This window comes from Allobosea sp. GW823-FHT01F03 (assembly GCF_058798075.1).
Map to the genome: position 1 here is coordinate 2,816,637 of NZ_CM179505.1, position 54,257 is coordinate 2,870,893.

Genomic DNA, 54,257 nt, shown 5'->3' on the forward strand with positions numbered 1-54,257 from the left:
GCTCGCGTGCCCGCTTGGCGAGCTGGCGACAGGCGCTCTCGCTGCGGTCGATGGTGCGGGCGATCTCGGCGAAATCCATCTCGAAGATGTCGTGCAGCAGGAAAGCGGCCCGCTCGAGCGGGGAGAGCCGCTCCAGCGCCAGCATCAGCGCTATCGGCGCATCGAGCCCGGCATCGGCCGGCGTCTCGCCGCCGAGCGCCTCGACCAGCGGCTCCGGCAGCCAGGAGCCGACATAGAACTCGCGGCGGCTGCGGGCCGATTTCATCTGGTCGAGGCAGAGCCGCGTCACGATGCGCGCCAGGAAGGCGCGCGGCTGCGCGATCTCTGCCCGCTCGCTCTCGCGCCAGCGCAGCCAGGCCTCCTGCACGATATCCTCGGCATCGCTGACCGAACCGAGCATGCGATAGGCGAGGCGGGTCAGGAAGCGGCGATGGCTGTCGAACGGGTCGGTGGCAGGCGCTGAGGTCATCGCGGGTTCCGTCCTCAGGCCACGACCGCCCGGTCGTTCGGATGGGCCGAGCGGAAGCCGATGGCGATGCGGTTCCAGCTGTTGATCGTGGCGATCAGCATGGTGAGCTTCACCGTTTCCTCCGGGCTGAAATGGCGCTGCACCTCTTCATAGACCTCGTCCGGCGCGTGGGTCTGCGAGACCAGCGTCAGCGCGTCGGTCCAGGCGAGGGCGGCGCGCTCGCGCGGGCTATAGAGCGCCGACTCGTGCCAGGCGTCGAGCAGGAAGAGTCGCGCCGGGCTCTCGCCCTCTTTCATCGCGTCGGCGGAGTGCATGTGCAGGCAATAGGCGCAGCCATTGATCTGCGAGGCCCGCATCTTCACCAGATGGATCAGGCTGTGTTCGAGCCCGCTCTCCTTGAGCGTCGCTTCGAGCGCGATCAGCGGCTTCATGGTGTCGGGCGCGGCGACATAGGGGTTCAGGCGCTTGGTCATGGCGGGATCTCCGCAGGAGGGAAAAGCCCGGCCGGTGCGAAGTCGCGCCCGGCCGGCTGTACGAGTGCCGCTCAAGCCCCGGCTGTCTCGCGGCGACGATCCTGCGGATGGCGGGTGCGGAAGCCGGCATTGATCCGGTTCCAGACATTGATCATGCCGATGGCGACCGAGAGATCGACGATCTCCTTCTCGCTGAAATGCTCGCGCAGTTCGGCGAAGGCCTCGTCGCTCGGGCTGCGCTCGGTGAGCCTTGTCAGCTCCTCGGTCCAGCGCAGGGCGGCGCGCTCGCGCGGTGTGTAGAGCTCGGATTCTTCCCAGGCGCTGAGCAGGGTGATGCGGGCCTCGCTCTCACCGGCCTTGCGAGCATCGGCCATGTGCATGTGCAGGCAATAGGCGCAGCGGTTGAGCTGCGAGGCGCGGATCTTCACCAGCTCCTGGAGGCTATGTTCCAGCGGCGACTGGTTCACATAGTCCTGCAGGCCGCGCATGGCCGCGTAGGCGTCGGGGGCGGCCTGGAAGGCGTTGAGGCGTTGGGTCATCCTGGTCTCCATCATTGGCTGATGCAGACCAGGACGAGGCAGGGTGCGGGCGCGTGACATGCGCCGCGAAATTTTTTCGGGTCAGGCGTCCTTGAGCGCGGCGCGGAGCTTCTCGGCGGCCTCGGTCAGCTCCTCGGGCTTGGCCATCACGCTCGCCGGCGGCTTCATCGCGATACCGTCATGGCGCGGGATGACGTGGACATGAAGATGGAAGACGACCTGGCCGCCGGCGCTCTCGTTGAACTGCTGCACCGTGATCCCGTCCGCCGCGAAAGCCTTCATCCCGGCCCGGGCGATGCGCTGCGAAACCTGGGCGACATGGGCGAGATCGGCCGGCGCGACATCGAGCAGGTTGCGGGCCGGGTTCTTCGGGATGATCAGGGTGTGGCCGGGCGCGCGCGGCATGATGTCGAGGAAGGCCAGCGCCTTGTCGTCCTCATAGACGCGGTGGGCCGGCAGTTCGCCGCGCAGGATCCTGGCGAAGATGTTGTTCTGGTCGTAGGCGGTCATGGCGGTGTTCCTGTCTTGGGCTGGCGGAAGCTGGAGGCCGCTGCGGGAGAAAGGTCAAGCCGGGGATGCGTCGCCGAGCGGCAGCGTCTCGGTGATCCGGCTGTCGAGCACGAGATCGTCGCTGGCGCCCATCAGCCAGAGCGCATCGACACGCAGGCGCAGCAGGGGCTTCTCCCACCAGCGCGCCAGCAGCGCGGCGAGGGCTCGCGTCTCCTGCGGGTCGAGATCGTCGATCAGGTTGTAGTAGCCGAGGAGATAGAGGTCGCCGGCCGGGCGACCGAAGACCTGCTGGATCTGCTGGAACGGGTTGAGGCCCGGCGCCTGCTGCGGATAGGCGCGCAGATAGAGCCGCCCACGATTGACGTTGCCGGAGAACAGGCCGCGCAATTCGACCTCGAAGGGCGCGATGGCGGCAAGCTGGGCGCGGATCTCCGGAGCGATCACGGGACGCTCGCCGCGGCCGAGCGAACCGACGATGGTGGCGTGCAGGCGTGCGGCGCGCTTCGGCAGCAGATCCCAGGCGATCTTGCCGGCGAAGGGGGCGGCGCGCAGCTCGGCCTCGAGCTCGCGCCAGGCCGGCGAAGCGCCCGGTGCGTCTTCCGGAACCGGCATCACCAGCGAGAAGATCTCGGCATGGCGGCCCATTTCGTAGCCGCGACCGTCGAGCCGTGGGATCGCCCGTGGATGCTCGGGCGCCAGCAAAGGCAGATGGGCGAGGCGGTAGCTCTCGTCGAGCGCCAGCGGTGCGGAGAAATCGGTCAGGCTGCGGCGATAGCCCAGCGTATCGTCGCTGCAGAACTCAGTCGGCAAGGTCGGCTCCGGATCTGAAGGGCAGTTCGGCTTCGAGCGCCAGCTTCGCGGCGGCGATCTCGCGGCGCTCGCCGGGCAGATAGGCGGCGACGGCACGCGCCAGGCCGGGATCGGCGAGGAAATGGGCGGAGCGTGTGATCACCGGCCGGTAGCCGCGCGCCAGCTTGTGCTCGCCCTGGGCGCCGGCCTCGACACGCACGAGCTTGTGCGCGATCGCATAGTCGATGGCCTGGTGGTAGCAGAGCTCGAAATGCAGGAAGGGGTGATCCTCGATGCAACCCCAGTTGCGGCCATAGAGCGTGTTGCCGCCGCGGAAATTGATGGCGCCGGCGATGTAGCGCCCGGCCCGGCGCGCCAGCATCAGCACGACGCGCTCGCCCATGCTCTGGCCGATCTCGGAGAAAAAGCGGCGGTTGAGATAGGGCCGGCCCCATTTGCGCGAGCCGGTATCCTCGTAGAAGGCGTGGAAATCGTCCCAGACGCTTTCGGTCAGGTCGGAGCCCGAGAATACCGAAACCTCGATGCCGGCGGAGAGCGCCTCGCGCCGCTCGCGCTTCAGCGCCTTGCGCTTGCGCGATGCCAGCGTCGCGAGGAAATCGTCATAGCTGGCGAAGCCCTCGTTCCGCCAATGGAACTGGATGTCGTGGCGTTCGAGATAGCCGGCCTCCAGCAGCGCCGCCATGTCCCTTTCCTGCGCGAAGGTGACGTGCACGGAGGAGCCGCGGACCTGCTCCCTCACGGCTTCCAGGCCGGCGATCAGCGCCTCGCGCGCCTCGTTCTCGCGCGGCCCCTCTGCGACGAGCAGGCGCGGGCCGTTGGCGGGCGTGAAGGGGGCGGCGACCTGGACCTTCGGATAGTAGCGGCCGCCGGCGCGCATATAGGCTTCGGCCCAGCTATGGTCGAAGACGTATTCGCCCTGGCTGTGGCCCTTCACGAAGGAGGGCGCGGCGGCGATCAGTCGGCCCGCCCCGTCTTCGACCAGCAGATAGGCCGGTGACCAGCCGGTGCGCCCGCCAACGCAGCCGCTCTCTTCCAAGGCACGCAGAAAAGCGTAGGAAATGAATGGGTTGTCAGGGTCTTGCTGAGAAAATGAATCCGCTGCCTGAGAGGTTGATTTAAGCCTCGCGGCGGCGCCGGGATTGGCGCAGGCGTCCCAGTCGGCGGCCGGGACGCCTTTCAGCGAGGTCGTGACGCGGACGGTGAGGCCCCCGTGCGGACCGGTTTCGCTCAAGGGCGGAAGCCCTCGAAGACCATCTGGTCGGCATGCTCGGCGGCGCGGAGCCGATCTTCCGGCGTGCGCACGGTCCAGCTCATCAGCGGCAGGCCGAGCGCCTTGCGGCAGAGGAAGGGTGCGGCGGTCGGCAGGTCCGCGACCTTCCAGGAGACGAAGTCAGGCTGGCTTTCCCCGAAATGCAGGAGATTGGCGAGGGCGTGCTTCTGGGCCGGCGTGAGATGGACATAGTCGCCATATTCATAGGCGTTCATCGCGACGATACCGCGGGCGAAATCCGGTGCCAGCTCGCGCAATGCCGCGACGATCACTGGATCGAAGGATTTCAGCACGATCGGCCGGTCCTTGTGCCCGGCGACGATCTCGGCGGTGCGCTTCGCCAGGCGCAGATCGCCGTCGAAGCGGCTCTTGATCTCGATCACCAGCGGCGTCCTGCCGCCGATCGCATCGAGGAAGCCGGTGAGCGTCGGGATCCTGTCGCCGGAGCCCTTAAGTCCGATGCCGGAAAGCTCGGCCGCCTTGCGGGCATCGACACGCCCGGTCACGCCGGTCAACCGGTCCAGAGTGAAGTCGTGGAAGACCAGCGCCTCCTCGTCGGCGCTGAGCTGGACATCGCATTCGATGGCGAAGCCGCCCGCGATGGCGGCCTGCGCCGCCGACAGGGAGTTCTCGATCACGCCGCTCGCGAGATCGTGCAGTCCGCGATGGGCGATCGGACGGGCGGTCAGCCAGGGCTCTGCGCGCATCAGGCGATCTCGAACATCGCTTCGACCTCGACGGCGGCATCGGCCGGCAGGTTGGCGACGCCGACGGTGGAGCGGGCATGGCGACCGGCATCGCCGAGCACCTCGACCATCAGGTCGGAGGCGCCGTTCATGATCGCGGGCAGGGCGGAGAAATGCGGGGTGGCGTTGATGAAGCCGCCGAGGCGGACGCAGCGCCTGATCTTTCCGAGATCGCCGCCGAGCGCCGCCTTGGCCTGGGCCAGGACGTTGATGGCGCAGAGCCTGGCCGCCTCGAGTCCGGCCTCGTTGAAGATCTCGGCGCCGAGCTTGCCCTTGTGCGCGTCGGAGAGCTTGCCGTCGAGCCCGAAGCAGAGCTGGCCGGAGATCACCAGCAGATTGCCGGTGATGACATAGGGCACATAATTGGCGACCGGCGCGGCCGGCGCCGGCAGGGTGATGCCTAGGGCGGCGAGCTTGGTGTCGATGGCGTTCATGATGAGAGGCTCCCGGCCTGCGCTGGACAGGAGCCTTTCATCGCCGATGGCAGGCAAGGCCGCAAGCGCGGCGCAGCTTGGCCGATGCGTCTGCCGAGCAGGCCGGCTCAGGCGGCGTCGGGACGCCGCGCCAGATAGCGTTCGGCCGGCGCGCTGCGCGACAGGTTGGGGCCGAGCGCCAGCCGCGCCGCGGTGTAGCGCTCGAAATCCGAGGCGTCGGGCAGCGAGGGAATGGTGACGGGCTCGCCCTGATCGAGGCCGGCCAGCGCCGCATCGACCATGGCGTCGACCTCCATCACCATCTCCTGCGGGAAACCGTCGACATCGACGCCGGCGCGGGCCCAGATCTCGGTGCGTGTCGCGCCGGGCAGCACCGCCTGAACCCGGATGCCGGCGGGCTCGAGTTCCTTCTGCAAGGAGAGGCTGAGATTCAGCATATAGGCCTTGGTGCCGCTGTAGCTGCCATTGAACAGTTCCGGCGCGAGCGCCAGCACCGAGGCGATGTTGATGATGGTGCCGTGCTCGCGGGTCACGAAGTTGCGAGCCGCTGCAGCGGCGAGGCGGGTCGGCGCGATGACGTTGAGAGCGATCATGGTCTGGAAGCGGTCGATATCGCCTTCGGCGAGCGTACCGGAGACCGACATGCCGGCATTGTTGACGAGCATCGTCAGGCTTCCGTCCGTGCGCAGGCGCTGTTCGACCAAAGCGAGATCGGCCTTCGCCGTGAGGTCGGCCCCGAGCCATTCGATCTTTCTGCCGGTTTCACGCTTGAGGCGCTCGGCGAGAGCTTCGAGGCGTGCCGCGTCGCGGGCGACGAGGACGAGGTCATGGCCACGACGGGCCAGGCGGTCGGCGTAGACGGCGCCGATTCCGGTCGAGGCGCCTGTGATGAGAGCGGTGCCGAGTTGCTGCGTAGCCATGTCCAACTCCATTTCGGGTTTCAGGCCTTTTTCATGATAGCCATCATGATTGAATTTAGATGATAATCATCATATAAATAGTCAAGCGGCCGATATGCCGATTTTCCGGGGAGCAGACCGATGCGTGTGAGCCGCGAGCAGATGGCGGAGAACCGCGAGCGCATTCTCGAGACCGCCGCGACCCTGTTTCGGGAGCGCGGCTTCGACGGGGTCGGCGTCGCCGATGCTATGAAGGCGGTCGGCCTGACCCATGGCGGCTTCTATGGGCACTTTTCGTCAAAGGACGATCTTGCTGCCCAGGCGCTCGGGCGCGCCTTCGGCAATGCCAATCAATGGCTGGAGGAAGCCAAGGCCGCCGAGCCGCAAGCGCCGTTGCAGGGCATCGCCGATCGCTATCTCTCGCCGCTGCACCGCGACGATCCCGGCCATGGTTGTCCCGTGGCTGCGCTGGGCTCCGATATCGCGCGCCAGGGGCAGGCGTCGCGTCAGGCTGCGACGGAGGGGGTGCGCGCGGCGATCGCGAGCCTGTCATCCGTTATGCCGGGGGAGAGCGAGGAAGAGCGGCGGTCTGCCGCTCTGGCGAGCTACGCCACGCTGATCGGCGCGCTTGTGCTCTCCCGCATGGTCGAGGACGAGGCGCTCTCGGCGGAGATCCTTGCGGCGGCCAGGGCTGCGCTGGCGGCGGGACCCGCCGAAGGCTAGCGGTGCACGGCGCGCCCCGCCTTGTTTGCGCCATTGCCGCAATGCACCTAGATTCAAAGAGGCCGGGGTTCGACCCGGCCAAGAGTGCGAATCGAGGATCGGGCATGAAGACGTATCGCGGCGGGATCGCAGGCCTGGCGGTGATGGCGGCCACGGGAGCCTGGGCGCAGGCTCCGGCCGAGCGTGTCGTGCTGGTGCCACATCGCGCGATCTACGATCTTACCCTCGACAGCACCAAGCCCTCCCGCGACATCACCACGGCGCGTGGCCGCATCGCCTTCGACTTCTCCGGGGATGCCTGCGACGGCTATGCGCTTTCCTTCCGCCAGGTCACCGAGCTGACCAGCGAGATCGGTCCGCGCATCATCGATGCCCGCACCACGAGCTTCGAGGAAGGCGACGCCAAGAGCTACCGCTTCAAGACCGAGAGCTCGACAGCCGGCGCGCCGCCCGACGTGGTCGACGGCACCGCGAAGAAGGGCGATGCCGGCTATGAGGTGAGCCTGCGCGCGCCCAAGGCCGAGACGCACCGCGAAGCCGCGATGGCGATGTTCCCGAACGAGCAGATGAAGGCGGTGATCAAGGCGGCGCGGGCGGGCCAGACTACTTTCAACGTCCGCCTCTATGACGGCGCCAACAGCGGCAAGGACGTCTACGACACGCTGTCGGTGATCGGCCGCAAGATCGAGGCCAAGCCGGGGGAAGCGCCGCTGCAGCGCCCGGAATTCGAGAAGCTGGCGCGCTGGCCGGTGACGATCTCCTATTTCAAGGTCGGCTCGGGCGAGACCACGCCGGCCTATACCGTCGCCTTCGAGCTCTACGAGAACGGCGTCACCGGTGCGATCCGGCTGGACTATGGGTCCTTCGCGCTGCGCGGCACGCTCACGCGTCTGGATCTTCTGCCGGGGAGCGACTGCTCGAAATAGTCTGGCCGGAAGCAGGGCTGCGCCGGTCGCGCAGCGACAGGCCCTTGCCGATCGCGGTATCGCCGAAGCGGGCGCGGACCGCATCGAGTGCGCTCTCGACGGCTTTCAGGCGCGGCGTCTGCGTGTCGGCGAGGTCGCCGCGGTCGGCATCGGCTGGATCGGAGAAGTCGCTCGCACCGATGCCGATCAGCCGGTAGCGCGGGCCGGTGCATTCACGCTTCAGGAGGTCGCGGCCGGCCGCGAACAGGCGGGCGGCGAGCTGCGTCGGCTCGGGCAGCCGCGAGGCGCGGGTGACGATGTGGAAATCCTGGGTCTTCAGCTTGAGCGTGATCGTGCGCCCGGCGAGTCCCTGCGCCTTCAACCGCTTCGAGGTCTTCTCGCAGAGCCGCCAGAGGATCGGCTCTAGCTCCTCGAAGCTGGCGAGGTCGACATCGAGCGTCGTCTCGGTCGAGACCGTCTTGGCCTCGTGCTCGACCGTGACCTGGCGCGGATCGATGCCACGGGCGAGATTGCGCAGGCGCGGCCCGTCCTTGCCGATGGTGCGGTAGAGGGTTTCGACCTCGGCGGCGGCGAGGTCGCCGATACGACGGAAGCCGGCCTGCGCCAGCCGCGCCACGCCGGCCTGGCCGATGCCGGGAATCATCCCGACCGGTTTCGGAGCCAGGAAAGCCACAGCTTCCGCCCGGCCGATGATCGAGAAGCCGCGCGGCTTGTCGAGGTCGGAGGCGACCTTGGCGAGGAATTTGGCGTAGGACAGGCCGACCGAGACGGTGATGCCGATCTCGCCCTCGACACGGCGCTGGAAGCGGGCGAGCACCAGTGCCGGGCTGGCGTGGTGCAGGCGCTCGGTGCCGCCGAGATCGAGAAAGGCCTCGTCGATCGAGAGCGGTTCGACCAGCGGGGTCAGCTCCTGCATCAGCCGGCGTACCTGCCGGCCGACGCCGACATATTTCGCCATGTCCGGCTTGATGACCACGGCTTCCGGGCAGGCCTGCAGGGCCTTGAACATCGGCATGGCGGAGCGCACGCCGGACATGCGGGCGATGTAGCAGCAGGTCGAGACGACGCCACGCTTGCCGCCGCCGACGATCACCGGCTTGTCGAGCAGGGACGGATCGTCGCGCTTTTCGATCGCGGCATAGAAGGCGTCGCAATCGATATGGGCGAGATGGAGCTCGTCCCGCTCGGGATGCCGCAGCAGCCGGGGCGAGCCGCAGACCGCGCAACGCCGCAGCGGTGCAGCGGGCGCCGCCTCGCCATGGTCGCGCAGGCAATCACGGCAGAGTACGCGCGCCGCCCCGGTCGCGGCGGGCGCGCTGCTCACGGCTCGAAGACTTCGGGCGGGCCGGCGAGAATCTCGCGAGCCTGGCCGACAATGTCCGGATTCAGGCCTAAATTGGCGGCAAACTCGAGCAGCAGCGATTCGCTGGCACAGAGATGGTCGATGACGCCGAGAAGGAATCCGGGTTCTTGCGCTGCAGAGCGCAGGGTCGCCGGGCCGAGGCCGGTGGCTGCGAGAAAAGGCTCCAGGCGCTCCGGTTCGCCGGCCAGGAAGGTGAGGGCGCGCAATGCGAGCGTCTCGGCTTCCGGCAATGTGATGGGGCGGGGCATGATGTTTTGCTCGGTGTGTCTGCGATTGGGTTTGCGTTTCGTCAACGGCTCGCGTGCTAGCTTCATCATCGAACGGGGCTGCCGACTTGGGAAGTCCGGAACATCGGATACCCGTGCTGCGGCGGACTGGGGGCGGAATGACAAAGACGGTACTGATCGTCGAGGACAATGAGCTCAACATGAAGCTCTTCAACGACCTGTTGGAGGCGCATGGCTATGCGACGCTCAAGACGGCCGACGGCATCGAGGCGATCGAACTCGCCCGGGCGCATCATCCCGATCTGATCCTGATGGACATCCAGCTGCCGGAGGTTTCGGGGCTGGAGGTGACGAAATGGATCAAGGAGGATGATACCCTGAAGAGCATCCCGGTGATCGCCGTCACGGCCTTCGCGATGAAGGGCGACGAGGAGCGGATTCGCGATGGCGGCTGCGAGGCCTACATCTCCAAGCCGATCTCGGTGGGCAAGTTCCTGGAGACCGTTCGCGCCTATCTCGGCGCGGCCTGAGCGGGAAGGCACTGCCGATGTCCGCCCGGGTCCTGGTCGTCGACGACGTCGCAGCCAATGTGAAGCTGCTCGACGCCAAGCTGTCGGCCGAGTATTTCGACGTGGTGACCGCGACGAACGGCATCGACGCTCTGGCGATCTGCGAGCGCGGCGAAGCCGATATCGTGCTGCTCGACGTGATGATGCCGGGCATGAACGGATTCGAGGTCTGCCGGCGCCTGAAGACCGGGCCGACCACCGCCCATATCCCGGTGGTGATGGTGACCGCGCTCGACCAGCCGAGCGATCGGCTCAAGGGGCTCGATGCCGGCGCCGACGACTTCCTGACCAAGCCGATCGACGACACCGCCCTGTTCGCGCGCGTGCGCAGCCTGGTCCGGCTGAAGTCGGTGACCGACGAGTTGCGGCAGCGCGCGTTGGCCTCGCGCCGGCTCGGCATCGCCGACCCGCTGGCCGCTGCGGCGGCGGAGACCGGGCTCAACGGCCGCATCCTCCTGATCGAGGATCGGCCGCTGATCGCCGAGCGGCTGACGCAGGCGCTTTCGACCTTTCATTCGATCGAGACCGAACCCGATGCGCACGCCGCCCTGGCGCGCGCGGCCGAAGGCGATTTCGAGATCGTGCTCGTCAGCCTAGACCTGCAATCCTATGACGGGCTGCGCCTGTGCAGCCAATTGCGCTCGCTCGAGAGCACCCGCAATCTCTCGGTTCTGGTGCTCGGCGAGGCGGATGATCGGCGCCGCGTCCTGCGCGGCCTCGAGATCGGCGCCCATGATTTCCTGGTCAGGCCGATCGACCGGAACGAGTTGCTGGCCCGCGCGCGCACCCTGGTCCGCCGCAAGCGCTTCGCCGAGCGTTTGCGCGACAGCGTCCAGTCCTCGATGGAAATGGCGGTGATGGATCAGCTCACCGGCCTCTACAACCGGCGCTATCTCGACGGCCGGATCGCGGTTCTCTTCGACGAGTCCCTGCTGCGGGCGCGCTCGCTCTCGGTCCTCATGCTCGATGTCGACCGCTTCAAGTCGATCAATGACAGCTGGGGGCACGACGCCGGCGACGAGGTTCTGCGCGAGTTCGCCGACCGGGTGCGCGCCTGCACGCGCGGCATCGATCTGGTGGCGCGGATGGGCGGAGAGGAGATCGTGGTCGTCCTGCCCGACACGACGCTCGAGGCGGCACGCGCCGTCGCCGAGCGCATCCGCGAGCGGGTCGAGGGCGAAGCCTTCGAGATCCAGGGCGGTGCGCGCAAGATCCCGGTGACCGTCTCGATCGGCGTCGCCTGCCGGCGCGCCGGCGACCCATCCGCCAATGAAATGGTGAAGCGAGCCGACGAGGCGGTCTATCTCGCCAAGGCCGCCGGCCGCAATCGCGTGATCGTCGCCGCGGCTGCCTGAACCCGAAAGATATGGAAGGCTCGGGGCCGGCATGAACCGCCGCTGCCCGGTGATGGTGATCATCGGCTTGACCGAGGCCGATCTCATTGCGCCGCAGCCGTCCAGTCCGGGCGGGCGCCTCATTGCCGGATGGAGGGTCGACGACGAGCCGATTGCGGACATCGCCGGTGCGGAGGCGATTGCCAACCTGCGGCAAGATTTCTTGCAGTAAGATCAGGTAAATCTATGAATGCCTTGAATATTTTGTATTTACTATAGTTTTTACGGTAAATATCGAGGGTTATCCGGTAAGGTTAAAAAACACTGAAGAATGGTGAATCAACCCTAAACGATTGATCCGCGGTCGCTTCGGGGTAGGGTCGTTTTCAGACAGGCGCCAGCGACAGGCTGTCGCCGCGAAATGCCCCCCGGGACCTCGGGTTCCGCCGCATCTCCTGAGGAGCCGGTGGGCTCGGCCGGTCGGTAGCGGGATATCTGGCCTCATCAGATCCGCCGCCGGCCGGCCACTATCGGCACCGCCATAGCATCGGACCGAAAAGTGGACTCCGTTCCTCGGAAAACTCCGATGCGATAACAATGAGAAAGATCATCGTGATCGCGCCCGAACGGAGGCGCGGCGATCCAGCCAGCAGTCAGCGCAAGGCGCGCTCGAGCAGAGTCGGCAGCCAGTATCCGAGCAGGCCGAAGGCGGTCAGCAGTCCGATCAGCAGTAGCGCCGCCCGGATGCGGTGCAGCCGGGTGGGCGATTCATCGACCTCGACGATCAGGCGTAGGACGCGGCGCAGCGGCCCGATGGCCGGCTGGCGTGTCTTGGCGGGCGGGCCGTGCAAGGCTGGGCTCCAGGCGAGAGAGCAGGGCGATGGACGCTCCGCGACATTAGGAAATATGCCGCGGATGCGCCAGAGGACATGTCACGCTTGCGAATAGCTGAGTTCGTTTCGCAGATGCGCCTGCCGTAAACGCAAAAAAGCCGCCTGGTTCGAGAGGGCTTGCAGGTGCAGGCAAGTCTAGTGTCTACCGCTGGGAACTGGAATCCAAGGATTCCTCTAGGGCATAGTCTGTTATCCGCCGCTTTGGCGATGGATCACGGGGCGCAGCCATTCAGATTATGCGGGCCTGCCGAGTTGCGTTCCAGCGCATCGTTTATGCACCGGATTCGTCCGGAAAAGTGGATTCCACCTTTGGGTCCGAGGCGCCGCGGCTAGAGGCGCGGCGGATGGTTACGGGCGATGGCAGGGATCGTCACCATGCGCCCGGAACTTGCAGATTGCCCCGATGGTGAAGCCAATGCCGCCCTTGATGCCGGCGCCCATGACGTTGCCGATGGTCGGATCGTCTTCCCGATGGCGGCGGATCAATGGCTTCGGCTGTCCTCCGAAATAGATGCTGAGGCCTGCCAGAGCGGTCACGTCACCGCCCTGATGCAGAGCGGCCCGTGCAAAAAGGCTGGGCTGGGCCGAACTGGTGCTCGTGAGCGCCCATTCGACGCCAAGACCTGCCACCACATGCCCACCCGAGACTGCTCCTGACGCCGTCAACGCCAAGTTGTCGTCGGGATACCAGGTGAGGCTGGCGCCTGCCACGAAATGCGTGCTGAGATCATGGCGCAGCGCTGTGGCATAGGTCGCGCCACTGGCATCGGTGAGGCCGACCAGGCCTGCCAGCGTGATCGAGTTCCAGTAGCGCTCAGCCTCGATGCCGAGGGAATAAGTGTTGATCCCACCGCCCGCGTCGAGGCGCGCATAGCCGGCTTCGACGCCAACCATTCCCGTCGACGGATCGCGCCAGAACAGATGCGCCCCCGTGCCATAGAACGCCGATTTCCCCAGAGAGCCGTCCAGGCCACCGGCCGCGCCATCCAGTTGCAGGCCGAAACGCTGTCCGAGCGGCAGGGTTACGGCGCCTTCCAGGCCGGTCCAGTTGTTGCCGCCTGTGCCGCCATGGATGAGCATCACCTTGCCGCTGGGCCCGTCCACAGCCGGCAGCGTCTGTTGAGCAGCGGCAGGCGAAGCAACCAGCAAGGCCATGGTCAGGACGGCATGGAACGGCCGGAGACGAATCGTAACCTCCATTGCTAAGCGATGGAACATTGCCCGTCGGGATCCCGATCGTCTACAGGCGCGCGCCTGTCGCGGGCTCGTCCTGACGATGAAACCGTCCCGTTCGCGGTGGCGAAAGCGCCACGAGCGCTTCCAGCGGTTTGACCTCGTCCGTAGGGGGGCTTTGCGCGCTCCGAGGGGCCGCATGGCCGTGCGGAAGCACCGGTGGAAAATCCTTGCCGCAGCAGAGCTGGAAATGAAGCGGCCTGGAAAAAGGAAGTCATAGCGCGGGGTGGGGAGCGTTCCGGCGTGCCCCCTGGCGATGCCCCAAACGAAAAAACCGCCCCAAATCGGGGCGGTTTTTATCGCTAAGATCGATATGTCATGCCTAATGGCATCACTTGATCTTGGTTTCCTTGAACTCGACGTGCTTGCGCGCGACGGGGTCGTACTTCTTCTTCGACATCTTTTCGGTCATCGTGCGCGAGTTCTTCTTGGTCACATAGAAGAACCCGGTGTCGGCCGTCGAGACGAGCTTGATCTTGATGGTCACGGCCTTGGCCATGGCGAAGCCCTCGAACTGATGGGGCCGTCCTCGACCCGCGCATGAAAAAGAAAAGGGCCGGGCGAGCCCGGCAATCCGATGGCGCCGGAATGCCGTATCGGCGCCTGCAAGTCAAGGAATATCGGGCGTGTATCTGCTCGCCCGCGAAATGGCCGGCGTTTTCCGCTCCTGCGGCTCAGATTTGCTCGCGCACGAAGCTGCCGCGCTTCTCCCAATAGAACGGTACCGGCAGATGCGCGCCGAATCCCGCCTTCAGCCGCTCCTCGACCTCGGCGATGATCACCTTGGTGATGGTCGGCAGGTCGAGCTCGCGGGCCTCGTCGAAGGTCACAGAGACGAGGTCGACCAGCTCGGAATCGGGGCCGATGATGCCTTCGACCTTGCCGGCGACGGCGCTGGCGTCGACGGTGAAGAAGCGGGTGTCGAAACGCTTCGGCCGGCGCGGCGGCGTGATCGCCCGGGCGACGAATGTCACGGCGCCGAGATCGGGGAAGATGCCCTTCGCCGCGAATTCCGACCAGACGCCGGGCGGCGGGTTCTCGGGCGCGCCGTATTCGGCGCTGCCGAAGAGCAGCCCGGTCTCCTCGAAGGTCTCGCGGATCGCCGCCAGCGCCAGCGCCCGCCCGCGCTGGGCGCTCGGGCGCACGCAGCGCGCCGCGAGGCGCTGCTCGCAGGGGCCGGGAAGGGCGCCGGCCGCGATCATGCGGCGATCCTCGGGATCGATCCGCCCGCCGGGGAAGACATATTTCCCGGGCATGAACTTGTGGCTCGGATGGCGCTTGCCCATCAGCACGCGCGGCTTGCGCCCGGAATGATCGAGAATCAGCATGGTCGCGGCGTCGACCGGGCGCAGATTGGTTGCGGTGCGGGCGCGCTCGGCCTGGGTCAGGGTGACGGTGTGATCGCTCATCGGCGGCTCATCTCGTTCGATGCCGGTTGACGTTCGGGCTCCGGCGTGGCGCCGCCGAAGCCATGCATGCGTAGCGCCCATTGCAGGCCGACCACTGCACCCTTCGTCGGCTGCATCAGACCGAGGCACAGCACCACCGTCAGCAGCGGCCAGACCCACATATGCATCTGCATCGACCAGTCGCCGAATTTCTCGACCAGAACGAGACCGCCGACGACGATATGGCCGACGATCGTGATCACGATATAGGGCGGCAGATCGTCGGCACGCTGGTGATGCAGTTCCTCGCCGCAGATTTCGCAGCTGGCGACCGGCTTCAGGAAGGCGCGGAACAGCCGGCCCTCGCCGCAACTCGGGCAGCGCCCCCTCAAGCCGCGTCCGATCGCCTGGCGCCAATTGCGCTCCGCGGGCGGGGCCGCCAGCTCGTGATAGTGGACGGACATGGCTCTCATCACCCCCGAGGCGCTGGCCTCAGCGCTTCCGGCCGGGCTTGGCTCGGCCGGGCCGGGCCATACTGCGCCTTGCAGCTAGGGGACGCGCGGCTTTTTTGAAAGAGCGGTTCGATGTCACAGTCCGCCCTTCGCTCAGGAGTTCGAAGCGCAGGGCGCCCGCGACGGGGGCCGCCTCGACCAGACGGACATGGACACGGTCGCCGAGACGCCAGCTTTCGCCGCTGCGCTCGCCGATCAGCGCATGGGCGGCTTCGTCATGGCGGTAATAATCCGCGCCGAGCGTCGAGGCCGGCACGAAGCCGTCGGCCCCGGTGCCGTCGAGCTTGACGAAGAGCCCGGCGCGATTGAGCCCGGCGATGCGGCCATCGAAGCTCGCGCCGATCTGGTCGGCGAGGAAATGCGCGATCAGCCGGTCGGTGGTTTCGCGCTCGGCCGCCATGGCGCGGCGCTCGGCCGCCGAGATCCGGGTCGCGACCTCGCGCAATTCGGCCAGCGTCGTCGCCTTGGGCAGCCCGTCATCGCCGCGCTTCATCGTCGCGATCAGGGCGCGATGGACGACGAGGTCGGCATAGCGCCGGATCGGCGAGGTGAAATGGGCGTAACGGCGCAGGTTTAGGCCGAAATGCCCGTAGTTCTCCGCGACATATTCGGCCTGGGCCTGGGTGCGCAGCACGACCTCGTTGATGAAGAGCTCGTTCTCCGAGCCCTTGATCATCTTGAGGATGCGGTTGAACAGCACCGGCCGCAGCGCGGCGTCCTTGGGCAGCTTGATGCCGATCGAGGCCAGGACCTCGCCGAGCGCGCGCATCTTCTCGAGCGAGGGCTCGTCATGGCAGCGATAGATCAGCAGGCTGCCGGCCTTCTCCAGCGTCTCCGCCGCGGCGACGTTGGCGAGGATCATGAACTCCTCGATCAGCTTGTGGGTCGCCAGCCGGTCGGGGACGATGACGCGGTCGACCGAGCCGTCCGCCTTCAGGATCAGCTTGCGCTCGGGCAGGTCGAGATCGAGCGGCTGGCGCGCGTCGCGCGCCCGTGCCGCGACGCCATAGGCGGCCCAGAGCGGCATCAGGATGCTCTCGCGGATCGCGGCGGTCGCCTCGTCCGGCTGGCCGTCGATCGCGGCTTGCGCCTGCTGGTAGGAGAGTTTTGCGGCCGAGCGCATCAGGATGCGGTGGAAGGAATGGCCCTTCTTCGAGCCGTCGGCCTTGAGCACGAGGCGGACGGCGAGCGCCGGCCGGTCCTCGCCGCCGCGCAGCGAGCAGAGGTCGTTCGAGATCCGCTCCGGCAGCATCGGCACGACGCGGTCGGGGAAATAGACCGAGTTTCCGCGCTCCAGCGCCTCGCGGTCGAGCGCCGAGCCCGGCCGGACATAGGAAGCCACATCGGCGATGGCGACGGTGACGACATAACCGCCGGGATTGTCGGAGTCCTCGTCCGGCGCGGCGTGGACCGCGTCGTCATGGTCCTTGGCGTCGGCCGGGTCGATGGTGATCAGCGGCAGGTCGCGCCAGTCCTCGCGACCGGCCAGCGTCGCCTTCGGCGCAGCCTCGGCCTCGGCGAGCGCTGCCGGCGAGAATTCGTTGGGGATGCCATGGGCGTGGATCGCGATCAGCGACACGGCCCGTTCCGACTTCAGCGAGCCGAGCCGCTCGCGCACCCGCGCCTCCGGCGGGCCGAAGCGACCCTCGCGCCGGAGCGAGACCGAAACGAGGTCGCCGTCCTGGGCGTCGCCGGTCTGGCCCTTCGGGATCAGCGCCTCGCGGCCCTGCGCCTTCTTGTCGACCGGGATGAGCCGGCCGGAGCCGTCGGGCAGGGCGCGGAAGATGCCGAGCACCTGCGCCTTGCCTTTGCCCATGATCTTCAGGACGCGGCCGGACCAGGACATGCCGGTCGTGCCACGCAGGCGCGAGAGCTTGAGCAGGACCTGGTCGCCGATGCCGGGCGCGGCGACCGCGGGGCCGGCTCGGCGCGAGCGCGACGGGCGGCCGGTCTCGATCAGGATCTTCGGCGCCTCGCCCTGGTCGGTCTCGTTCCATTCGAGCGGCACCGCGACGAGGTCGCCCTCGCGGTCGCGGCTCTTGATCTCGCAGAGCAGCACGGCGGGCAGCGCGCTGTGCTTGCGCACCGGCGACCCATCCTCGACCGCATCGACATGCGCTTCGTCCTCGAGCTCGCGCAGCAGCCGCTTCAGCCAGATCTTGCCGCCGGCATCGAGGCCGAAGGCCTTGGCGATGTCGCGCCGGCCGGGCTCACGGCCGGCGGCCCGCTCCTCCTCGATGAAGGCGAGGATGGCCTGGCGGGGAAGGTCAGGGGCTGGCGCTGGCAAGCGGCGGCCTCATCAGGATATGGCGCTGCAATAAATCACGCCTCTCTCTGGCATGTCCTGCCGCGGCGCGCCAGAAGCGGCTGCGCAGGGCCGATCGCGCAAAAGAGAAGGGCCGCCCTTGCGGGCAGCCCTTCCATTGCCGAACCGCAGCCCCGGTAACCGGGCCTGACGTCGCGAAAACTCAAACGGAACCGAACCCCTCATGGGACGAGTCCAGGCCATGCAGTCCCCGCGACAGCGGTTGATGACAATGAGACACTGGATCACCTCCTTTCAGTTGTTACCGACAAGGTGAGGCTAGGGTGATTCCAGCGCGCCCGTAAACGACAAAGATTCAGCGCCGATTTTGCTGTCCACTGCCGAATTCGACGGCGCTTTTGTTGCGCTGCACAGGCGCTGCCCAAATATTCACCGGCCGATCTGCCCGCGCCTTATGCAGATGCGCTCGCATTGTCGCGCCGGGTCCACGGTTTTGGAGAAATCTGCCCGGAATGTCACCGGAACCGCGCAGTTTCCCGCATTTGCTGCGCTTGCGAACGCGACCGGGGCGGTTGGCACGTCGCTTGCGATCCTCCTTACGCCAGCCAGCAAGGCTGCGCCGCGCCCGGCAGGGGCGCGGTCAACAGAATATCGGGGGACATCTCGATGAAGCTCACACGTCGCGTTGTATTGGGTGCCGCCTTCCTCAGTGCCACGGCTCTCTCCACGGTGATGCCCGCAGCCGCGCAGCAGGAGACCATCAAGATCGGCATCCTGCACTCGCTCTCGGGCACGATGGCGATCTCGGAGACGACGCTGAAGGACGTCATGCTCATGCTCATCGAGGAGCAGAACAAGAAGGGCGGCGTGCTCGGCAAGAAGCTCGAGGCCGTCGTCGTCGATCCCGCCTCGAACTGGCCGCTCTTCGCCGAGAAGGCGCGCGAGCTGATCGTCAAGGACAAGGTCGCGGCCGTGTTCGGCTGCTGGACCTCGGTCTCGCGCAAATCGGTGCTGCCGGTGTTCAAGGAGCTGAACTCGATCCTGTTCTACCCCGTGCAGTACGAGGGCGAGGAGAGCGAACGCAACGTCTTCTATACCGGGGCCGCGCCGAACCAGCAGGCGATCCCGGCCGTCGACTATCTCGCCAAGGAGGAGAAGGTCGAGCGCTGGGTGCTCGCCGGCACCGACTATGTCTACCCGCGCACCACCAACAAGATCCTGGAGGCCTACCTTCTCGCCAAGGGCGTGAAGAAGGAGGACATCCTGATCAACTACACGCCCTTCGGTCATTCCGACTGGCAGACCATCGTCTCCGACATCAAGAAGTTCGGCTCGGCCGGCAAGAAGACCGCCGTGGTCTCGACCATCAACGGCGACGCCAACGTGCCGTTCTACAAGGAGCTCGGCAACCAGGGCATCAAGGCGACTGACATCCCGGTCGTGGCCTTCTCGGTCGGCGAGGAGGAGCTCGCCGGCATCGACACCAAGCCGCTGGTCGGCCATCTCGCCGCCTGGAACTACTTCCAGTCGGTCAAGACGCCGGAGAACGAGGCCTTCATCAAGCAGTGGAAGGCCTTCAAGAAGAACGACAAGGCCGTCACCAACGACCCGATGGAAGCCCATGTCATCGGCTTCGCCATGTGGGTGAAGGCGGTCGAGAAGGCCGGCTCTACCGATCCCGACAAGGTGATCGACGCGCTGCCCGGCATCGAGGCGCCGAACCTGACCGGCGGGATCTCGAAGATGCTGCCGAACCACCACATCACCAAGCCGGTGCTGATCGGCGAGATCAAGGCCGACGGCCAGTTCGACGTCGTGTCGAAGACCGGCCTCGTCGCCGGCGACGCATGGTCGAAGGAGCTCGACGGGTCCAAGGACCTGGTCGGCGACTGGGTTGAGAAGAAGTGCGGCAACTTCAACGTCAAGACCGGCAAATGCGGCGGCGGCGCCTGAGCTGAAGAGGGGGAGGGGCGGCACGGTCGGAAAGCCCGGCCGCCCCTCGCAAATCTACCGCTGCTCACAAGACGATCGACCGGAGGGACAAGCGCGGGTCTTCCCTTCTCCCCTTGCGGGAGAAGGTGGCGCGCAGCGCCGGATGAGGGGTCGCGCTGCCCTTGCCGATGCTCAGGACCAAGCGCCGCCATGGCAATCGTCGCGCGACCCCTCATCCGTCAGCGCTTCGCGCTGCCACCTTCTCCCGCAAGGGGAGAAGGGGATCCCGCGCCCTACCGTCGCGGCCTGTGTATCAAGACCAGAAGCGAGCCGATGTCCTTTCTCATCCGCCTCCTGCGAGCCCTGACGTTAGCCCTGGCGCTTCTCGCCGCGCCGGCTGTCGCCTTCGCACAGACTGCCGAAGAAGCCTTCGCGCGCTTCAACGCCGACAGCTTCTCGGACACGGCGCGCGCCATCGACATCCTCGTCCAGAGCGCGCATCCGAATGCGGGCGTCATCATCGAGGCGCTGGCCGATGGGCGCTTGCTCGCCGGCGGTGGCGCCGTCGCGGTGAAGACCAAGGATGGCGGCCTCCTCGACGCGCGCACCGGGCAGGCGCTTTCCGCCGAGCCGGCCGGTGTCAGCGCCGTCAGGCTGAACAACAATGTCCGGCGGGCGATCCAGGCGGCGCTCGGCAGCCTCGGCCTGATCAATCCCGATCCTGTCAGGCGCGTCGCCGCTGCCGAGGCGGTGTTCCGGGCGCGCGACGTCTCGGCGCTGCCGGTGCTCGAAGCCGCGATCGCCAAGGAGAGCAATGACCGGGCACGCCGGGCGCTGCGCGAGGCTCAGGCCGCGATCCTGATCGTCAAGACCGATGCGCCGCCCTTCGACCGGATCGCCGCCGTCGACGTGCTGCGCGAGCGCGGTGACCAGGATGCGCTGGCGACGCTGCGCGCCCTGCCGGGCGATGCTTCGCCGGCGCTGAGGGAGGTGCAGGCCCGCGCCGTCTCCGAGATCGAGGGCAAGCTCGCTCTGTGGCAGGCCGGGCAGAACCTCTGGTACGGGCTCTCGCTCGGCTCGGTGCTGCTGCTCGCCGCGATCGGCCTCGCCATCACCTTCGGCGTGATGGGCGTGATCAACATGGCCCATGGCGAGATGGTGATGCTCGGCGCCTACACCACCTTCGTGGTGCAGGAACTGATCCGGGCGAACGCGCCTTACCTGTTCGACTGGTCGCTGGCCTTCGCGCTGCCGTCCGCCTTCATCGTCGCCGGCGCTGTCGGCATCGCGATCGAGCGCGGCGTGATCCGCTTCCTCTATGGAAGGCCGCTGGAGACGCTGCTGGCGACCTGGGGCATCAGCCTGATCCTGCAGCAGGCGGTGCGGACCGCCTTCGGGCCGACCAATCGCGAGGTCGGCGCGCCCAGCTTCATGTCGGGCGCCTTCGAGCTCGGCGGCCTCGCCATCACCTGGAACCGGCTCTGGATCATCGTCTTCGCGGCGCTGGTCTTCCTCGCTTTGCTCGCCATCCTGAAATTGACGCCGATGGGCCTGCAGATGCGTGCCGTGACGCAGAACCGGCGCATGGCTGCGGCGATGGGCATCCGTACCGGCCGGATCGACGCGCTGACCTTCGGGCTCGGCTCCGGCGTCGCGGGCCTCGCCGGCGTCGCGCTCTCGCAGATCGACAATGTCAGCCCCAATCTCGGCCAGAGCTACATCATCGACAGCTTCATGGTCGTGGTCTTCGGCGGAGTCGGCAATCTCTGGGGCACGCTGATCAGCGCCATGACGCTCGGCGTCGCGAACAAGCTGCTCGAGCCCTATGCCGGCGCCGTGCTCGGCAAGATCGCGCTGCTCGTCTTCATCATCCTGTTCATCCAGAAGCGTCCGCGCGGCCTGTTCGCGCTGAAGGGCAGGGCGGTGGAAGCATGATCAGCCGCTTCCTGCTCTCGAACATGGATACGCGGGGCTACGTCTTCCTCGGGCTCGTCGCCGCGATTGGCCTTCTGGTGCCGCTGGCGAACCTCATGGTCCCGGCCGGCTCGCCCTTCCATGTCTCGACCGCGACCATGTCGCTCTGGGGCAAGTACCTCTGCTACGCGCTGCTCGCGCTCTCGCTCGATCTGGTCTGGGGCTATTGCGGCATCCTCTCGCTCGGCCATGGCGCCTTCTTCGCGCTCGGCGGCTATGCGATGGGCATGTACCTGATGCGCCAGATCGGCTCGCGCGGCGTCTACGGCAATCCGGTGCTGCCCGACTTCATGGTCTTCCTGAACTGGCAGGAATTGCCCTGGTACTGGTGGGGCTTCTCCTCCTTTCCCTTCGCCATGCTGATGGTGCTGGCCGTTCCCGGCCTGCTCGCCTTCGTCTTCGGCTGGTTCGCCTTCCGCAGCCGCGTCACCGGCGTCTATCTCTCGATCATCACCCAGGCGCTGACCTATGCGCTGCTGCTCGCCTTTTTCCGCAACGACATGGGTTTTGGCGGCAATAACGGGCTGACCGATTTCAAGGACATTCTCGGCTTCAGCGTGCAGGCGCAGACGACCCGCGCCGCGCTCTTTGCGATGACCTGCACGATGCTCGCCGCCGGCTTCCTGATCGCCCGCGGCATCGTCTCGTCGAAGCTCGGCAAGGTGGTGATCGCGATCCGCGACGCCGAGTCCCGCACGCGCTTCCTCGGTTACCGGGTCGATCGCTTCAAGCTCTTCGTCTTCACAGTCTCGGCCTGCATGGCCGGTGTCGCGGGCGCGCTCTACGTGCCGCAGGTCGGCATCATCAATCCCGGCGAGTTCGCCCCGGCCAACTCGATCGAGACCGTGATCTGGGTCGCGGTCGGCGGGCGCGGCACGCTGGTCGGCGCGGCGCTCGGCGCCGTCGTCGTCAACTGGGCGAAGACGATGTTCACCTCCGGCTTCATGGCGCCGTACTGGCTGTTCGCGCTCGGCGCGCTCTTCGTCTTCGTCACCCTGTTCATGCCGAAGGGCATTCTGGGCACCGCTCAGGGCTGGTGGGAGAAGCGGCGCAGGCCCGAAAGCATGCCGGCGGCCGAGCCGGCTCCGGCGGAGTGAGATCGATGAACGCTCCCACACCCGGCGCTCTCACCTCTTCCTTGCTCTATCTCGACGGCGTCAGCGTCTCCTTCGACGGCTTCAAGGCGATCCGCGGCCTGTCGCTGACCATCGCGCCCGGCGAGATGCGCGCCATCATCGGCCCGAACGGGGCCGGCAAGACGACGATGATGGACATCATCACCGGTAAGACCCGGCCCGACGAAGGCACGGTGATGTTCGGCGGCTCGGTCGACCTGACCCGGCTCGACGAGGCGGCGATCGCCAATCTTGGCATCGGCCGGAAATTCCAGAAGCCGACCGTGTTCGACTTCCACACGATCGAGGACAACATCCTGCTGGCGCTGAAATCGCAGCGCACCGTGCTGAAGACGCTGTTCTGGCAGACGGGAGCCGCCCAGCAGAAGCGGATCGACGAGATCCTCGGCATCATCAAGCTCGCCGACAAGCGGGAAAAGCTCGCCGGCTCGCTCTCGCATGGCCAGAAGCAGTGGCTCGAGATCGGCATGCTGCTGGCGCAGGACCCCAAGCTCCTGCTCGTCGACGAACCGGCCGCCGGCATGACCGATGGCGAGACGGCGCAGACCGCGGTGCTGCTCAAGGAGATCGCCAGGGATCATTCGGTGATCGTGGTCGAGCACGACATGGGCTTCATCCGCGAGCTCGGCGTGAAGGTGACGGTGCTGCACGAGGGCTCGGTGCTGGCCGAGGGACCGCTCGACCAGGTCAGCGCCAATGAGCGCGTCGTCGAAGTCTATCTGGGGCGGTGATGATGGTCGCATTTCGCTTCCTTGGTTCTCGTCCGTTGTCATCCCGGACAAGCGGCGCAGCCGCGCCGCTCCGGGATCCATTCCGGAACCGGCATTGGAAAGGCTCCGGAATGGATCCCGGGTCTTCGCTTCGCTGCGCCCGGGATGACCGAGCCTCTTTCATTTGGGCCGCTGGATCGGGTCTGGCGACATGCTGAGCGTCGAAGCCATCGATCTCCATTACGGCGCCGCACAGGCGCTTCGGCGCGTCTCGCTCACCGCCGAGATCGGCAAGGTGACCTGCGTGATGGGCCGCAACGGCGTCGGCAAGACCTCGCTGATGCGCGCCATCGTCGGCCAGCAGCCGATCTCGGGCGGCCATGTCCGCCTCGACGGCCAGGACATCTCCACCCTGCGCAGCGAGGACCGCGCGCGCGCCGGCATCGCCTTCGTGCCGCAGGGCCGCGAGGTCTTCCCGCTCCTGACGGTGAAGGAGAACCTCGAAACCGGCTTTGCGCCCTTGCCCCGCAAGGAGCGCTACATCCCGAACGAACTGTTCGACCTATTCCCCGTGCTGAAGTCGATGCTCGGCCGGCGCGGCGGAGACCTCTCGGGTGGCCAGCAGCAGCAGCTCGCGATTGCGCGGGCGCTGGTCACCCGACCCAGGCTGCTGGTGCTGGACGAGCCGACCGAGGGCATCCAGCCCTCGATCATCAAGGATATCGGCCGTGCCATCGATTATCTGCGGAGCAAAGGCGATATGGCGATCGTGCTGGTCGAGCAGTATTTCGACTTCGCCCGCGACCTTGCCGACACGATGTTCGTGATGGACCGCGGCGAGGTCGTGCTGGCCGGACCGATGGTGGAGCTCGACGGAGCCCAGGTTCAGAGGTTGATTCAGGTGTGAGGCCGCGCCGCTTCTTCCTTCTCCCCTTGCCGGAGAAGGTGGCCCGAAGGGCCGGATGAGGGGTCGCGCAGGCCTCCCCGTCATGCTCGCCCTTGTGGCGAGCATCCAGGTCTTGGGCAGCACACGCGACCAGCGAAGACGTGGATGGTCGGGATAAGCCCGACCATGACGATGAAGCGTCGCGCGACCCCTCACCCTACCCCTCTCCCGCAAGGGGAGAGGGGGCAGGTTGCGCTTGCTATCAGCCCCTCAAAATTCCAGCGGCGCGTTGTCGACCACTTCCTTCATCACGAAGAAGGTGCGGGTTTGGCGCACGCCGGGCAGCGCCAGCAGCGTCTTCGCGTGCAGCTTGTTGAAGTCGGCGAGGTCGCGCACGCGGATCTTGAGGAAGTAGTCGAAATCGCCGGCGACGATGTGGCAGTCGAGCACGACGGGGAGCTGCTTCACCGCCTCCTCGAACAGGCCGAAGCTTTCCGGCGTCGAGCGGTCGAGCACCACGCCGACAATGGCGAGCGTGCCCTTTTCGACCTTGTGCGGATCGATCTGCGCCCTGACGCCGGTGACGTATCCTTCCGCGAACAGGCGCTGGATGCGGCGATGGCAGGTCGCTGCGCTGGTGTTCACCCGCTTGGCGATCTCGGCATTGCCCATGCGGCCGTCGGCCTGCAGCAGCCGCAGGATTCTGAGGTCGGTTTTGTCGAGTTCGGCCTCCATGAACGATTCTTCCGTTTTTGCGGCTACTGATAGCGTTCAAGACTATCAAATTGCCGAGACTATGAAAGTAGCAGAAAAATCAGGCGCGAAGTTCGGGAGCACCTTTCAAGGGCGTTTTGCTAGCGTTTGCGGGCCATTTCAGAAGGGAAACCCGCCATGCTCGCCAAATTCGAACGCTATCCCCTGACCTTCGGGCCGTCGCCGATCGAGAAGCTGTCGCGGCTCTCCGCGCATCTCGGCGGCGGGGTCGAGCTCTATGCCAAGCGCGAGGACTGCAATTCCGGCCTCGCTTTCGGCGGCAACAAATTGCGCAAGCTCGAATACATCGTCCCCGATGCGATCGCGTCCGGCGCCGATACGCTGGTCTCGATCGGCGGCGTGCAGTCGAACCACACCCGCATGGTCGCGGCGACCGCGGCCAAGATCGGCATGAAATGCCGGCTGGTGCAGGAAAGCTGGGTGCCGCATGAGGACGCGGTCTATGACCGGGTCGGCAACATCCTGATGTCGCGGGTGATGGGCGCCCATGTCGAGCTGATCGACGAAGGCTTCGACATCGGCATCCGGGCGAGCTGGGAAAACGCGCTCGAGGATGTGAAGGCCAAGGGCGGCAAGCCCTATGCGATCCCGGCCGGCGCCTCCGTGCACAAGTTCGGCGGGCTCGGCTATGTCGGCTTCGCCGAGGAGGTGAGGGCGCAGGAGGCCGAACTCGGCTTCAAGTTCGACTATATCGTCGTCTGCACCGTCACCGGCTCGACCCATGCCGGCATGGTCGTCGGTTTCGCGAGGGATGGGCGCCAGCGCAAGGTCATCGGCATCGACGCATCGGCGACACCGGCGCAGACCAGGGCGCAGGTGCTCGACATCGCACAGAAGACCTCCGAGCTCGTCGGCGGCAAGCAGATCACGGCCGACGACATCGTGCTGAACGAGGACTACGCCTATCCGGTCTATGGCGTACCCTCGCAGGAGACGCTTCAAGCGATCCGCCTGTCGGCCCGGCTCGAAGGCATGATGACCGACCCCGTCTATGAGGGGAAATCGATGCAGGGCATGATCGACCTGGTGAAGAAGGGTTTCTTCCCGGCGGGATCGAAGGTGCTCTACGCTCATCTCGGCGGCGTGCCGGCGATCAACGGCTACAGCTACACCTTCCGTAACGGGTGAGCGTCATGGAGGCGCTCGTCCTCTGTGAGATTGCGGCAGGCCGCGACGACCTGCGCGAGGCGCTGCTGGCGCGCATCGGTCGGCTCGGGCTCCGCGAGCGGGCGAAGCTCAGCTTCGTCGCCCGCGACCGGGCAGCGCCCGGCAGCGTCGTCCTGGCGGTCGGTTTCCCCGATGCGGCCGAGGCGGAACGTTTTGCCGCCGAGGCTGTTGGCGAGGAGATCTCTTCAACCGCCATAAGGCTGCTAGCGCTCGACGCGACCTGGCAGGCCGAGCCGCTGCCACTGATGTTTCCGTGACGGGATCGGTGCCGGGTCCTGTGATCCGGTGCCGGTTCAGAATTCGATTCAGGCCTGGCGGCCAAGGCGTTGAGGTGGAATCAATTTTTGTTCGGTGAACGTCGCCGTCATGGTCGGGTTTGTCCCGACCATCCCCGTCTTCCTTCGGCCCGCACGGTGTTCAAGACGTAGATGCTCGCCACAAGGGCGAGCATGACGGTGTGATCCGCTGATTAAGAGTCAGCTGCCCGGTATCACCGCCTCAGCCGCCAGCGCCTTGCTCCATCACGAGGACGGCGGCCGCGCGGCGGCGATGCCGGCGATGGCCACGTCCGGCAGGTCGCCGATGACCGTGCCGACCGTCTTCGGCTTGGTCAGCGGGGCGGGCACCGGCTGGTTGCCGTGGAGCAGGTCCTGGCCGGCATGGATGTCGCTCGCGACCTGGAGGTCGAGCCGCTCGGCGTCGCGGCGGCGGACATCCTCGACGATCTCGACGACCTCGTCCTCCGGCACGCCGAGCGCACGCAGCACCTCGCCGCCGAAGACCATGGCGGATTCGAAGGTCTCGCGGATCTGGTACTCCACCCCGGCGCGGATCAGGTCCATCGAATGGCCGCGGTCGAAGGAGCGGACGAAGAGCTTCGCATGCGGGAACTCGGCCTGCGCCACCCGCACGATCGCGTTGGCCGTGTCGCGGTTCTCGACGCAGACCAGGATCGCCTCGGCATGATGGGCGCCCGAGGCGTGCAGGATGTCGGCGCGCCGGCCGTCGCCGTAATAGACCTTGAAGCCGAAGCTCGCCGCGGCCTGGATCATCTCGACATCGGTCTCGATCAGCGAGACGCTGAAGCCGCGTGCGAGCAGGCCCTGGCTCGCCACCTGTCCGAAGCGGCCGAAGCCGACGACGAGCACGCGCCCTTCCAGCCCCTCGGCGTGGTCGATGCCGTCGAGCGATTCCCGCTCGGCCGGCATGAAACGGTCGATCAGCAGCACGACCAGCGGGGTGAGCGCCATGGACAGGATCACGACGGCGCTGGTGATGGCGTTGACCTTCGCATCGAAGATGCCCGCTGCGGTCGCGGCGCTGTAGAGCACGAAGGCGAACTCGCCGCCCTGCGAGAACAAGGCGACGCGGGTGATCGCATCGCGCGTGCGGGTGCGGAACAGCTTGGCGACGATGAAGATGCCGGCCGCCTTGACCAGCATGAAGGAGGCGACGCCGAGCGCGACGACCCGCCATTCCTGGGCGATCAGCTCGAGATCGAGCGACATGCCGACCGCCAGGAAGAACATGCCGAGCAGCAGGCCGCGGAACGGCTCGATATCGGCCTCGAGCTGGTGGCGGAAGGTCGATTCCGAGAGCAGGACGCCGGCGAGGAAGGCGCCCATCGCCATGGACAGCCCGCCGAGCTGCATGGCGAGCGCCGAGCCGAGCACGACAAGCAGCGCCGCGCCGGTCATGACCTCGCGGGCCTGGGCATTGGCGAGCAGGCGGAACATCGGGTTGAGCAGGTATTTGCCGGCGAGGACGAGGCCGACGAGCGAGCCGGCGCCGATCAGAAGAGGCATCAGCCCGCCGCTGCCGGCCGCCTTGGCCGGCGCCAGCACCGCGACGATGGCGAGCAGCGGCACGATGGCGAGGTCCTCGAGCAGCAGGATCGAGACGGCCTGCTGGCCATGCGGCGTCGAGGCTTCGCCGCGCTCGTTCAGCATCTGCATCACGACGGCGGTGGAGGAGAGCACGAAGCCCATGCCGGCGATGAAGGCCGCCACCGGCGCAAGGCCGGCGAGAATGCCGACGCCGGTCAGCAGCGCGCCGCAGAGCCCGACCTGCGCGACACCGAGGCCGAAGATCTCGCCGCGCAGATTCCAGAGCCGCGCCGGCTGCATCTCCAGCCCGATGATGAAAAGGAACATCACGACGCCGAACTCGGCGAGATGCAGCACGCTTTCCGGATGCGGGAACAGCCCGATCCCGGAGGGGCCGATCAGGACGCCGCCGGCGAAATAGCCGAGGACCGAACCGAGCCTGAGCCGTCGGAAGATCGGGACCGCGATGACGCCCGCGCCGAGAAGCCCGACGGCCTGGACCAGCTCCGGAGAAAAGCCCTGCGCTGCCATGAAGCTCCTGCTGTCGCTGCCGACGCGGAGGTGCGCCTGCTCGAAAATGCAGGCGCCTTGGGTGTTTAGGCAAGCGCGCGATGGCGCGTCGGATCGCTCAAAAGCTGGTGAACGCATGTCGTCGCGCCGCCGGGGCGGCGTCTTGCGGCGTCATTGGCCGGCGTCGCAGCGATCTCGCCCGGCTTGCCCGCAGCCCTGCATCGGGGCATGAAGCGTCCCCAAGCCGGCTCGTTCCGGCAGCAGGAGCGCTTGCGATGCAGCTTGGAGTGGTCGGCCTCGGCCGGATGGGAGCCAATATCGTCCGGCGGCTGCACCGCGCCGGGCATGATTGCGTCGTCTATGACCGCGATCCGAAGCCGGGCGCGGCGCTTGCCAAGGACGGCGCCGTCAATGTCGGCGATCTCAGGGAGATGGTGGGCAAGCTTCAGGCGCCGCGGGCGATCTGGGTGATGCTGCCGGCCGGCGAGATCACCGAGGGCACGCTCGCCGAACTCGCCGGCATGCTGGAGCCGGGCGATACGCTGATCGACGGCGGCAACGCCTTCTGGAAGGACGATGTCCGGCGCGGGCGCGAGCTCGCGGCCAAGGGGCTGCACTATCTCGACATCGGTACCTCCGGCGGCGTGCACGGGCTCGAGCGCGGCTACTGCCTGATGATCGGCGGCGACAAGGGCGTCTTCGACCGGCTGGAGCCGATCTTCCAGGCGCTTGCGCCGGGCAAGGGCGAGATCGAGCCGACCCGCCATCGCGAAGGCCGCAATCCGACGGCCGAGCAGGGCTATCTGCATTGCGGCCCGGCCGGGGCCGGCCATTTCGTCAAGATGGTCCATAACGGCATCGAATACGGGATGATGCAGGCCTTCGCCGAGGGTTTCGACCTCATGCGCAACGCCTCCGCCAAGGAGGGCCTGCCCGAGGAATATGGCTTCGATTTCGATGTCGCGGAGATCGCCGAGGTCTGGCGGCGCGGTTCGGTCGTGACCTCCTGGCTGCTCGACCTGACCGCCGAGGCGCTGGCGGCGGATGAAGAACTCGGTGCCTATTCCGGCCATGTCTCGGATTCCGGCGAGGGGCGCTGGACGGTGCAGGCGGCGGTCGAGACCGCGACCCCGGCCGAGGTGCTGACCTCCTCGCTCTACACCCGCTTCCGCTCGCGCAAGGACCATACCTTCGCCGAGAAGATCCTCTCCGCCATGCGGGCCGGCTTCGGCGGCCATGTCGAGCCGAAGAAGCAGGGCTGAGCGAATGAGCGTCTCGGACAGCGCTGGCAAGCCTGCCGTCATCGTCGTCATGGGTGTCGCGAGCTCCGGCAAGACCTCGCTCGGCGAGCGCCTGGCGGAGCGGCTCGGCTGGTCCTTCCGCGACGCCGACTCGTTCCATCCGCCTGAGAACGTCGCCAAGATGTCGAGCGGAACGCCGCTGACCGACGAGGACCGCAAGCCCTGGCTGGCGGCTATCGCGGCCTGGATCGACGATCTGCGGACCAACGGCGGCAACGGCATCGTCACCTGCTCGGCGCTGAAGAGAGCCTATCGCGAGGTGATCGTCGGCGACCGGCCCGACGTCACGCTGGTCTATCTCAGGGGCTCGCGCGAGCTGATTGGCCAGCGCATGGCGGCGCGGCAGCACCATTTCATGCCGCCGGCCCTGCTCGACAGCCAGTTCGCGACGCTGGAGGAGCCGGGCGCGGACGAGAAGCCGCTCGTGGTCCAGGTCGAGGCCAGCAAGGAGGCGATCGTCGCGCAGGTGGTGCGGGAGTTGAGGCTCGGGTGACGCTTGCCCCGGGGGCCGGCTAGCCGCCCGGCGGCGCGCTGTCCAGCGCGGTCAGCGCCGCTATGTCCCTGGCGCGGTGGCGCGGCCTGAGCGAGGCGGCGAGCAGCGCGAGCCTGTGCCGGAGATAGGCCAGGATCAGCGCCAGCAGCGGCGCCGGCGAACGATCGATGCTGTGCACGGAAGCCTCCGCCACCATCGGACGGGCATATCCCGCCCGAAGGGCAGCTTGCGCTCGTCCGGCGCGCGCTGCAAGGCGGCTCCTAGTTTCAACCGATTGAAAACTGACGCCTTCGGCGCGATGCTTGGGCAAGATAAAAAAGCCGCCAGCCCAAGGTTCAAAAGATCATGCTCGACAAAGCCATTCCGCCGCGCACGCTCAAGCTCAACGCCGCCGACAATGTCGCGGTCGCCGTCGATCCGATCGATGCGGGCGTCAGCGCCGCCGGGGTCACGGCGCTGAAACGCATCCCGCGCGGCCACAAGATCGCGCTGGTGCCGATCGCCAAGGACGAGCCGATCCGCAAGTTCGGCCAGATCATCGGCTTCGCCACGCTCGACATTCCGCCGGGCGAATGGGTGCACGAGCACAATACCGGCTTCCACGCCTTCGAGCGCGACTATGCCTATGCCGCCGAGGCGAAGAAGGAATTCGTGCTGCCGGTCGAGCAGCAGGCGACCTTCCAGGGCTTCCGTCGCAAGGATGGGCGCGCCGGCACGCGCAATTATGTCGGCATCCTCACTTCGGTGAACTGCTCGGCTTCGGCCGCGCGCTTCATGGCCGAGGAGGTCAAGCGCTCCGGCATCCTCGCCGATTATCCGAATGTCGACGGCGTGATCGCGCTGACCCACGGCACCGGCTGCGGCATCGACTATAACGGCGAGAGCTTCGAGGTCTTGAAGCGCACCACCTGGGGCTACGCCTGCAACCCGAACATGGCGGCGGTTCTGGTCGTCGGCCTCGGCTGCGAGGGCTTCCAGATCAAGCGCATGAAGGAGGCCTATGGCGTCGAAGAGAGCGACATCTTCCGCACCATGACGATCCAGGAGACCGGGGGCACGAAGAAGTCGGTCGCCGCCGGCGTCGAGGCGCTGAAGACCATGCTGCCGATCGCCAACCAGGCGGTGCGCGAGACCGTCCCGGCTTCCGAGCTGATGCTCGCCCTGCAATGCGGCGGCTCTGACGGCTATTCCGGCATCACCGCCAATCCGGCGCTGGGCGCCGCCGTCGACATCCTGGTCGAGCATGGCGGTACCGCGATCCTCTCCGAGACGCCGGAGATCTATGGCGCCGAGCATCTGCTCACCCGCCGCGCCGCCACTCGCGAGGTCGGCGAGAAGCTCGTCGGCATCATCAAATGGTGGGAGGACTACACCGAGCGCGCCCGGATGAGCATGAACAACAACCCCTCGCCGGGGAACAAGGCGGGCGGTTTGACCACCATCCTGGAGAAGTCGCTGGGCGCCGCGGCCAAGGGCGGCACCAAGACGCTCTCGGCGGTCTACCACTATGCCGAGCCGGTCCGGACCAAGGGCTTCGTCTACATGGACACGCCCGGCTACGACCCGGTGGCGGCGACCGGGCAGGTCGCCGGCGGCGCCAATATCCTCGCCTTCACCACCGGCCGCGGTTCGGCCTATGGCTGCAAGCCGACACCGTCCGTCAAGCTCGCCACCAACACGCCGATCTACGAGAAGATGATCGACGACATGGACATCAATTGCGGCGACGTGCTCGACGGCGTGACGCTCGAGGAAAAGGGCCGCGAGATTTTCGACAGGCTGCTGAAGATCGCCTCGGGCGAGCGCTCCAAATCCGAGCAGCTCGGCTATGGCGACGCCGAATTCGTGCCCTGGCAGATCGGCGCGACGATGTGAGCGGGCGGCCCTCGGCCGCGCCTGATACTTCGCTCGTCATGGTCGGGCTTGTCCCGGCCATCCACGTCTTCGCTGGTCGAAGGCCCTGGTCAAGACGTGGATGCTCGCCACAGGGGCGAGCATGACGGTTCAGGCTAAACCCACCAGCCTGAGCCGCGTCCCCCAGGGATCGGTGCTCTCGAAGCCGCGATCGATATTCGAGGGCGTGAAGCCGGCGCGGGCCATGCGCTCGCGCTGCGCTGCGAGCAAAGCAGGATCGGCGACCTCCAGCGAGAACCAGTCGAGGCCGGTCGTCGCCCGGTCGCGGCTGCCAGCGCCTGCGCTGTTCCAGGTGTTGAGCGCGACATGGTGGTGATAGCGCCCTGAGGAGAGGAAGCTCGCCGTGTCGCGCCGCGATGTCGAATCGAGGCCGATGGCGTCGCGGTAGAAGCTCTCGGACTGCTGGATGTCGCCGACGCGCAGATGCATGTGGCCGATGCGCAGCCCGGCGGGCGCTGACGCGTAGTCGCTGCGGCTGGTGTCGGTCAGGCCAAGGATGCCGTCGACGTCGAGCCGGTGCGTGCCCATGACGACGCGCTCGCCTTCCCAGCGCCAGAGGCGCGGATCGCGATCGGCATAGACCTCGATGCCGTTGCCTTCGGGATCGTCGAGATAGACGGCTTCGCTGACGCTGTGGTCGGCGAAACCGGTAAGAGGCGTCTGGTTGCGGGCGACATGCACGAGCCAGCGCGCGAGATCGCGGCGCGACGGCATCAGGAAGGCGGTGTGGAACAGGCCGGCGGCGTTGCGCGGCTCATACTGCGCCTGCGGCCGTGCCTCCATCGAGACGAGAGGGACGCCTCCGGCTCCGAGCGTGACGCCATCCGTGTTGGCCGAGATGACGGCGAGGCCGAGCACCGACTGGTAGTAGCGGCTCATGCGGTCGAGATCGCGTACGCGCAGGCCGATGGCGCCGCAGCGGATCGGCGTACTGCCGGCAAAGCCCGGGGCGGTGGCCGCGATCGTGCCCGTGCCGGCCGCCGGCGTACCTTCCGCCCGTGCCGCCGCGACGGCGGCCATGGCGAGCGAGGCCGTTCCGGCCAGTCGCAACAATTTCCGCCGGGTCAGTTCAATCGTCATCGTCATCCATTCCGCTCGCGGCGCAGCGCCGCTGCGGCCGTGCAGAGCATTCTTTGCGGCGGAATGCATGTCACAAGCACGAGAGAGGGGCAAAATCCGCTCAGGCGGTCGCAATGCAGCCGGGCCGGCATTGGTCCGGCGCATCACAACGGACACAGACCCCCGACAATGCGCAATTTTCTGATGGTCACTCTGCCCCGGACTGCACTCGGCCTGCTCTTCCTGGTCAGCGCCGCCGACGGCTTCTGGTATCTGGCGACCGGCAACCACCTGATCCATCCGCCGGTGACGGAAATCGGCCTCGCCTGGGAACGCTCGCTGGAGCAGGCAAAATTCTTCCTGCCGCTCTTGAAGAGCGTGAACCTGGTCGGCGGGCTCCTGCTGCTGCTCAACATCGCGCCGGCGCTCGGGCTGGCGCTGATCGCGCCGGTGATGACGGTGATCGTGCTGTTCCATGCCGAGCTTAACCCGCAGGGCATGCCGGTCGCGGCGATCGTCGCCATCTGCGGCGCACTGCTCGTCTTCGCCTATCGCGGGCGCTATGCGGCGCTGCTGCGCTGACGACGTCCGAGACTGCCGCCTCCGCTCAGAGATCGGAGGCGGAGCCCCATTCAGGGACATGGGTCGCGAGCTTGTCGAGCAGCTTGCCGAGCTGCGCCCGTTCGCCGGGATCGAGGCAGGCGAGCATCGCCGCCTCCCGCGCCTGCAGCATCGGGATGTAGCGCTCGTAGAGCGCCCGGCCCTCGGGCGTGAGGTAGAGCAGCTGGCGGCGGTTGTCGGCCGGATCGGGCTCCCGGCGGATCAGCTTCTTCTTGTCGAGCAGGATCACGGCGCGGCTGACGCTCGCCTTGAGATGGCCGGAGAACTCGCAGAACTCGCTCGCGCTCGCGCCGTCGCGCACCGTCAGGAAGATCAGGATGACGATCTCGGGCCGGGTCAGCCCGAACTCCGTTTCGATCATGCGGAAGGAGGGCTCGCGATAGAAGTTCAGGACGTAGCCGATCTTGTAGGCGGTCGGGATCGCGGTCCCGTCCAGGATGGCGCGCCGCTGCGCGGCGTCCAGCCCGATGGACTCGTCCTGTTGAATTAGTCTCACATTAGACTTTTTTGTTGCGCGCGCCATGAGCCGGTCCTAGCATCCTCGGCAACAGATGGCACGGCCTTGCCGCGCCGGGAGGAGGCGATGGACCAGGCTGGTGCCACAGGGCGGCAGGCGCTTTCGCGCGCGCTGCAACGGCAATGCTTCTATTCGGGTAGCGATGCCCATCCGATCTATGTCGACCGGCTCGGTGCGGCCGGGGCCGGGCGCCTGCCCATCGTGCTCGTCCATGGCGGCGGCCATACCGGCGCCTGCTATCTGGCCACCCCCGACGGCCGACCCGGCTGGGCGCATGCCTTCGCCGCCTCCGGCCGCGAGGTCTTCGTGCCGGACTGGCCGGGCCATGGCCGCTCGCCGATGCGCCCGGATTTCGCGACGCTTTCGACAGTGGAGATCGCCACCGCGTTGATGCGTCTGCTCGATGAGGTCGGGCCGGCGGTGCTGCTGGTGCATTCGGCGAGCGGGCCGATGGCCTGGTGGATTGCCGAACAGGCGCCGCGGGCGGTCGCGGGAATCGTCGGTGTCGCGCCGGGCGGTCCGGCCAACCTCCTGCCTGTGCTGCCCGACGATGCCGAGGCGGTGGCGAAGCTGAAGGATGATGAGAGCCTGGGCTGTCCGGTCCGGGTCGAGGAGGACAAGCCGCTCTTCATCCCGCCCGAATTCATGCGGGCCTATTGGGCGAATTCCGAACGTTTCCCGAAACAGGCCTTCGAGGCCTATCGGCGTTCGATCGTGCCCGAGAGCGCCCGACTGATGAACGAGCGCTTCAATATCGGTGGCAAGGGCTTGCGGATCGGGGATCCCGCGGCGCTTTCGGCCCATCCGATCCTGATCGTCACCGGCGATACGGACCCGCGCCATCCGCGCGCGGTCGACGAAGCGACGGCCCGCTATCTCGGCGCCGAATTCGTCTGGCTGCCGGAGCGCGGCATCACCGGCAACGGCCATATGCCGATGTGCGAGGACAACAGCGACGAGATCGCGGCCCTGATCGTCGCCTGGCTGGAGGCCAAGGGTCTTTGACGCGAAGAGCGCCGGCGCACGTCGCAGCCGGCGGGACAACGAGATCGGGAGGAATGTGATGCGGTCGCTTCTGTTGGGCGGCGCCATGCTGGCGCTCGCCAATCTGTCGGCGCTGGCGCAGGTCAGCGACGATGTCGTGAAGATCGGCGTGCTGACCGATATGGGCGGTGTGACCGCCGACATCGGCGGCAAGGGTTCGGTGATCGCGGCCGAGCTGGCGCTGAAGGAATTCGGCGCGACCGTGCTCGGCAAGCCGATCCAGATCGTCGCCGCCGACCATCAGCACAAGGCCGATGTCGGCACCTCGATCGCCCGGCAATGGTTCGACGTCGACAAGGTCGACGCCGTCGTCGACGTTCCCAATTCGGCGGTGGCGCTGGCGCTGCAGTCGCTCGCCCGCGAGAAGAAGCGGATCGTGATGTATTCCGGCGCCGGCACGACGGCGCTGACCAATGAGCAGTGCTCGCCCTATGGCTTCCACTGGACCTACGACACCTATGGCGTGGCGCGCGGCACCGCCTCGGCCGTGGTCAAGGCCGGCGGCACCTCCTGGTTCATGCTGGCCTCCGACTATGCCTTCGGCCATCAGTTGCAGAAGGACGCGACCGATGTCGTCGAGGCCAATGGCGGCAAGGTCGTCGGCTCGGTGCGGCACCCGCTGAACAATGCCGATTTCTCCTCCTTCCTGCTGCGGGCGCAGTCCTCCGGCGCCAAGGTCGTCGGTATCGCCAATGCCGGCAACGACACCGTCAACGCGATCAAGCAGGCCGGCGAGTTCGGGCTGGCGGAGCAGGGCCAGAATCTCGCGGCGCTGATCTTCTTCCTGCAGGACGTCCACAGCCTCGGCCTCAAGGCGACGCAGGGCACCTATCTCACGACCGCTTCCTATTGGGATCTCGACGAGCCTTCGCGGGCCTGGTCGAAGCAGTTCCTCGAAAAGGCCGGGATGATGCCTTCCATGCTGCATGCCGGCGTCTACGGCTCGGTGCTGCACTATCTCAAGGCCGTGAAGCAGGCCGGCACCGACGATCCCGACAAGGTCGCTGCCGCGATGCGGGCCATGCCGATCAACGACGCCTTCACCAAGGACGCGACGATCCGCGCCGATGGCCGTGTGCTGCGCGAGATGTATCTCGCCCGGGTCAAGAAGCCGGCGGATTCGAAGGGGCCGTGGGACTATTTCGAGATCGTGCGCAAGATCGAGCCGTCCGAGACGGTCTGGCCTCTCTCCGAAAGCCGCTGCCCGGCAGTGAAGGGCTGAGCCCTCAGAGCGGGGCGAGGTCCTTGAGCCAGCGCGTGCGTTCGGCGGTGACCTGCATCAGGCAGCTCTGATCGGTGAGCGCGGCCATGGTGCCGCGGTCGCCGAGCCGGGACATGAAGGAACAGCTCGAATCGCGATAGGCGAGCCAGGCGCGCTGGGCGTCGCGCAGCAGGTTGCGCTGCGCCGGTTCGAGCCCGTTCGTCGCCGCGCGATAGGCGGCGTTGAGGGCCGCGTCGAGCCTGACGTATTCGGCGTTGCCGCAGTCGAGCATGGCGACGGTGACGCCGCCGGATTTGTCCATGCAGGCCTTGTAGGCGGGCGAGGAGCTGCCTTCGGACGCACGATCCTGGGCGCCGGCTGCAGCGGGGACGCAGAGCAGGGCGGCGGCGAGCAGATGCCCGCCTCCTCGGTTCTTCCACGCCATCAAGGATCTCCCCGTCGTCAGAGCGAAAAGCCCTGCAGCCTGTCGCCGAGCTCGCCGAGCCGGTCGGCTCCGACATTGGCGATGGCGATGCGCAGATGTCTCTCCTGTCCGGGGCCGAAATAAGGGCCGGGCAAAGCGAGCACGCCGCGCTCCTGCACCAGACGGCGGACGACCTCGGCTGCGGGAACAGCTTCGAAGGGATGGGCGAGATAGGCGAAATAGGCACCGGCTGCGAGGACGCTCCAGCCGTTGAGCGGCGCCATCGCCCGGCGGAACAGCCCGGCCCGTGCGTTGATCTCGCTGCGGTTGGCCTCGCGCCAGGCACGGATGCCGTCGATGCCCCAGGCGATGGCGCCCTGACCGGCCCGGACGGGGCTGATCTGGATGCAGTCGAGCACCTTGCCGATCTGCGCCAGCACATCGGTGCCGGCAGTAATCGCGCCGAGCCGCCAGCCGGGAACAGCATAGGCCTTGGAAAAGCTGTAGAGGCCGATCAGCGAATCACGCCAGTCGCTTGCGGCGAAGAGTTCATGCGAGCGGCCAGCCCCGTCCGGCAGGAAATCGCGATAGGTCTCGTCGAGTACGAGCCAGATATTGCGCCGGCGGCAGAGCGCGGCGAAGGCGGCGATGGTGGCAGGCGGATAGACCGCGCCGGTCGGGTTGTTCGGGGTCACCAGCACGATGGCGCGGGTGCGCTCGTCGATCAGGCTCTCGGCGGTCGCGATATCGGGCACGAAGGCCTGCGCGGGATCGCAGGGCAGCGGGCGCGGCTCGACGCCGAGCATGTTCAGCGTCATCTCGTGGTTGAAGTACCAGGGCGTCGGCAGCAGCACATTGTCGCCGGCCCGGGCCACCGCCATCATCGTCACGACATAGGCTTGGTTGCAGCCGGCCGTGATCGCGATCTCCTCCGGCGAGATCGGCGCGCCATAGAAGGCGCTGGTCTCGGCGGCATAGGCCTCGCGCAAGGCAAGGTCGCCGGTGATCGCGCCGTAGCGGGTCTGGTCGGGCCGGCCGGCCGCCTCGGCGAGGCGCTCCAGCAGCGCCGCGGGCGGTGGCGAGCCCGGCACGGCCTGCGACAGGTCGATCAGCGGGCCGCTGCGGCCGTCATAGGCTCGTGCCCAGCCCTGCGCCTCGGGAATCGGCGGGGTCGCGGTGTCGATGAGATCGGGGTTCAGCGGGGTGGGGGACGGCGAAGGCATGGCCGAGCTTTGCGGCGGCGACGGCCTGCCGTCAACGCCCACGATCCGGCGCTCTTGGAGCGCGGGACGCACACCGCCATATTCGCCGGAAAGCAATGACGATCCGGAGCCCGGCGGCATGGATGAAGAGACACAGGACGCGATCGGGGAATTGCATGCGATGCTCGATCGCGCCCGGGTGATCGTGCCCTTCACCGGCGCCGGTATCTCGACCGAATCGGGCGTGCCCGATTTCCGTTCGCCGGGCTCGCCCTGGATGGTCAACAAGCCGATCCCGTTCGATGTGTTCGTCCACAGCCGCGAGGCCAGGGTCGAGGCCTGGCGGCGCAAGTTCGCCATGGACGATCATTGCCCGGACGCCAGGCCCAATCGCGGCCATCGCGCGCTTGCGACGCTGGTCGCGGAAGGCCGCTCGCCCGGCGTGATCACCCAGAACATCGACGGGCTGCACCAGGCCTCGGGCATTGCCGAGGAGGCGGTGATCGAGCTGCACGGCAACGGCACCTATGCGACCTGCCTCAGCTGCGGCTGGCGCCATGAGCTCGCGGCGATCCGCCAGGTATTCGAGGCCTCGGGCGAGCCGCCGGACTGCCTGATCTGTGGCGGCGTGGTGAAGGCCGCAACGATCTCCTTCGGCCAGCAGATGCCGCAGCGGCAGATGCTGCGCGCCCAGGATATGACGCTTTCGGCCGATCTCTATCTCGTCGCCGGCTCGTCGCTCGTCGTGTTCCCGGCGGCGAGCTTCCCGGTCGTCGCCAAGCGCAACGGTGCCAAGCTCGTCATCCTCAATCGCGAGCCGACCGAGCTCGACCCGATTGCCGATCTCGTGGTGCGGGCTGAGATCGGCGTGGCGCTGGCGCGGCTAGCGAACTGAACGGCCGCGGCCGGTCGCGGCGTCGGCGGCGCCGCCCGCTCAGCTCGGTCTGCGTGTCGCGGCCGTGGAGGCGGGCTGGTCGCTTGCCGGCTGGCCAGGCGTCGGATGCGGTGCGGAGGGCGCATTCGGCCGATAGGCCGACGCATCCGTCGTGAAATGAGCGTGCCCCCAGGCGGCGAGCTGCTTGCGGATGATCGCGACGAGACGCCGATCCACTGCAGCCGAGAGCATCGGGACGTTCATGGCCAGCTTGTAGGCCAGCATGCGGCTGCCGGCGACCGCCGCGGCGATGCCGTAGCAGGCCTTGTCCAGCATGTCGGGAACCACGCCCATGCTCGCAGCTTTCGCCTTGTCTCCGCCGGCATAGTTCTTGACGAAGAAGACCTTCGAGAAGCCTTTCTCGACGCGGTCGAAAACGCGAGACGGGAGGGACTCGTCCGCGGGGAGATAGGCGCCGATCGTCGCGCGCAGCAGGTTGCCGCAGGTCTCGTCGTCGAAGCCCGAGCGCAATGTCGCCAGGCCCGCGGCCATCAGCGTCACGATCTCCTTCGGCGTCGTCCCCAGCAGCGCCTCGGGCAGGCCGAGCAGATAGCAGCGGTAGCGGCTGAGCTCGACGCGGGCGCGTTCCTCCGGCGTGAACTCGCTGCGGCCCTCGCGCAGAATCGCGGCCGACATCATGGTGACCCCGATGAGACCGGCCGGCATCTGGTCGACCTGGGGGATCGGGATACCGTAGACCGAGACGTCCCAGCGGCCCTTGCGCATGGCGTTGAAGCGCACCATCGAATGCATCAGACGGACCATCGCCGCCGCGCGGAAGCCCTCGCCGCCACGGGCGAGCGCTCCGGGCAGCACCGAGGTCGCGAAGAACGTCGCCGTCTCCTTGACGCGCCTTGCGGCGCTTTCGTTGGAGAGAGTCCCTGTCAGCGCCATCGGCAGTGCCGCATAACGGTTCATGAAGGTCGCGATGAAGGCGGCGCGGATGGCGATCGGGCTCATGATCGCCATGGGGGCGCGTTCGATGCGCGCGCCTTCCTCGACCAGGGCCATGTCGAGCCAGTCGGGGACGGTCTCCATCGCCGCGATGAAGTCGCGCAGTTGCGGCGGGGCGTCAGGGACGGAATCGATGCCGTGCCGGCAGGCCTGGTCGAGCATCTCGATCAGCCGCTTGAAGCCATATTCCGGCATCAGGGCGGCATAGGGATCGGCCACGCGGTCGCCCATGAAGGTGTAGGCGCGGACCAGTGTCATCAGGCCGTCATCGGCCAGAAGCTGCGCGCGCTCGGCCTCGGTGGCGGTTCGCAGCTCGTTGGGATCGCTGGCCGCGCCGGCGAAGCGCTCAGGCAGGGCATCGAAGTCCACGGCTCCGTAGATCGAGGGCGTCACATCCGCCTGCGACCGCACCTGATCCCAAATCTGCTGCTTGTACATTCCGCTATCTCGCTTGGAGTCGTTTCACAGCGGCCCCCCGGAGCCACGTGGGCGCACCATAGGCAGCCGCGCTTAACCTGGGCTTACCCAACGTTTCTGGTCGTGACGGCCGGCGCGCAGCCCCGACGATGCGGGTGGCTGTCGGCCTGCGATCATGAGCCAGACCCTGCACCGCGCCGGCATTTCGCCTGTCGCGGCGGAGTCCGGGCGAGCCGTCGACCATAGGGGCGAAGGCCGGCCCGAGGGCGGCCATCCCAGTATATTTTCGGCCTCGATCATGTGGATGAAAGGGTTGGCGCTGTTTCGCGAGTCCGCTGCGGTGCTATCGTCGCAAGACGAATCAGATTTCGCATCGGAGATGAGCGGCACATGTCCGACGAGTACGGCGATGGTGGGAGGCCCCCACTCGGACCGATCCAATCGCTCAACCGGGTCGTGCGGCTCGACGGCCCCGAGGCTGGCTTCGTCGATGCAGGCGTCGAGCTGGCGGGCTACGTCAAATGGTTCGACGTCAGCAAGGGCTACGGCTTCGTCGTGCCGGAAGACGGCGGCAGCGACATCCTCGTCCACGTCACGATCCTGAAGCGCGACGGCTTCAACGCCATCGCCGAAGGCGCGCGCATCGTTCTCGAAGTGGTCGCGAAGGCGCGTGGTCGCCAGGCGATCCGGGTGCTCTCGATCGACACCTCCGCCGGGCGTCATCCGGCGGAAATGCCGATGCCGCGCACCAATGCCACGGTGACACCGACCAGCGGGCTCGAGCGCATGGTGGTGAAATGGTTCAACCGGCTGCGCGGCTTCGGCTTCGTCTCGGCCGGCGAGGGCGCGCCCGACATCTTCGTCCATATGGAGACGCTGCGCCGCTACGGCATCGTCGAGCTGATCCCCGGCCAGACGGTTCTGGTTCGCTATGGGCCGGGGCCGAAGGGGCTGATGGCCGCCGAGATCAGGCTCGAGCAGGGCGGGCCACCCAGCTCGCATTGAGAAGAAAAATCTCTCGGAAGGGCGCCTTCGGGCGCCTTTTTTGTTGCGCGCCGGACATGCACGGCAGCACGGCCGGTTAATTGACGTAAATTTATGTGAAATATCTAAATTTCCGTTGAGTTGTGCGCAATGCATATTATAGAGGCGGCCCGATACTGAAATGGGGGCTGCCTCGCGCGACCGGCTGGTCGGGAGGGCTGCTCCGGAGAGCCGGCCGTGAAGCTGTTCCACCCGATCCTGGCTGGCGCGACATTGGCCGAGCGCACCGCGGCCTGCGCCGGCGTGTTTGCCGCGATCGCGCTCACCGCCGCGGCCGGCTTTGCCTTCCCCGTCCATGCACCGCTCGTCCTGGCGCCGATCGGGGCTTCGGCGGTCCTGGTCTTCGTGGTACCGGCGAGTCCGCTTGCGCAGCCCTGGCCGGTGATCGGCGGCAACGTGATCTCCGCCTTCGTGGGGCTCGCCGCCGGCTGGGCCGTGCCTGACCTGACGATCGCGGCTGCGCTGGCCGTCGCGCTCGCCATCGCGGCGATGTCGCTGACGCGCTCGCTGCATCCGCCAGGTGGCGCCGTCGCGCTCACCGCCGTGCTCGGCGGGCCGGTCGTCATGGAGTGGGGGCTGTTATTCCCCTTCGTGCCGGTCGGGCTGTGCTCGCTCTCGCTGGTCGCGCTCGGCGTCGCCTTCCACGGCCTCACGCGCCGCAGCTATCCGCATCGTCACATGACTGCCGGCCATGCGCCGCCTCAGCCGGAGCCGCCGGCGACGTTCAGCCCCTCCGACATCGATGAGGCCCTGGCGCAGATGGGCGATTCCCTCGACATCGCCCGCGAGGATCTCGATCTGCTGCTGCAATATGCCGAGGCGAACGCGATGCGCAGACAGGCCCTGCGGTCATGAGGGATTTCGCTCGACTTGGATTTTTCAAGGCGAAACGAAAAATTTGAGCGATTCCGTTTCATCCGGTCTCAGGGAACCGTGGCAAAGGTGATCTCGTTGCGAGGATATGCCGATCACCGTGCTACTGATCACCGACCGCCCAGAACAATCTCACAAGCTCGACCGGCTGCTGTCGCTGTGGGGACCTTGCGCCGTGGTCGACCTGAACCGGCCGGTGGCGGTGCGGCCGGCGTCGCGGCATTTGCTGATCAGCGATGTCGACCTGTCCAACCGTGCCTCGGTCGAGGCGGTACGGCGCACGCTCGCCAGCCATAGAAGTGCCGGAACTCCGTTCCTGTGCCTGCTGCGCGACCCCTCGCCACGGACGGCCGTGCAGGCCAATGCGATTGGCGCCAGTGCCGTGCTCTCGGCCGATGCGCCGGCCAAGGTCCTGCTCGGCGAGGTTGGCCGGATGCTCAATGGGGCCGGGGATTCGCAGCCGGTCCAGCAGCAATTCGTCGCGGCCTCGGTCGTCGTAGCCGACATGCTGGAGCGGGCGGCGAGGGGCGATGCTCTGTCCCCGGCGGCGCTCGATGGCGGCATCGAGGCGATCAATCGCGCCGCCGACCAGCGCGATCTCGGCGCCTGGCTCGACATGGTCTGGAGCCATGACGATGCCACCTATCAGCATTGCCTGCTGGTCGCCGGCCTCGCCGCTGCCTTCGCGGAGCGGCTCAGCTTTCCCGAAACTGCGCGCCGGCTGGTGACCGGAGCGGCGCTTCTGCACGATGTCGGCAAAGCGCGCATCCCGCTCGCCATCCTGCACAAGCCGGGCGCGCTGACGGCGGAAGAGATGCGGATCGTGCGCGAGCATCCGCGGGTCGGCTACGAGATGCTGCGCAGGCAGGGCGGATTCGAGCGCGAGATCGTCGACGCCGCCTATAGCCATCACGAATATCTCGACGGTTCCGGCTACCCGCGCGGCCTGCGTGCCGACGAGGTCTCCGATCTGGTGCGGATGATCACCATTTGCGACGTCTATGCGGCGCTGATCGAGCGGCGCTCCTACAAGGCACCGATGGGGCCCGAGCAGGCCTACGGTACCCTGGCGGCCATGACCGGCAAGCTCGATCCCGATCTGTTGCGCGCCTTCCGGCAGGTCATTCTGCCGAACTGACCGGACTTTAGAGCGCGAAGGACGTGCCGCAGCCACAGGAGGCGGTGGCGTTCGGATTGGTGATCTTGAACGACTGGCCGACGAGATCGTCGACGAAATCGATCGTGCAGCCTTCGAGCAGGTCGACCGAGGTCTCGTCGATGAGCACGGTCGCGCCGCTGCGCTCGATCACGATGTCGCCCGGCGCCTTCTCCTGGTCGATGTCGAAGACATATTGGAAACCCGAGCAGCCGCCGCCAGCGACGCTGACACGCAGCATCGAGCCCGGCGGCTCCTTGGCCATGACCGCGACAATGCGCCCCGCCGCCTTGTCGGTCAGCGAGATCGCGCGCGGATTGGCCTCGATTGCGGTCGTCATGCGCAGAACATCCTTGCTCCTGCCTCGCCCGCAAAGGTAATGGCCAGCCTGCGCCCGTTCAAGCCGCCTCCACCGGTGGGCAGCCAAGCAGCGAGCGAACATCGAGCGAGCGAACATGGCGCCAGCACAAGATCCGCTTCATCCGCCGCGCGAGCCGGGCGATCGCTGGCGCGCCGTCTATGCCTGCCGGACCGCCACGAGCCGTGGCCGGCTGGTCGAGGAGCCGGGTTCCGCGACGCGCAACCCCTTCCAGCGCGATCGCGACCGCATCATCCATTCCACCGCCTTCCGTCGGCTGAAGCACAAGACCCAGGTCTTCGTCTCGCATGAGGGCGATCATTTCCGCACCCGGCTGACCCATTCGATCGAGGTGGCTCAGATCGCCCGCGCGCTCGCCCGGGCGCTCGGCCTCGACGAGGACCTCGCCGAGGCGCTGGCGCTGGCGCACGACCTCGGCCACACGCCCTTCGGCCATACCGGCGAGGATGCGCTCGACGAATGCATGAAGGATTTCGGCGGCTTCGATCACAATGCCCAGACCCTGCGGATCGTGACCCGGCTGGAGCGGCGCTATGCCGGTTTCGACGGGCTGAACCTGACCTGGGAGACGCTCGAGGGGCTGGTCAAGCACAACGGCCCGCTGGTCGAAGCCGATGGCCGGCCGGTGCCGCGCTATGCCGCGACGGGCATCCCGGCGGCGATCGTCGAATACCAGGCCAAGCAGGATCTCTGGCTCGCCACGCACGCCTCGGCCGAGGCGCAGGCCGCGGCGCTCGCCGACGACATCGCCTACAACGCCCATGACATCGATGACGGGCTGCGCGCCGGCATGTTCGAGCTCGCGGAACTGCGCGCGGTGCCCTTCCTCGCCGGATTGCTCGACGAGATCGAGAGGCTGCATCCGGGGCTCGAAAAGCCACGCGCCACCAACGAACTGGTGCGCCGTGTCATCACCCGCTTCGTCGAGGACGTGATCGGCCATTCCGAAGCTCTGATCGCGGCGCTCGCTCCGGCCGATGTCGACGCGATCCGCCGGGCCGGGGCGCCGGTCGTCGCCTTCTCCGAGCGGATCGCGGCGGCCGACAAGGCGATCAAGGGTTTCCTCTATCCGAACATGTATCGCCATCCGCGCATCAAGGTGATCCGCCAGCAGGCGGCCGATGTGGTGCGCGACCTGTTCGACCGGTTCAACGCCGCGCCTGAGGCGATGCCGGGCGAATGGTCGGCGGACTGCGCGACGCTGGACGAGGCCCGCCGGGCCCGCCGGATCGCCGACTATATCGCCGGGATGACCGACTCCTACGCGCTCGGCGAGCATCGCCGGCTGTTTGACGCCACTCCGTCGCTGCGATAGGGCCGGGCCGGTCAATCCTTCGAAATCCATCAATCTCCGTCGAAAATCGCTGGTCGCCATGAATATTTTCGAGACTTTCTCCGCGCGCCTCGCCGCCATCCTCTCCGGAATGGCGGAGGCCGGCCGCATCCCCGCCGGGCTTTCGCTGGCGCGGGTCGTGGTCGAGCCGACGAAGGATCCGGCCCATGGCGATCTTGCGATCAACGCCGCCATGGTGCTCGCCAAGGAGGCCGGCATGGCGCCGCGCGCGCTCGCCGAGCTGATCGTCGCCGAACTCGCCAAGGACGCTGATGTCCTCAAGGCCGAGATCGCCGGGCCGGGCTTCATCAACATTACGCTGCAGCCCGCCGTGTTCACCGCGGTTCTGAAATCGGCGGTGCTCGCCGGAGCCGAGCATGGCCGCGGCCGGCCGAAGCCTGAGCCGAAGATCAACGTCGAATATGTCTCGGCGAATCCGACCGGGCCGATGCATGTCGGCCATGGCCGCGGCGCGGTCTTCGGCGATGCCCTGTCGGCATTGCTCGCTTTCGCCGGTCACGATGTCACCCGCGAATACTACATCAACGACGCCGGCGCGCAGGTCGATGTTCTCGCCCGCTCGGCCTTCCTGCGTTATCGCGAGGCGCTGGGCGAGGAGATCGGTGCGATCCCCGAAGGGCTCTATCCCGGCGATTATCTCGTCGCGGTCGGCGAGGCGCTGGCGCGCGAGCACGGGCAGGCCTTGCTCGGCAAGGCCGAATGGGACTGGCTGCCGACCGTGCGCCAGGCGGCGATCGACGGCATGATGGCGATGATCCGCGACGATCTCGCCGCGCTCGGCGTCGTTCACGAGGTCTTCTTCTCGGAACGCTCGCTGCAGGGCCGGGACGGCAATGCCGATGCCGTGCACCAGACGATCGAGGATCTGCGGGCCCGAGACCTGATCTATGAGGGCCGCCTGCCGCCGCCCAAGGGCCAGAAGGACGAGGATTGGGAGGACCGCGAGCAGACCCTGTTCCGCGCCACCAAATTCGGCGACGATGTCGACCGGCCGCTGCTGAAATCGGATGGCAGCTACACCTATTTCGCCAACGACATCGCCTATCACCGCTCGAAGTTCACGCGCGGCTTCGCCGAGATGATCGACGTCTGGGGTGCCGACCATGGCGGCTATGTCAAGCGCATGCAGGCGGCGGTGAAGGCGGTGACGAGCGGGGAGGGCGCGCTCGACGTCAAGCTCTGCCAGCTCGTGCGGCTGCTGCGCAATGGCGAGCAGGTCCGCATGTCGAAGCGCTCCGGCGACTTCGTCACCCTGCGCGAGGTCATCGACGAGGTCGGCCGCGACGCGGTGCGCTTCATGATGATCTTCCGCAAGAACGACGCGACGCTCGACTTCGACCTCGCCAAGGTCGTCGAGCAGTCGAAGGACAACCCGGTCTTCTACGTCCAGTATGCCCATGCGCGCTGCGCCTCGATCTTCCGGCAGGCGAAGGAAGCCTTCCCGGACCTCGATCTCTCGCCGCAGGCGCTGGCGCAGGCCGATCTCGGGCTGCTCACCGACGAGTCGGAGATCGGCATCGTCAAGATGATCGCCGCCTATCCGAGGATGATCGATGCCGCGGCTTCGTCACACGAGCCTCATCGTGTCGCCTTCTTCGTCCACGAACTGGCGAGCGCCTTCCACTCGCTCTGGAACAAGGGCAAAGACTCGCCGCAATTACGGTTCGTTAATCAAACTGATCGAAAGTCGACCGCAGCAAGATTGGCGTTCGTGCATGCGGTGCGCAGCGTCCTTGCTTCCGGTCTGGCGGTCGTCGGTGTGGCGGCGCCGGAAGAGATGCGCTGACGGGTCTGCCCCCGTCGCCTCGGGCGCCCTGCGGATCAGAAGATCCGGCCAGCGTCTGCCGGGATCGATGCGGGAGCGGGATTGGTTGGGCGTGCCGGAAGGCAGGCTGGCCGGGCTTTCGTCAGATTGACCGCGCGCTGCCGCCGTTCTTTGATGGCGCTGGCAGCGCGCTGGAATGGATCACGTCATGAGCGAGCCAGCTAGAAACCGTTTCGCCCTCGATCTGGATGACCTCGAGCGCCAGCTCCGCGGCGCGGCCCAGCCGCAGAAGCCGGGCTCGGCGAACGATCCGCTGATGGAGTTGACCAGGCTCGTCGGCCAGGACGATCCGCTCAAGGAATTGTTCAGCGGCCGCCCGGCTGCGCCTGTTGCCGCGCCAGTCGCGGCTCCGGCGGCGGCTCCCGTCCGGCCCGTGGCCGAGGCTCCGGCGCACTGGCCGGCGACGGCCCGCGTCGAGCCTTCCTTCCACCCGGCACCCGCAAGCCAGGCTCCGGCCGAGGCTGCGCAGCCTCCGGCCGAGTTGATGGGCGCCCTGGACGAGTTCGAGGCTCTGCTGCGCCGGACTGAGCCTGGAAGGGCTCCCGCCGCCCCGATGGTGCCCGTGCAGGCGCAGTTTCATGAGCAGGCGCACCGCCAGGAAACCGCGTATCCTGAAGCCGGCTATGCCGAATATGACCAGCCGGCCGCCTCGCAGCATGGCTATGCGGCGCCGGCCTATGTGCCGCAGGTGGAGGCCGGCGCGCACGCCTATGTGCCTGAGGAGCCCCGCGATCTCGACGAGGCGGTGCAGCAGGGCTACCCGGTCGGTTACGACCGGGCGTTGCCCGAGGATTATGCCCAGCCGCAGCAGGCCGAGGAGGATGCGCGCCAATATGCCCAGCCGCGTTCGCGCAAGGGGTTGTGGGCGGCTGCTGCCGTGATCGCCGTCACCGTTGCCGGCGTCGGCCTCGCCATGACCTTCCGCGGCTCGCGCCCGACGGTCGGAGCCGATGGCCAGCCGCCGGTGATCAGCGCCGACGCCGCGCCGACGAAGGTCGCTCCGGTCAATCCCGGCGGCGCCGAGATTCCCAACCAGAACAAGCAGATCTATGAGCGCTCCGGCGAGACCCCCGCGGCCGAGACCAAGGTGGTCAGCCGCGAGGAGCAGCCGGTCGATGTCCAGCAGGCGGCGCGCTCCATGCCTTCTCGCCCGGGTTCGTCCGACACGACCAGCGCGGCGCTCGCTTCCGGCGAGCCGGGGCTGATCGCGGTTCCGCCCGTGCCGGGTCTGGGCGAGCCGCGCAAGGTCCGTACCGTCGCGATCCGCCCGGATGGCACCCCGGTTCCGCCGGCGGGCAATGGTGCGGCGGCGCCCGCACCGCAGCCGATGGTGACGGGCTCCGCGCCGGTCAGCCGTGCGGCGGCGACGCCGACGGTCGACGCCGCCAAGGTGCAGGATCGCGCCGCCGCGCCGACGACGTCGCCGGCCGCCGTCACGCCGCCGCCGCGGACCCGCACGGCTGCGCTCGACCCGGTTGCTCCGACCAGCGCCGCGCCGGCCGCGCCTCGCGCCGACGCCAATGGCGGATTCGCCGTGCAGCTGGCGGCGCCGGGCAGCGAGGCCGAGGCGCGCGCGACTTTCGCGGCTCTGCAGCGCAAATACCCGACCCAGCTCAGCGGCCAGAGCCCGATCGTGCGCAAGACCGAGCTCGCAGGCGGCAAGACCGTCTATCGCCTGCGCGTCGGTCCCTATTCGCGCGAGGATGCCGCGACGATGTGCACCGCGCTCCAGGCCGCCGGCGGGCAGTGCTTCATCGCCAAGAACTGAGCCCGCCATAGCGGATCTGGCGGTCTCGCCGTCATTCGATCAGCGCCGGCCGCGACATTCGCGGCCGGCGTTTCCATTTGCCGCCATGCATGACGGGCCGGGCGAGGGGTGCCCCCGGCGTGCTTGCCTCCGGCGTTCGCCGCGGGGCAGGCTGGGGCCTCGTCCTTCCAGCTCCGCGGTCTTCCGTCATGTCTCTCGATCCGATCTCCCGGCCCGCCGATGGTGCCGTCTTCCTCGGCGGCGAGGCCGTTCATTACGATGCGGTCTCGCCCGGCTCTGTCGCGGTGATCGGCATCCCCGGGGCGACGCCCTACCGATCCGGCTCGCCTCACAGCGCCGCGGCACCGGGCGCGATTCGGGCCGCGAGCGCGCCCCAGGCGGTGCGGCGCGGGCACTATGATTTCGATCTGGGCGGCCCGCTGCTCCGGGAGCGGGACAGGCTGGTCGATTGCGGCGACATCGCTTTCGACCCGGCCGATCTCGCCGGGAACCGGGCGCGGATCGAGGCCGTCTATACGAGCCTGTTGGCACGAGGGACTGCACCCCTGCTGCTGGGCGGCGACGACAGTGTGCAGATTCCCGCGCTGCGCGCCTTCGCCGCCCGCGGCGAGATCAGCGTCCTGCAGGTCGATGCGCATATCGACTGGCGCGAGGAGGTCGAGGGCGAGCGCTTCGGGCTGTCGAGCACGATGCGGCGGGCCTCCGAGCTTTCCGGCGTCAAGGCGATCGTCCAGGTCGGCGCGCATGGTATCGGCAGCGCCCGCGAGGCCGAGGTCATCGATGCGCGGGCTGCCGGCGCGCAATTGATCGATATGCGCATGCTCAGGGCCAAGGGCATCGCCCATGCCGCGCAGTGCGTGCCGGCCGGTCGCCCCGTCGTGGTCTGCTTCGATGTCGACGGCTTCGATCCCTCGGTGGTGCCGGGCGTGCTCGGCCGCGCGCCGGGCGGGCTCGGATTCGGCGATGTCGTCGATCTGCTGAACGGGGTCGCCGAGCGCGCGCCGATCATCGGCTTCAACATCGTCGAGTTCGTGCCGCAGCAGGATGTCGGCGGGCTCGGCACGCGCGCGGTCTGCCGCCTCGCCATGCTGGCGGCAGGGCTGCTTGCCAGGAGCGTCGAGCGCTGAACCCGAATCGATTCAGCCGGTCGGAGGGTATTCCTCACGATCGGGTATCGGAGCCCGTAACCGTCCCCGTCGCTCGCCGGCAGTCTGCATGCCGGCGCTTGGGCACCGCTTCGGCCATTCGGCAGATCGCTTGAACGCCGTGTGCGTCGTGCCATCCGGCGCACGCTTCTTCGAAATTTTTCCGTGGATCGTGCGGTTTCAGGCGCAACCGATCCCGCTTTCCGCCCCGTCTAGGGCGCATGCGGCCCTTCCGGCCGTGCCGTTTTGCCGCTAGGGCGGTAGCAGTAGCGTCGCGCTACCCTGACGAGCAGTGCCGCCCGAGAGGCGCGAACGCTCGCAAGCAAGAGGAAAGCCATGGACCGTCGCAAATTCATCAAGTCGGCTGGCGCGGGTGCCGCCGGCAGCGCCGCCATCGCCGCTCCGGCAGTGGCCCAGTCGATGCCGAAGGTCAGCTGGCGTCTGACCTCGAGCTATCCGAAGAGCCTCGACACGCTGTTCGGCATCTCGACCCAGGTCGCCAAGCGCGTCGCCGAGGCGACCGACGGCCAGTTCCAGATCCAGACCTTCGCGGCCGGCGAGATCGTGCCGGCGCTCCAGGCGCTCGACGCGGTGCAGAACGGCACGGTCGAATGCAGCCACACTCTGGCGAGCTTCTATATCGGCAAGGACACCGCCTTCGCCTTCGAGACCTCGCTGCCTTTCGGCATGAACACCCGCCAGCAGAACGCCTGGCTCTATGCCGGCGGCGGGCTCGAGCTCTGCCGCGACTTCATGAAGAAGTTCAACATCCACACCATCCCCTCCGGCAATACCGGGGCGCAGATGGGCGGCTGGTTCCGCAAGGAGATCAAATCGGTCGCCGATCTCCAGGGCCTGAAGTTCCGCATCGCCGGTCTCGGCGGCCGGATCATGTCGAAGCTCGGCGTGGTGCCGCAGACCCTCGGCGGCGGCGACATCTATCCGGCGCTGGAGCGTGGCACGCTCGATGCGGCCGAGTTCTCCGGTCCCTATGACGACGAGAAGCTCGGCTTCCAGAAGGTGGCGAAGTACTACTACTATCCGGGCTTCTGGGAAGGCTGCGCCAATGTCAGCTTCATCGCCAACATGGACAAGTGGAACGCGCTGCCGGCGCATTACCGCGCGATCGTCGAGGCCGCCTGTGCCGAGGCCAATGCGCTGTGCATGGCCAAGTACGACCATGGCAACCCGGATGCGCTGATCCGCCTGGTCGGCACCGGCGCCGAGCTGCGTCCCTTCCCGCAGGACGTGATGCAGGCGGCCTTCAAGGAGGCCTTCGCGCTCTACGCCGAGCTTGCCGCCAGCAACCCGAACTTCAAGACGTTCTGGGATTCCTTCCTGCCCTACTGGAAGAAGGAACAGCTCTGGTTCCGCGTCGCCGAGCTGCCCTTCGACGCCTTCAACGCCCAGGCGGCGGCGCAGCTGCGCTGAGCGGCGGACCCGATACACTCATCCCGGCTGGGCGCGGCCCGGTCGGGATGACGAAGCGGTTCCCAACGAATGCCGCCCGCGTTGCGGGCGCGCTGATCCGGCTGTTCGGTCAATGGCTTGCGGCCGGATCCAGCCAATCTGATTCAAGCCGGTCGCAGCTGGCGCCTGCTCAGTCGAGATAGCGTACCCGGCTGCTCGCCAGCAATTCGATGACGAAACCCGGGGCGTCGAGCCCGGCGGTAACCTCGGAGAGCAGCCCGCCCTCATTGGTCCGCACCACCTTCAGCCGCTCGACGATCTCGGCGGCGCGGCGACGCGGCACCACGACGACGCCGTCGGGATCGCCGATCAGGATGTCGCCCGATTCGATCGCGATGCCGCCGCAGACGATGGGCAGCCCGACCGTGCCGGGGCCCGAGCGGTGCACGGAGGAGGGCGTCGCGCCCTTTGAGAACACCGGCAGGCCGATGCGGCGCAGATCGGCGATGTCGCGTACGACGCCGTCGGTGACGAAGGCGGCGACCTCGCGGTTCTTCATCATGCCGGCCAGGAGATCGCCGATGATGCCGGCCTGGGTGAAGCCGTGGGTCGCGGCGACGATCACGTCGCCTGGCTCGGCCAAAGCGACGGCCGCGCAGACCGCGAGATTGTCGCCGGGACCGCAATCGCAGGTGAGGGCGGTCCCGATGAAGAATTCCGGCAGTCCGGGCGGCGCCTTGATCGCGAAATCCATCGCGCCGCCGGCATGCATGGCGTCGGATATCTGGGCCGTCGGGGCGCCCTTCAAGGCTGCGATCAGGCTGGCCTGCGGGCGCTCGAAGGTCTTGCGGATGGTCAGCAGCGGGGCTTCGTCGATCATGGCTATGCGGTCTCGCGTCACGGGGCTGACGAAAGTCTAGGCCGGGAGGCGGCTGCCGCAAGCGCCAACCCACAATTCGACGACGCCACCCGCTTGACCGGCAGGGCCGGCATTCCTACGCCTGTCGCATGACCTCGCGCGCCTTCATCGCCGGCTGCCTCGGCACGAGCCTCACTCAAGACGAGCGCGCCTTCTTCCGCGACGCCCGGCCCTGGGGCTTCATCCTGTTCAAGCGCAACACCCAGGACCCGGCGCAGGTCGCGGCGCTGACCGCCTCGATGCGCGAATGCGTCGGCTGGCATGCGCCGATCCTGATCGACCAGGAGGGCGGGCGGGTACAGCGCATGGGGCCGCCGCACTGGCCGCCCTATCCGCCGGCGCTGGCCTTCCTCGCGATCAACGACCCCGTGCAGCAGCGCGAGATCGTCAGGCTCTCGGCGCGGCTGATGGCGCATGACCTCAAAAGCGTCGGCATCGATGTCGACTGCCTGCCGGTACTCGACGTGCCGGTCGCCGGCAGCCATGACGTGATCGGCAACCGCGCCTATGCGCGCGATCCCGTGATGGTGGCCAGGCTCGGCCGGGCGGCGGCCGAGGGCCTGCTCGCCGGCGGCGTGCTGCCGGTGATCAAGCACATGCCCGGCCATGGCCGGGCGCAGGCCGACAGCCATCACGACCTGCCGGTGGTCGAGGCGAGCCTCGACGCGCTGCGCGCCCATGATTTTACGCCCTTCCGCCATCTCGCCGACATGCCGCTGGCGATGACGGCGCATGTCGTCTTCACCGCCCTCGACGCGCGCAAGCCGGCGACGACCTCGCGCCGGATCGTCCGTGAGGTGATGCGCGGCGAGCTCGGCTTCGACGGGCTGATCATGACCGACGACATCTCGATGAAGGCGCTTTCCGGCAGCTTCGCCGAGAAGTCGAAGGCGGCGATCCGGGCCGGTGTCGACGTCGTGCTGCATTGCCATGGCATCATGGACGAGATGGTCGCCGTCGCCGGGGCGGTGCCGACGATGACGGGGCAGCGGGCGCGGCGGGCGGCGATGGCGCTGGCGCGCATCCGCCATGAGCCGGAGCCGATCGACGTCGACGCGGCACGTGCCCAGCTCGCCAGCGCCCTTGCCTTGGGCGGAAGTTAGGCCGAACCTGCATGCGTTGGGGCTGAGACGCTGGGGTCACTCATAGCCCTCATCCTGAGGAGCGAGCGCGCTCGCGTCTCGAAGGATGCTTCCAGAGGCGCTGGAACCTCCTTCGAGATGCCGCGGAGTTTATCCTTGGGCCGGCCAAAGGCCGGACCCGAGGGCGGCTCCTCAGGATGAGGGCTGTGAACCCACAAGCGATATTGTATCGGGGATGGGCCGACGATGGCCGCTGAACTGCCTTTCGAGGAGAGCGCCGCGCCCGAGTGCGCGGTGGAGGAGCCGGCGTTCCTGATCGACGTCGACGGCTATGAAGGGCCGCTCGATCTCCTGCTCGATCTCGCCCGGCGCCAAAAGGTCGATCTGGCGCGAATCTCGATCCTGGCGCTGGCGGAGCAGTATCTGTCCTTCGTCGAGCGGGCGCGGGAACTGCGCCTCGAGCTCGCTGCCGACTATCTCGTGATGGCGGCCTGGCTCGCCTATCTGAAATCGCGCCTGCTCCTGCCGGAGCCTCCCAAGGGCGAGGAGCCGAGTGCGGCCGAGCTTGCGACCGCGCTCGCCTTGCGGCTGAAGCGGCTGGAAGCGATCCGGGCGGCGGCGCAGCGCCTGGCGGTGCGCGAGCGGCTCGGCCGCGACGTCTTCGCGCGCGGGGCGCCGGAGGCGGTGGTCGCCGGGGTGCGCCCGGTCTGGGAGGCCGAGCT

At 67.4% G+C, this 54,257-nt stretch carries 56 protein-coding genes (2 of these 56 cut by a window edge); 29 read left to right on the forward strand and 27 right to left on the reverse strand.

The genetic code is table 11. The features are described 5' to 3' along the window. From AC3RCC_RS13595 to AC3RCC_RS13635, 9 genes are all read right to left on the reverse strand, one after another. A protein-coding gene (locus AC3RCC_RS13595) for a sigma-70 family RNA polymerase sigma factor (RefSeq protein ID WP_492258709.1) crosses the window boundary here: on the reverse strand, positions 1-469 show its 5' portion. It extends 422 nt beyond the left edge of the window; only the first 469 of its 891 coding nucleotides appear in the window; it begins with the start codon at positions 467-469; its stop codon lies beyond the left edge, outside the window. 14 nt (positions 470-483) lie between these two features. Continuing rightward, on the reverse strand, positions 484-942 hold the full coding sequence (locus tag AC3RCC_RS13600) for a carboxymuconolactone decarboxylase family protein (protein ID WP_452115946.1): 459 nt from the start codon (positions 940-942) through the stop codon (positions 484-486). Between the two features lie 71 nt (positions 943-1,013). After that, complete coding sequence (locus AC3RCC_RS13605) at positions 1,014-1,481, reverse strand: carboxymuconolactone decarboxylase family protein (protein WP_291639312.1); 468 nt, start codon at positions 1,479-1,481, stop codon at positions 1,014-1,016. A gap of 81 nt (positions 1,482-1,562) precedes the next feature. Then, complete coding sequence (locus tag AC3RCC_RS13610) at positions 1,563-1,991, reverse strand: HIT family protein (RefSeq protein ID WP_291639315.1); 429 nt, start codon at positions 1,989-1,991, stop codon at positions 1,563-1,565. A gap of 54 nt (positions 1,992-2,045) precedes the next feature. Beyond that, positions 2,046-2,801 carry a 2'-5' RNA ligase family protein gene (locus AC3RCC_RS13615; protein ID WP_492258710.1) on the reverse strand — a complete coding sequence of 252 codons (756 nt, stop codon included), beginning with the start codon at positions 2,799-2,801 and terminating at the stop codon, positions 2,046-2,048. Further along, complete coding sequence (locus tag AC3RCC_RS13620) at positions 2,791-4,032, reverse strand: GNAT family N-acetyltransferase (RefSeq protein WP_492258711.1); 1,242 nt, start codon at positions 4,030-4,032, stop codon at positions 2,791-2,793. The genes AC3RCC_RS13615 and AC3RCC_RS13620 overlap by 11 nt, the downstream gene beginning before the upstream one ends. Beyond that, positions 4,029-4,778 (reverse strand): glycerophosphodiester phosphodiesterase family protein, encoded by a 750-nt coding sequence (locus AC3RCC_RS13625; protein ID WP_492258712.1) that lies wholly within the window; start codon positions 4,776-4,778, stop codon positions 4,029-4,031. The genes AC3RCC_RS13620 and AC3RCC_RS13625 overlap by 4 nt, the downstream gene beginning before the upstream one ends. After that, positions 4,778-5,251: a RidA family protein gene (locus AC3RCC_RS13630; RefSeq protein WP_291639322.1), complete on the reverse strand. Its 474-nt coding sequence runs from the start codon at positions 5,249-5,251 to the stop codon at positions 4,778-4,780. Before AC3RCC_RS13630 ends, AC3RCC_RS13625 begins: the two co-directional genes overlap by 1 nt. A 107-nt stretch (positions 5,252-5,358) precedes the next feature. Continuing rightward, the gene (locus AC3RCC_RS13635; RefSeq protein WP_492258713.1) at positions 5,359-6,171 is read right to left on the reverse strand and encodes an SDR family NAD(P)-dependent oxidoreductase; all 813 of its coding nucleotides are present in this window, start codon (positions 6,169-6,171) and stop codon (positions 5,359-5,361) included. 120 nt (positions 6,172-6,291) lie between these two features. Here AC3RCC_RS13635 and AC3RCC_RS13640 point away from each other — a divergent pair, with 120 nt between their 5' ends. Next, positions 6,292-6,873 carry a TetR/AcrR family transcriptional regulator gene (locus tag AC3RCC_RS13640; RefSeq protein WP_492258714.1) on the forward strand — a complete coding sequence of 194 codons (582 nt, stop codon included), beginning with the start codon at positions 6,292-6,294 and terminating at the stop codon, positions 6,871-6,873. 104 nt (positions 6,874-6,977) lie between these two features. Continuing rightward, on the forward strand, positions 6,978-7,799 hold the full coding sequence (locus AC3RCC_RS13645; RefSeq protein ID WP_291639328.1) for a cell envelope integrity EipB family protein: 822 nt from the start codon (positions 6,978-6,980) through the stop codon (positions 7,797-7,799). Here the strand turns inward: AC3RCC_RS13645 and AC3RCC_RS13650 are convergent. Continuing rightward, on the reverse strand, positions 7,756-9,123 hold the full coding sequence (locus AC3RCC_RS13650; RefSeq protein ID WP_492258715.1) for a DNA polymerase IV: 1,368 nt from the start codon (positions 9,121-9,123) through the stop codon (positions 7,756-7,758). The genes AC3RCC_RS13645 and AC3RCC_RS13650 overlap by 44 nt on opposite strands. Beyond that, positions 9,120-9,479: a DUF3572 domain-containing protein gene (locus tag AC3RCC_RS13655; RefSeq protein WP_291639332.1), complete on the reverse strand. Its 360-nt coding sequence runs from the start codon at positions 9,477-9,479 to the stop codon at positions 9,120-9,122. Before AC3RCC_RS13655 ends, AC3RCC_RS13650 begins: the two co-directional genes overlap by 4 nt. A gap of 68 nt (positions 9,480-9,547) precedes the next feature. On the opposite strand from AC3RCC_RS13655, the gene AC3RCC_RS13660 reads away from it, so the two are divergent. From AC3RCC_RS13660 to AC3RCC_RS13670, 3 genes are read left to right on the forward strand one after another with little or no spacing between them, the layout of a single operon-like run. Continuing rightward, entirely contained in the window at positions 9,548-9,919 is a 372-nt protein-coding gene (locus tag AC3RCC_RS13660; RefSeq protein ID WP_291648881.1) for a response regulator, read from the forward strand. Positions 9,920-9,936: 17 nt separating this feature from the next. Then, positions 9,937-11,313, forward strand: a complete 1,377-nt coding sequence (locus AC3RCC_RS13665; protein ID WP_291639335.1) for a PleD family two-component system response regulator — start codon at positions 9,937-9,939, stop codon at positions 11,311-11,313. 31 nt (positions 11,314-11,344) lie between these two features. Then, positions 11,345-11,524, forward strand: a complete 180-nt coding sequence (locus AC3RCC_RS13670) for a hypothetical protein (RefSeq protein WP_492258716.1) — start codon at positions 11,345-11,347, stop codon at positions 11,522-11,524. Positions 11,525-11,945: 421 nt separating this feature from the next. On the opposite strand, the gene AC3RCC_RS13675 is transcribed toward AC3RCC_RS13670, so the two are convergent. From AC3RCC_RS13675 to rnr, 6 genes are all read right to left on the reverse strand, one after another. Continuing rightward, positions 11,946-12,143, reverse strand: coding sequence for a hypothetical protein (locus AC3RCC_RS13675; RefSeq protein WP_452115953.1), 198 nt, complete (start codon positions 12,141-12,143; stop codon positions 11,946-11,948). A 390-nt stretch (positions 12,144-12,533) separates the two neighbouring features. Then, positions 12,534-13,403: a hypothetical protein gene (locus tag AC3RCC_RS13680; protein ID WP_492258717.1), complete on the reverse strand. Its 870-nt coding sequence runs from the start codon at positions 13,401-13,403 to the stop codon at positions 12,534-12,536. Between the two features lie 346 nt (positions 13,404-13,749). After that, complete coding sequence (gene rpmG, locus AC3RCC_RS13685) at positions 13,750-13,917, reverse strand: 50S ribosomal protein L33 (RefSeq protein ID WP_291639343.1); 168 nt, start codon at positions 13,915-13,917, stop codon at positions 13,750-13,752. A 175-nt stretch (positions 13,918-14,092) separates the two neighbouring features. Further along, on the reverse strand, positions 14,093-14,827 hold the full coding sequence (locus AC3RCC_RS13690; protein ID WP_452115955.1) for an NUDIX hydrolase: 735 nt from the start codon (positions 14,825-14,827) through the stop codon (positions 14,093-14,095). Further along, on the reverse strand, positions 14,824-15,270 hold the full coding sequence (locus AC3RCC_RS13695) for a DUF983 domain-containing protein (RefSeq protein WP_492258718.1): 447 nt from the start codon (positions 15,268-15,270) through the stop codon (positions 14,824-14,826). The genes AC3RCC_RS13690 and AC3RCC_RS13695 overlap by 4 nt, the downstream gene beginning before the upstream one ends. A 28-nt stretch (positions 15,271-15,298) precedes the next feature. After that, positions 15,299-17,605 (reverse strand): ribonuclease R, encoded by a 2,307-nt coding sequence (rnr, locus tag AC3RCC_RS13700; protein WP_492258719.1) that lies wholly within the window; start codon positions 17,603-17,605, stop codon positions 15,299-15,301. Positions 17,606-18,250: 645 nt separating this feature from the next. On the opposite strand from rnr, the gene urtA reads away from it, so the two are divergent. The 5 genes from urtA to urtE all read left to right on the forward strand — a co-directional run bounded on the left by urtA (position 18,251) and on the right by urtE (position 24,243). Further along, positions 18,251-19,537 (forward strand): urea ABC transporter substrate-binding protein, encoded by a 1,287-nt coding sequence (gene urtA / locus AC3RCC_RS13705; protein WP_492258720.1) that lies wholly within the window; start codon positions 18,251-18,253, stop codon positions 19,535-19,537. 312 nt (positions 19,538-19,849) lie between these two features. Then, positions 19,850-21,451 carry an urea ABC transporter permease subunit UrtB gene (gene urtB / locus AC3RCC_RS13710; RefSeq protein WP_492258721.1) on the forward strand — a complete coding sequence of 534 codons (1,602 nt, stop codon included), beginning with the start codon at positions 19,850-19,852 and terminating at the stop codon, positions 21,449-21,451. Continuing rightward, positions 21,448-22,587 (forward strand): urea ABC transporter permease subunit UrtC, encoded by a 1,140-nt coding sequence (urtC, locus tag AC3RCC_RS13715; RefSeq protein WP_492258722.1) that lies wholly within the window; start codon positions 21,448-21,450, stop codon positions 22,585-22,587. The genes urtB and urtC overlap by 4 nt, the downstream gene beginning before the upstream one ends. A gap of 5 nt (positions 22,588-22,592) precedes the next feature. Next, positions 22,593-23,357, forward strand: a complete 765-nt coding sequence (gene urtD, locus AC3RCC_RS13720) for an urea ABC transporter ATP-binding protein UrtD (protein ID WP_291639356.1) — start codon at positions 22,593-22,595, stop codon at positions 23,355-23,357. Positions 23,358-23,547: 190 nt separating this feature from the next. After that, positions 23,548-24,243: an urea ABC transporter ATP-binding subunit UrtE gene (gene urtE / locus AC3RCC_RS13725; protein ID WP_492258723.1), complete on the forward strand. Its 696-nt coding sequence runs from the start codon at positions 23,548-23,550 to the stop codon at positions 24,241-24,243. Between the two features lie 249 nt (positions 24,244-24,492). Here the strand turns inward: urtE and AC3RCC_RS13730 are convergent, their stop codons facing one another. Continuing rightward, on the reverse strand, positions 24,493-24,957 hold the full coding sequence (locus AC3RCC_RS13730; RefSeq protein ID WP_291639360.1) for an Lrp/AsnC family transcriptional regulator: 465 nt from the start codon (positions 24,955-24,957) through the stop codon (positions 24,493-24,495). Positions 24,958-25,113: 156 nt separating this feature from the next. On the opposite strand from AC3RCC_RS13730, the gene AC3RCC_RS13735 reads away from it, so the two are divergent. Together AC3RCC_RS13735 and AC3RCC_RS13740 are read left to right on the forward strand one after the other, a co-directional pair. After that, a complete protein-coding gene (locus tag AC3RCC_RS13735) occupies positions 25,114-26,124 on the forward strand; it encodes a 1-aminocyclopropane-1-carboxylate deaminase (protein WP_492258724.1) in 1,011 nt (336 codons plus the stop codon). A gap of 5 nt (positions 26,125-26,129) precedes the next feature. After that, a complete protein-coding gene (locus AC3RCC_RS13740) occupies positions 26,130-26,420 on the forward strand; it encodes a hypothetical protein (RefSeq protein ID WP_492258725.1) in 291 nt (96 codons plus the stop codon). A 264-nt stretch (positions 26,421-26,684) separates the two neighbouring features. On the opposite strand, the gene AC3RCC_RS13745 is transcribed toward AC3RCC_RS13740, so the two are convergent. Next, entirely contained in the window at positions 26,685-28,520 is a 1,836-nt protein-coding gene (locus AC3RCC_RS13745) for a monovalent cation:proton antiporter-2 (CPA2) family protein (RefSeq protein WP_492258726.1), read from the reverse strand. A gap of 254 nt (positions 28,521-28,774) precedes the next feature. Between AC3RCC_RS13745 and gnd the strand changes: the two genes are divergently transcribed. Then, positions 28,775-29,761 carry a phosphogluconate dehydrogenase (NAD(+)-dependent, decarboxylating) gene (gene gnd, locus AC3RCC_RS13750; RefSeq protein ID WP_291648903.1) on the forward strand — a complete coding sequence of 329 codons (987 nt, stop codon included), beginning with the start codon at positions 28,775-28,777 and terminating at the stop codon, positions 29,759-29,761. 4 nt (positions 29,762-29,765) lie between these two features. Further along, the gene (locus tag AC3RCC_RS13755) at positions 29,766-30,293 is read left to right on the forward strand and encodes a gluconokinase (protein WP_452115966.1); all 528 of its coding nucleotides are present in this window, start codon (positions 29,766-29,768) and stop codon (positions 30,291-30,293) included. A gap of 19 nt (positions 30,294-30,312) precedes the next feature. Here the strand turns inward: AC3RCC_RS13755 and AC3RCC_RS13760 are convergent, their stop codons facing one another. Further along, positions 30,313-30,471 (reverse strand): hypothetical protein, encoded by a 159-nt coding sequence (locus AC3RCC_RS13760; RefSeq protein ID WP_291638693.1) that lies wholly within the window; start codon positions 30,469-30,471, stop codon positions 30,313-30,315. A gap of 167 nt (positions 30,472-30,638) precedes the next feature. On the opposite strand from AC3RCC_RS13760, the gene AC3RCC_RS13765 reads away from it, so the two are divergent. Then, positions 30,639-32,168: a UxaA family hydrolase gene (locus AC3RCC_RS13765; protein ID WP_452115967.1), complete on the forward strand. Its 1,530-nt coding sequence runs from the start codon at positions 30,639-30,641 to the stop codon at positions 32,166-32,168. 129 nt (positions 32,169-32,297) lie between these two features. On the opposite strand, the gene AC3RCC_RS13770 is transcribed toward AC3RCC_RS13765, so the two are convergent. Continuing rightward, the gene (locus AC3RCC_RS13770; RefSeq protein ID WP_492258786.1) at positions 32,298-33,287 is read right to left on the reverse strand and encodes a VOC family protein; all 990 of its coding nucleotides are present in this window, start codon (positions 33,285-33,287) and stop codon (positions 32,298-32,300) included. 183 nt (positions 33,288-33,470) lie between these two features. Here AC3RCC_RS13770 and AC3RCC_RS13775 point away from each other — a divergent pair, with 183 nt between their 5' ends. Further along, entirely contained in the window at positions 33,471-33,848 is a 378-nt protein-coding gene (locus AC3RCC_RS13775; protein ID WP_452115969.1) for a hypothetical protein, read from the forward strand. A 25-nt stretch (positions 33,849-33,873) separates the two neighbouring features. Here the strand turns inward: AC3RCC_RS13775 and AC3RCC_RS13780 are convergent, their stop codons facing one another. Then, on the reverse strand, positions 33,874-34,383 hold the full coding sequence (locus AC3RCC_RS13780) for a MarR family winged helix-turn-helix transcriptional regulator (protein WP_452115970.1): 510 nt from the start codon (positions 34,381-34,383) through the stop codon (positions 33,874-33,876). Positions 34,384-34,470: 87 nt separating this feature from the next. Between AC3RCC_RS13780 and AC3RCC_RS13785 the strand changes: the two genes are divergently transcribed. Both AC3RCC_RS13785 and AC3RCC_RS13790 read left to right on the forward strand, forming a co-directional pair. Further along, complete coding sequence (locus tag AC3RCC_RS13785; RefSeq protein WP_492255620.1) at positions 34,471-35,409, forward strand: alpha/beta fold hydrolase; 939 nt, start codon at positions 34,471-34,473, stop codon at positions 35,407-35,409. A 58-nt stretch (positions 35,410-35,467) separates the two neighbouring features. After that, a complete protein-coding gene (locus AC3RCC_RS13790; protein WP_291638699.1) occupies positions 35,468-36,670 on the forward strand; it encodes an ABC transporter substrate-binding protein in 1,203 nt (400 codons plus the stop codon). Between the two features lie 4 nt (positions 36,671-36,674). On the opposite strand, the gene AC3RCC_RS13795 is transcribed toward AC3RCC_RS13790, so the two are convergent. Both AC3RCC_RS13795 and AC3RCC_RS13800 read right to left on the reverse strand, forming a co-directional pair. Further along, a complete protein-coding gene (locus AC3RCC_RS13795) occupies positions 36,675-37,094 on the reverse strand; it encodes a lysozyme inhibitor LprI family protein (protein ID WP_492255621.1) in 420 nt (139 codons plus the stop codon). A 17-nt stretch (positions 37,095-37,111) separates the two neighbouring features. Next, positions 37,112-38,296 carry an aminotransferase gene (locus AC3RCC_RS13800; RefSeq protein WP_291638701.1) on the reverse strand — a complete coding sequence of 395 codons (1,185 nt, stop codon included), beginning with the start codon at positions 38,294-38,296 and terminating at the stop codon, positions 37,112-37,114. Positions 38,297-38,414: 118 nt separating this feature from the next. On the opposite strand from AC3RCC_RS13800, the gene AC3RCC_RS13805 reads away from it, so the two are divergent. Continuing rightward, positions 38,415-39,170, forward strand: a complete 756-nt coding sequence (locus AC3RCC_RS13805) for an SIR2 family NAD-dependent protein deacylase (RefSeq protein ID WP_492255622.1) — start codon at positions 38,415-38,417, stop codon at positions 39,168-39,170. 39 nt (positions 39,171-39,209) lie between these two features. On the opposite strand, the gene AC3RCC_RS13810 is transcribed toward AC3RCC_RS13805, so the two are convergent. Beyond that, positions 39,210-40,601, reverse strand: a complete 1,392-nt coding sequence (locus AC3RCC_RS13810; protein ID WP_492255623.1) for an oxygenase MpaB family protein — start codon at positions 40,599-40,601, stop codon at positions 39,210-39,212. Positions 40,602-40,970: 369 nt separating this feature from the next. On the opposite strand from AC3RCC_RS13810, the gene AC3RCC_RS13815 reads away from it, so the two are divergent. The 3 genes from AC3RCC_RS13815 to AC3RCC_RS13825 all read left to right on the forward strand — a co-directional run bounded on the left by AC3RCC_RS13815 (position 40,971) and on the right by AC3RCC_RS13825 (position 43,635). After that, complete coding sequence (locus AC3RCC_RS13815) at positions 40,971-41,585, forward strand: cold-shock protein (protein WP_291638704.1); 615 nt, start codon at positions 40,971-40,973, stop codon at positions 41,583-41,585. Between the two features lie 216 nt (positions 41,586-41,801). Further along, a complete protein-coding gene (locus AC3RCC_RS13820; RefSeq protein WP_291638705.1) occupies positions 41,802-42,479 on the forward strand; it encodes an HPP family protein in 678 nt (225 codons plus the stop codon). Between the two features lie 118 nt (positions 42,480-42,597). Further along, positions 42,598-43,635, forward strand: coding sequence for an HD-GYP domain-containing protein (locus AC3RCC_RS13825; RefSeq protein ID WP_492255624.1), 1,038 nt, complete (start codon positions 42,598-42,600; stop codon positions 43,633-43,635). A gap of 7 nt (positions 43,636-43,642) precedes the next feature. On the opposite strand, the gene AC3RCC_RS13830 is transcribed toward AC3RCC_RS13825, so the two are convergent. Then, complete coding sequence (locus AC3RCC_RS13830; protein ID WP_291638707.1) at positions 43,643-43,993, reverse strand: HesB/IscA family protein; 351 nt, start codon at positions 43,991-43,993, stop codon at positions 43,643-43,645. A gap of 115 nt (positions 43,994-44,108) precedes the next feature. Between AC3RCC_RS13830 and AC3RCC_RS13835 the strand changes: the two genes are divergently transcribed. The 5 genes from AC3RCC_RS13835 (at position 44,109) to AC3RCC_RS13855 (ending at position 51,555) form a co-directional block, all read left to right on the forward strand. Then, entirely contained in the window at positions 44,109-45,347 is a 1,239-nt protein-coding gene (locus AC3RCC_RS13835) for a deoxyguanosinetriphosphate triphosphohydrolase (protein ID WP_492255625.1), read from the forward strand. Between the two features lie 58 nt (positions 45,348-45,405). Next, positions 45,406-47,172, forward strand: coding sequence for an arginine--tRNA ligase (gene argS, locus AC3RCC_RS13840; protein ID WP_492255626.1), 1,767 nt, complete (start codon positions 45,406-45,408; stop codon positions 47,170-47,172). A gap of 187 nt (positions 47,173-47,359) precedes the next feature. Beyond that, positions 47,360-48,979 carry an SPOR domain-containing protein gene (locus tag AC3RCC_RS13845; RefSeq protein WP_492255627.1) on the forward strand — a complete coding sequence of 540 codons (1,620 nt, stop codon included), beginning with the start codon at positions 47,360-47,362 and terminating at the stop codon, positions 48,977-48,979. Between the two features lie 188 nt (positions 48,980-49,167). Next, positions 49,168-50,106, forward strand: coding sequence for an arginase family protein (locus AC3RCC_RS13850; RefSeq protein WP_492255628.1), 939 nt, complete (start codon positions 49,168-49,170; stop codon positions 50,104-50,106). Between the two features lie 354 nt (positions 50,107-50,460). Continuing rightward, entirely contained in the window at positions 50,461-51,555 is a 1,095-nt protein-coding gene (locus AC3RCC_RS13855; RefSeq protein ID WP_492255629.1) for a TRAP transporter substrate-binding protein, read from the forward strand. Positions 51,556-51,724: 169 nt separating this feature from the next. Here the strand turns inward: AC3RCC_RS13855 and AC3RCC_RS13860 are convergent, their stop codons facing one another. After that, a complete protein-coding gene (locus tag AC3RCC_RS13860) occupies positions 51,725-52,414 on the reverse strand; it encodes an RraA family protein (protein ID WP_291638713.1) in 690 nt (229 codons plus the stop codon). A 128-nt stretch (positions 52,415-52,542) separates the two neighbouring features. On the opposite strand from AC3RCC_RS13860, the gene nagZ reads away from it, so the two are divergent. Continuing rightward, positions 52,543-53,556, forward strand: a complete 1,014-nt coding sequence (nagZ, locus tag AC3RCC_RS13865; RefSeq protein ID WP_492255630.1) for a beta-N-acetylhexosaminidase — start codon at positions 52,543-52,545, stop codon at positions 53,554-53,556. A 225-nt stretch (positions 53,557-53,781) separates the two neighbouring features. Beyond that, a protein-coding gene (locus AC3RCC_RS13870; protein WP_492255631.1) for a segregation and condensation protein A crosses the window boundary here: on the forward strand, positions 53,782-54,257 show its 5' portion. The gene runs 343 nt beyond the window's last position; only the first 476 of its 819 coding nucleotides appear in the window; the start codon lies at positions 53,782-53,784; its stop codon lies beyond the right edge, outside the window.

What these genes read in the sequence shown, in the direction of transcription:
- AC3RCC_RS13745 (WP_492258726.1), bottom strand. Translation starts at nt 28,520, where the DNA reads ATGGCAGCGCAGGGCTTTTCTCCGGAGCTGGTCCAGGCCGTCGGGCTT.
- AC3RCC_RS13635 (WP_492258713.1), bottom strand. Translation starts at nt 6,171, where the DNA reads ATGGCTACGCAGCAACTCGGCACCGCTCTCATCACAGGCGCCTCGACC.
- AC3RCC_RS13830 (WP_291638707.1), bottom strand. Translation starts at nt 43,993, where the DNA reads ATGACGACCGCAATCGAGGCCAATCCGCGCGCGATCTCGCTGACCGAC.
- urtB (WP_492258721.1), top strand. Translation starts at nt 19,850, where the DNA reads ATGTCCTTTCTCATCCGCCTCCTGCGAGCCCTGACGTTAGCCCTGGCG.
- AC3RCC_RS13655 (WP_291639332.1), bottom strand. Translation starts at nt 9,479, where the DNA reads ATGATGAAGCTAGCACGCGAGCCGTTGACGAAACGCAAACCCAATCGC.
- AC3RCC_RS13625 (WP_492258712.1), bottom strand. Translation starts at nt 4,778, where the DNA reads ATGCGCGCAGAGCCCTGGCTGACCGCCCGTCCGATCGCCCATCGCGGA.
- AC3RCC_RS13610 (WP_291639315.1), bottom strand. Translation starts at nt 1,991, where the DNA reads ATGACCGCCTACGACCAGAACAACATCTTCGCCAGGATCCTGCGCGGC.
- AC3RCC_RS13690 (WP_452115955.1), bottom strand. Translation starts at nt 14,827, where the DNA reads ATGAGCGATCACACCGTCACCCTGACCCAGGCCGAGCGCGCCCGCACC.
- AC3RCC_RS13845 (WP_492255627.1), top strand. Translation starts at nt 47,360, where the DNA reads ATGAGCGAGCCAGCTAGAAACCGTTTCGCCCTCGATCTGGATGACCTC.
- AC3RCC_RS13670 (WP_492258716.1), top strand. Translation starts at nt 11,345, where the DNA reads ATGAACCGCCGCTGCCCGGTGATGGTGATCATCGGCTTGACCGAGGCC.
- AC3RCC_RS13630 (WP_291639322.1), bottom strand. Translation starts at nt 5,251, where the DNA reads ATGAACGCCATCGACACCAAGCTCGCCGCCCTAGGCATCACCCTGCCG.
- argS (WP_492255626.1), top strand. Translation starts at nt 45,406, where the DNA reads ATGAATATTTTCGAGACTTTCTCCGCGCGCCTCGCCGCCATCCTCTCC.
- AC3RCC_RS13785 (WP_492255620.1), top strand. Translation starts at nt 34,471, where the DNA reads ATGGACCAGGCTGGTGCCACAGGGCGGCAGGCGCTTTCGCGCGCGCTG.
- urtE (WP_492258723.1), top strand. Translation starts at nt 23,548, where the DNA reads ATGCTGAGCGTCGAAGCCATCGATCTCCATTACGGCGCCGCACAGGCG.
- AC3RCC_RS13695 (WP_492258718.1), bottom strand. Translation starts at nt 15,270, where the DNA reads ATGTCCGTCCACTATCACGAGCTGGCGGCCCCGCCCGCGGAGCGCAAT.
- AC3RCC_RS13660 (WP_291648881.1), top strand. Translation starts at nt 9,548, where the DNA reads ATGACAAAGACGGTACTGATCGTCGAGGACAATGAGCTCAACATGAAG.
- rpmG (WP_291639343.1), bottom strand. Translation starts at nt 13,917, where the DNA reads ATGGCCAAGGCCGTGACCATCAAGATCAAGCTCGTCTCGACGGCCGAC.
- urtA (WP_492258720.1), top strand. Translation starts at nt 18,251, where the DNA reads ATGAAGCTCACACGTCGCGTTGTATTGGGTGCCGCCTTCCTCAGTGCC.
- AC3RCC_RS13815 (WP_291638704.1), top strand. Translation starts at nt 40,971, where the DNA reads ATGTCCGACGAGTACGGCGATGGTGGGAGGCCCCCACTCGGACCGATC.
- AC3RCC_RS13770 (WP_492258786.1), bottom strand. Translation starts at nt 33,287, where the DNA reads ATGACGATTGAACTGACCCGGCGGAAATTGTTGCGACTGGCCGGAACG.
- AC3RCC_RS13775 (WP_452115969.1), top strand. Translation starts at nt 33,471, where the DNA reads ATGGTCACTCTGCCCCGGACTGCACTCGGCCTGCTCTTCCTGGTCAGC.
- AC3RCC_RS13790 (WP_291638699.1), top strand. Translation starts at nt 35,468, where the DNA reads ATGCGGTCGCTTCTGTTGGGCGGCGCCATGCTGGCGCTCGCCAATCTG.
- AC3RCC_RS13605 (WP_291639312.1), bottom strand. Translation starts at nt 1,481, where the DNA reads ATGACCCAACGCCTCAACGCCTTCCAGGCCGCCCCCGACGCCTACGCG.
- AC3RCC_RS13860 (WP_291638713.1), bottom strand. Translation starts at nt 52,414, where the DNA reads ATGATCGACGAAGCCCCGCTGCTGACCATCCGCAAGACCTTCGAGCGC.
- urtD (WP_291639356.1), top strand. Translation starts at nt 22,593, where the DNA reads ATGAACGCTCCCACACCCGGCGCTCTCACCTCTTCCTTGCTCTATCTC.
- AC3RCC_RS13645 (WP_291639328.1), top strand. Translation starts at nt 6,978, where the DNA reads ATGAAGACGTATCGCGGCGGGATCGCAGGCCTGGCGGTGATGGCGGCC.
- AC3RCC_RS13765 (WP_452115967.1), top strand. Translation starts at nt 30,639, where the DNA reads ATGCTCGACAAAGCCATTCCGCCGCGCACGCTCAAGCTCAACGCCGCC.
- AC3RCC_RS13730 (WP_291639360.1), bottom strand. Translation starts at nt 24,957, where the DNA reads ATGGAGGCCGAACTCGACAAAACCGACCTCAGAATCCTGCGGCTGCTG.
- AC3RCC_RS13855 (WP_492255629.1), top strand. Translation starts at nt 50,461, where the DNA reads ATGGACCGTCGCAAATTCATCAAGTCGGCTGGCGCGGGTGCCGCCGGC.
- gnd (WP_291648903.1), top strand. Translation starts at nt 28,775, where the DNA reads ATGCAGCTTGGAGTGGTCGGCCTCGGCCGGATGGGAGCCAATATCGTC.
- AC3RCC_RS13640 (WP_492258714.1), top strand. Translation starts at nt 6,292, where the DNA reads ATGCGTGTGAGCCGCGAGCAGATGGCGGAGAACCGCGAGCGCATTCTC.
- AC3RCC_RS13810 (WP_492255623.1), bottom strand. Translation starts at nt 40,601, where the DNA reads ATGTACAAGCAGCAGATTTGGGATCAGGTGCGGTCGCAGGCGGATGTG.
- nagZ (WP_492255630.1), top strand. Translation starts at nt 52,543, where the DNA reads ATGACCTCGCGCGCCTTCATCGCCGGCTGCCTCGGCACGAGCCTCACT.
- AC3RCC_RS13755 (WP_452115966.1), top strand. Translation starts at nt 29,766, where the DNA reads ATGAGCGTCTCGGACAGCGCTGGCAAGCCTGCCGTCATCGTCGTCATG.
- AC3RCC_RS13740 (WP_492258725.1), top strand. Translation starts at nt 26,130, where the DNA reads ATGGAGGCGCTCGTCCTCTGTGAGATTGCGGCAGGCCGCGACGACCTG.
- AC3RCC_RS13665 (WP_291639335.1), top strand. Translation starts at nt 9,937, where the DNA reads ATGTCCGCCCGGGTCCTGGTCGTCGACGACGTCGCAGCCAATGTGAAG.
- AC3RCC_RS13800 (WP_291638701.1), bottom strand. Translation starts at nt 38,296, where the DNA reads ATGCCTTCGCCGTCCCCCACCCCGCTGAACCCCGATCTCATCGACACC.
- AC3RCC_RS13795 (WP_492255621.1), bottom strand. Translation starts at nt 37,094, where the DNA reads ATGGCGTGGAAGAACCGAGGAGGCGGGCATCTGCTCGCCGCCGCCCTG.
- AC3RCC_RS13680 (WP_492258717.1), bottom strand. Translation starts at nt 13,403, where the DNA reads ATGTTCCATCGCTTAGCAATGGAGGTTACGATTCGTCTCCGGCCGTTC.
- AC3RCC_RS13600 (WP_452115946.1), bottom strand. Translation starts at nt 942, where the DNA reads ATGACCAAGCGCCTGAACCCCTATGTCGCCGCGCCCGACACCATGAAG.
- urtC (WP_492258722.1), top strand. Translation starts at nt 21,448, where the DNA reads ATGATCAGCCGCTTCCTGCTCTCGAACATGGATACGCGGGGCTACGTC.
- AC3RCC_RS13835 (WP_492255625.1), top strand. Translation starts at nt 44,109, where the DNA reads ATGGCGCCAGCACAAGATCCGCTTCATCCGCCGCGCGAGCCGGGCGAT.
- AC3RCC_RS13805 (WP_492255622.1), top strand. Translation starts at nt 38,415, where the DNA reads ATGGATGAAGAGACACAGGACGCGATCGGGGAATTGCATGCGATGCTC.
- AC3RCC_RS13850 (WP_492255628.1), top strand. Translation starts at nt 49,168, where the DNA reads ATGTCTCTCGATCCGATCTCCCGGCCCGCCGATGGTGCCGTCTTCCTC.
- AC3RCC_RS13735 (WP_492258724.1), top strand. Translation starts at nt 25,114, where the DNA reads ATGCTCGCCAAATTCGAACGCTATCCCCTGACCTTCGGGCCGTCGCCG.